A 44,744-nucleotide genomic window follows, 5' to 3' on the forward strand; every position below is an offset into this window, starting at 1 on the left:
CATTCCCGCCAGCGTCGATGGCGAACGGGTGCGCGGCCGCATGCGCGAGGATTTTGAAATCGAGATCGGCACCGCCTTCGGCCCGCTGCAGGGCAAGGTCTGGCGCATCGGGGCCATGGGCTACAATGCCGAGAAGTCGAAGGTGCTGCTCACCCTCGGCGCGCTCGAAGCCGTGCTGCGTCAGGAGGGCCATGCCTTTACCGCGGGCGCAGGCGTGGATGCGGCGCTTGCCGCCTACAGCGCATGATGAAGGGAGATCACGCCAGTATGTCGCAAGATGCCTATCCGCGTGACCTTGTGGGTTACGCGGGCAACCCGCCGGATGCAAAATGGCCCGGCGGCGCACGGATCGCGGTCCAGTTCGTTATCAATTATGAAGAGGGGGCCGAGAATTCGGTCCTGCACGGGGATCGTGGCTCGGAAGCGTTCCTGTCGGAAATGGTTGGCGCGCAGTCCATCATCGGTGCGCGCGCGATCGCGATGGAAAGCCTGTATGAATACGGATCGCGCGCCGGGTTCTGGCGCCTGCACCGCATCTTTACCCAGCGTCGCCAGCCGCTGACGGTGTTCGGGGTGGCTGCCGCCATGGCGCGCAATCCCGCAGCCGTTGCGGCAATGAAGGATGCAGGTTGGGAAATCGCATCGCATGGGCTGCGCTGGATCGATTACCAGAACGTGCCCGAAGCGGTGGAACGCGCGCATATCGCGGAATGTATCGCCCTGCATACGAAGCTGACCGGTTCGCGCCCGCTGGGGTGGTATCAGGGGCGTACCAGTCCTAATACCGCCCGCCTGATCGCGGAGGAGGGGGGATTTGTCTATGACGCGGATTCCTACGCCGATGACCTGCCTTATTACGACCGCAGCAACGGGCGCGCGCAACTGATCGTGCCCTACACGCTGGACGTGAACGACATGCGGTTCGTGGCGCTCAACGGCTTTACCGAAGGCGAGCAGTTCTTCAACTACCTGCGCGATACCTTCGATGAACTGTATGAGGAAGGGGCCGACAGACCTCGCATGATGTCCGTGGGCCTGCATTGCCGTGTTGCGGGCCGTCCCGGTCGTGCGCGGGCCGTGGCGCGTTTCCTTGACTACATTGCAGCCCGCGAGAAGGTCTGGGTTGCAACGCGGCTGGACATTGCGCGGCACTGGCAGGAAGTACACCCGGCATGAGCAGCGTGATGGATCGGGTGAATGCGTTTTCCGCAGTGCGGTTCGTGGAAATGTTCGGCCCGCTATATGAACATTCCCCCTGGATCGCCCAGCGTGCCTACGCCCATGCGCCTTTTGCCGATGTGCAGGCCATGCAGGCCGCGATGCGCGCGGAACTGGACCGCGCGGATGACGCGGAAAAGATGGCGCTGATCCGCGCCCATCCCGAACTGGCGCAGCGCATGGGCGTGGACCCGACGCTGACATCCGCTTCCGCCGCCGAACAGGCTTCCGCCGGGCTGGACCGGCTGACACCGGAAGAATTTACCCGGTTCCGCGCTCTGAACGATGCTTATGCCGCCAGATTCGGTATTCCGTTCATCATATGCGTGCGCCGGTCGGACAAGGCGGGCATCCTGAACGGGATACAGACACGGCTGGAAAACACGCCGGAAGTGGAACAGCAGACGGCGCTGGCGGAAATTAACAAGATCGCAGCACTCCGTCTTGCGGATGTGCTTGAGCGGATGGAGCATGAGGCATGAGCACACTGTCCACCCACGTCCTTGATCTCGTATCCGGCAAACCTGCCGCCGGGATGGCGATCAGCCTGTGGGCGGGGCAGGACTGCCTGTTCCGTGGCGTAACCAACGCGGATGGGCGCTGCCCCGAACTCAGCCAGCATACGGGCGAGATGGCGGCAGGGTCCTACCGGCTGGAATTCGCCGTGGCTGATTACTTCCGCGCGCGCGATGTGGCGCTGTCCGATCCGCCATTCCTTGATGTCGTGCCCATCGCCTTTGGCATGGCGCAGGTTCCGGCGGGGGAGAAGGGCGGCCATTATCATGTGCCGCTGCTGGTTTCGCCCTACGGGTTCTCGACCTATCGCGGTAGCTGACAGCCCGCGTTGCGATCCATGAAAAAAGGGCCGTGGCATGATCTGCCACGGCCCTTTTTCATATCCTGCGGCGGACCGGCCGCCGCAGGGGCAGGCTGGATCAGACCAGTGCCTGCTTCAGCGCCGCCGTAAGGTCGGTCGTGCTGGCCTTGCCGCCAAGGTCGCCCGTGCGCACCGCGCCGGATGTGATGACCTTCTCGATGGCCTTGTCGATGCGGGTGGCCAGATCCTGACGGCCCACATGCGCCAGCATCATGTTCGCGGCCAGCAGCAGGGAGGTCGGGTTGGCCTTGTTCTGGCCCGCGATGTCGGGTGCGGAACCATGCACGGCTTCGAACACGGCAGCCTTTTCGCCAATGTTGGCGCCGGGTGCGAGACCAAGGCCGCCCACAAGACCTGCCGTCAGGTCGGACAGGATATCGCCGAACAGGTTGGTGGTGACGATGCAGTCATACTGCCACGGATCGGTCACAAGCTGCATGGCGCAGGCATCGACGATGCGCTCGTTCACTTCCACGCGGCCTTCATATTCCTTGGCGACCTTGCGGCCTTCTTCCAGGAACAGGCCGGTCAGCAGCTTCAGGATGTTGGCCTTGTGCACCAGGGTCACGCGCTTGCGGTTGTTCTTGACCGCGTATTCGAAGGCGTAACGGACAATGCGGTTGCATTCCGCGCGCGTGGTGTAGCCCGCGCTGGTGGCGATGGCGTGCGGGTCGCCGCCACAGGGAATGTAGTTTTCCATCGCCGCGTAATACCCTTCAAGGTTTTCGCGGAAGATGACGAGGTTGATGTTCTCGAACCGGCCGCCGGGCACGATGGTCTTTGTGGGGCGCACATTTGCGAACAGGCCGAACTCCTGACGCAGTGTGACGTTGATGGACTTGAAGCCGCCGCCGACGGGGGTCGTCAGCGGGCCCTTGAGCGCAAGGCCGGTGCGGTGGATGCTTTCGATCGTTTCCTTGGGCAGCGGGCTGCCGGTGGCGTCAAGGGCCGCCATGCCGGCAAGGGCCTTTTCCCATTTGAAGGGGGCGCCAACGGTGTCCAGAATTTCGGTAACGGAGGTGACAATTTCAGGTCCGATCCCATCGCCGGGGATCAGGGTGGCGGGAATTGTTTTTTCTGCTGACATTCTCGAACGTCTCCCATTTTACTTGCTACTGAAATTTATTTCAGCATGCCCACCGGCTTGGCTTGCCCGGTTCGTTGCCGGGTGCCCCGTCGGAACTGGTTAAAAGTCCTAGGCCCCCCGGCCAGATGTGACAATCGGGCCACCGCCGCGCGGCGGTGGTTTTGCAGTCACATTATCCGGCGTGCAGCGGCGCGCAGGCCGCCGTGAGCCATGTACGCGCCGGTGTATCCAGATGTGGCGCGACCTGTTCAAAAACCCGTGCATGATACTGGTCCAGCCACGCGATCTCGCTGGGTTGCAGGCTGGCGGTATCAATCAGCCGCCGGTCAAACGGGGCCAGGGTCAGGGTTTCGAATTCCATGAAGCTGCGCTTTTCCTCCCCGATGGGGCTGGGCTGGACCAGCAACAGGTTTTCCAGCCGTATGCCGAACGCGCCGGGGCGGTAATAGCCCGGTTCATTGGACAGGATCATGCCCGGCTGAAGCTGCACGGGCCGGAAAACGGGGGAAATGTTGGCCGGTCCTTCATGCACGGACAGATAGCTGCCGATGCCGTGGCCGGTGCCATGGTCGTAATCAAGGCCGCCATCCCACAGGGCGTAACGCGCCAGCGCATCCAGCGCATGTCCGGTCACGCCTTTGGGGAAGCGTGCGCGGGCAAGGGCGATGTGACCGCGCAGCACGCGGGTATACGCATTGCGCACATCGTCGTCCGGTGCATCGGGGCCGGTCCAGATGGTGCGCGTGATATCGGTCGTGCCAAAGGGATACTGCGCGCCGCTGTCGATCAGATAGACCTCGTTGGGTCTGATCTTGCGGTCGCTTTCCGGGGTGACGCGGTAATGGATGATGGCCCCGTTTGGTCCGGAACCGGAAATGGCGGGGAAGCTTTCCTCCCTGTAGTCGGGGGAGGCTGCGCGGAAACGGTCAAGCTGGATCGTTGCTTCAAGCTCCGCCGTGCGCGTCGCGTTTTCATCCAGCCAGTGCAGGAAACGGCACATGGCCATGCCATCCGTCAGGTGGGCGCGGCGGCTGCCTTCCTGTTCCACGGGGTTCTTGATCGCCTTGGGCAGCAGGCACGGATCGCCCTTGCGGATTATGGTCGCGCCGGCGTGTTCGAGTATCTGCATGAACCAGATGGCGTTGCTGGCCGGGTCCACCTGCACGCGGGCGGGGGCAAGGGCGCGCAGCGTGTCTTCCAGTGCGGTGGGGGGCTGGATGGTGACATCATCGCCCAGCCACTGCCGGGTCTGGTCTGACAGCTTGGCCGGGTCGATCAGCAGGGTCACGCGCGCATCATCATGCACGATGGCGAAACACAGGCTGAGCGGCGTAAAGGGCACATCGCGCCCGCGGATATTGAGCAGCCACGCGATGGAGGCCGGATCGCTCAGCACCAGCGCGCTCTCGCCCCCGTCGCGCAGGTCACTGGCAATGCGTTCGCGCTTGTCGCGGCTGGACTGTCCGGCCCATTCCTCGGGCTGCGGTACGCAGGGGGTGCAGGGGGCCGCAGGACGGTCGGTCCAGATCGCGTCCACCGGATTGGCGGGCAGGGCAACCATATCCAGTCCGGCATCAAGGAACGGACGCAGCGCGCTTTCGCTGATCAGGCGCGGATCGTAGCCGATTCGCCTGCTGCTGCCGTGGCGGGCCAGCCATGTGGCGGGTGGTGTATCGCGCAGATGCTGGCGCTCCCACGCCGCTGCGTCCACCTGCTGGTCCATCTGGGTGATGTAGCGCCCATCCGAAAATACCGCCGCGCGGTCGGGCAGCACCGCCGCCAGCCCGGCGCTGCCGGTAAATCCGGTCAGCCACGCCAGGCGTTCCGCGCAGGGCGCGACATATTCCCCCAGATGTTCATCGCCGCGCGGCAGGACAAAACCGTCCGCACCCATCTGCTTCAGGACGGCGCGCAGCGCGTCAAGGCGGTTACTGGCCAGTGACATGGAATGATCCTCGTGCGTGGTGAAATCAGGAATGCGACATGATGCGATACATGAACAGCAGGTCCATCCATCGGCCGAATTTGGTGCCGCATTCGGGTATCAGGCCCCCGTGCTGGAAGCCAAAGCGTTCATGCAGCAGGCGTGACGCGACATTGGTGGAGGTAATGCCCCCCACCATGACATGCACGTTTTCCGCCATCGCCCGGTCACACAGCGCCTGCAGCAGCGCGCTGCCAATGCCCTGCCGCTTGTAGGCGGGCGCGATATAGACCGAATGTTCGACCGTATGGATGTAGCCAGAAAATGGCCGGAACATTTTCCAGCTACTGTATCCCGCAACACTGCCATCGGGCATTTCCGCCACCAGAACCGGATAGCCGCTGGCCTGACTGGAATGCAGCCATTCCAGCCGCGCGGCTACCGTGGTTTCGTTGGTTTCCCACATGGTGGTGCTGTTGCGGATGGCGTGATTGACGATTTCGACAATCGCCGGAATGTCCGCGTCCGTTGCGTCGCGGATCAGCAGGGCGGGTCTGTCAGCCATGGGGTTTGCGCAGGATCAGTGTGCCCCAGTCTCCCTCGCGCAGATGGCGCTCAAGGACCAGACCATGGCGGCGATGGGCGGCCAGCACCATGCGCACCTGCGTATTGAGCAGGCCAGCCAGTATGGCCGTGCCGCCGGGCAGCAGGTTACGCGCAAGATCGGCCGCCATGCTGCACAGCGGGCGGGCAAGGATATTGGCGAAGACCAGATCATAGGGCGCATGGTGTCGGATGGCGGGAGTGGCCCAGCCATTGCCCAGATGGCAGTCCACCAGATTGCCCAGCCCGTTCATCGCGGCATTGCGACGGGTTACGCGCACGGACCACGGATCGATGTCGGTCGCCAGAACGGGCCGGTGCAGCAGGGCCGCCGCCGCCATGGCCAGGATGCCCGAACCACATCCCAGATCGAGGATACGGCGCGGCTGGCGATAGGCGACCAGTTCTAGCGCGCGCAGGCAGCCGCGTGTCGAACCGTGTTCGCCTGAGCCGAAAGCGACGCCCGCGTCCAGGGTTATGGTGATGCGCTGAGGCCGTCCCGCCTGTTCCAGATGCGTGCCGCGTATGGCGAAGCGTCGGCCTGCAAGCTGTTCGGGAAAGGCTTCGTAAGTGCGGGCAAGCCAGCCTTCGGATTCCGTGTGGCTGCGTTCGAGTTCGGCATCGACGCCCGTGGTCAGGCCAGCCACCAGCAGGGCGGCGCGGAGTTCTTCCTCCCCGTTGCCAATATCCTTGACCCCTTCCACACGCCACTGGGTCTGGTTGTCGTCCACCTCGAAAATGCCGATGGTGGTGCAGACGGTGGACAGGGCGGATTCATAGGCTTCGACCGCTTCAGGCGGGACCGTGACCGATATGGTTTCCAGTTCGGTGGCGTGACGCCGGGGGGAAAGGCTCATTTATACCTGCTCAACAAATGTATCGATCACCCGCTTGGGGCCTGCTTTTTCAAAGGCGACTTCCAGCCGGTTTCCCTCGACCGAGGTAATGGTGCCGTAGCCGAATTTCTGGTGAAACACACGCACCCCCACCTTCATGCCCGACGTTGCGGCGGGTTTGGGCGTGATGTCATGCACGCGCCGTGACGCTACCAGCGGGAAGGGCGAACTGCCAAACACGGCGGGGCGGCCGAGGAAGCTGCGGCGGCTGTTGGCCGTATCGCCGGTGCTTTCGATGTGTTCGGCGGGCAGTTCCTCCACAAAGCGGCTGGGAATGGCGGATTGCCAGTTGCCGTAGATGCGGCGGTTGGCGGCGTGGCTTATGATGGCCCTGCGGCGCGCGCGCGTGATGCCGACATAGGCAAGACGGCGTTCCTCCTCCAGTCCCTTGAGGCCGCCTTCATCCAGCGTGCGCTGGGAAGGAAAGACCCCTTCCTCCCATCCCGGCAGGAAGACGGTGTCGAATTCCAGTCCCTTCGCGCCGTGCAGGGTCATGATGCTCATGCTGTCCTGACCGGACCGGTCTTCCGTATCCATGACAAGGGCGACGTGTTCGAGAAATCCGCTGAGGGTTTCATAATCCGCCAGCGAACGGACCAGTTCCTTCAGGTTTTCCAGCCGGCCCGGCGCGTCGGGGGATTTGTCCGCCTTCCACATGTCCACATACCCGCTTTCCTCCAGCAGGTGGTCGATGGCGACGACATGCCCTTCGCGCCCCAGCATTTCGCGCGTGGCGGCAAGGGTCTGCATGAGGGCGGTCAACTGCTCTTTCGCCCGGCCCTTGATCTCTCCCTGCGCCAGAAGGTCCAGTACGGCTGCGGTCAGCGGGATTTCGCGTGCGCGGGCATGCATGTGCATTTTCTGCAGCCCCGTCGTGCCCACGCCGCGGCGGGGCACGTTGATGATGCGTTCAAACGCCAGATCATCCGATGGCTGGTTGATGACGCGCATATAGGCGATGGCGTCGCGGATTTCGGCGCGTTCATAAAAACGCAGGCCGCCGACCACGCGGTAGGGCAGGCCGAGGGTTATCAGCCGTTCCTCGAACGCGCGGGTCTGGAAACCGGCGCGGACAAGGATGGCGATTTCCGCCATCGGGTGGCCATCGGCGCGCAGGCGTTCGATCTCGGTGCCGACCATGCGGGCCTCGTCGTCCGAGTCCTGCACGGAAATGACGCGGACCTTCTCGCCTTCCGCATCCTCTCGCCCCGGATGCAGCGTCTTGCCCAGCCGTTCCTCGTTATGGGCGATCAGGCCCGATGCCGCAGCCAGTATCTGCCGGGTGGAACGGTAATTCCGCTCCAGCCGCACAACCCGTGCGCCGGGAAAGTCGCGTTCGAAACGCAGGATGTTTTCCACCTCCGCCCCGCGCCATGAATAGATGGACTGGTCATCATCACCCACGCAGCAGATGTTCGATGGCTGGTCCCCCCGGTGGGCCAGCAGGCGCAGCCACAGGTACTGGATGGTGTTGGTGTCCTGATATTCGTCCACCAGGATGTAGCGGAAGAAACGGTGATACTGCGCCAGCACATCGGGCTGTCTGCGCAGGATTTCCGTCATGTGCAGCATCAGGTCGCCAAAATCGCAGGCATTAATCTGGCGCAGCCGGGACTGGTAATCGGTATAGATTTCGGCACAGCGCCCGTTGGCGAAATCCGTATCCTCCGCCGCCGTAATGGCGTCGGGCACAAGCCCGCGGTCCTTCCACCGCTGGATCACGCCCATTATCGCCTGTGGCGGCCAGCGTTTTGTGTCGATGCGGTAGGGTTCGAGCACCTGCTTGAGCAGCCGTAGCTGGTCGTCCGTATCCAGAATGGTGAAGCTGCTGGTCAGGCCAACATATTCCGCGTGGCGGCGCAGCATGCGCGCACACAGCGCATGGAACGTGCCCAGCCACAGCCCTTCCGCCGGTTCGCCCATCAGGGCGCTGACACGTTCGCGCATCTCGCGCGCGGCCTTGTTGGTGAAGGTCACGGCAAGGATCTGGTTCGGTCGGGCGCGGCCCGACAGCAGGATATGCGCGAACCGCGTGGTCAGCACCCGCGTCTTGCCCGTGCCTGCACCGGCAAGGACCAGTAGCGGGCCATCCGTAGTCTCGATCGCGTCCCGCTGTTCGGGATTGAGACGGCTGAGGTAGTCCGGCTCGCGGCCGGTTGGGATAAGGCTGTCCATCACGCTATCTTCTATAGCAATCCCCGCGTGGGGGAACCAATGCTATCAATTACGCCGCAACAGGACGGGACATGACGGGAAAAAAGCGGTGAAGCAGGCACCTGCCACGAAACATGCGGGTGGAACGGGGCCGGGGGGACATCGTGCCCGCATGCGCGTGCGGATACGCACGGCGGGGGCGGCGTCACTGGCTGATTACGAACTGCTGGAGGTGCTGCTGTTCGCCGCCGTGCCCCGGCGCGATACCAAGCCGCAGGCCAAGGCGCTGCTGGCGCATTTCGGTAGTCTGGAAGCCGTGCTGGATACAGCCCCCGATGCCCTGCGGGCGGCGGGGCTGGGACCGCGCGGGATCGCGGTTCTGGCCTGTCCGGCGCAGGTTGCGTCCCGGCTGGCCCATGGCGACCCGCGCGGGCAGGTGATTTTTACCGATATGGTGGCGGTGCTGGACTATTGCGACCGGCTGCCCGATCCGGATCGTAACCGCAATGGGGTGCGGATGTTCCATCTCGATTCCGCGCGACACATGCTGGCCGATGAACTGGTCATGGACGGAGGGGCTGCGGATATGTGTCGTGCCGTGCTGGCCCGCGCGCTGGAACTGCACGCGGTATCCCTTGTCGCTGTGCGTGATCTTGGCCCGCAGACACCCCCGGCAGAGGGATGTGCGGGCGACCTGCGCTTCCTGCGCATGCTGCACACCCACGCCCGCCTGCTGGGGATCACGTTTCAGGACTGTCTGGTCCGGGGCGGAGGGAAGACAGTCAGCATGCATCCCTCCATCACGGCCTAACGGTGCGGATGGGCTTCGGCTGCGGCAAACTGCTGGCGGATGGCGTCCAGCAGTTCGGAGGGCTGGCTGACCAGTGCGTCCGCACCGGCTTCGGTCAGTTCCTCACGCGAGCCATAACCCCATAATACCCCCAGTGCACGGACATGGTTGGCATGGGCGCCGCTTATGTCGAACCGCCGGTCGCCGATCATAAGTGCATCCTCGCGCCTGACATCATGTTCGCGCAGGAGGGAGGCGATCAGTTCCGGCTTTTCCGCCCCGCTGTCATCCGCCCGTGCGCCGGACAGGCCATCGAAATACTGCACGAGATTGCGCAGGTGCAGGATCTTGCGCGCAAGGTGGCGCGGCTTGGACGTGGCGATGAACAGCCGCACGCCTTCGGCGGACAGGGTCTCGATCACGTTGCGCATATGGTCGAATACGGGGCTTTTGTGCATGCCTTCCGATTCGTAATGCTTGCGATACAGGGCCATGGCCTCCTGCACCCGGTCATCGCCATAATGGGCCAGAACATGACCGATCAGTTCTTCCAGCGGCGGCCCGACCACCCATGTCAGGTCCATGGACATGTCGGGTTCATGCCCCAGGTCGCGCAGCAGGGCGTGGATGGAGTCCACTATGCCATCGCGTGAGCGCACGATGGTTCCATCCAGATCAAAGAGTACGGTATGGGATTTCTGAAAAATCATGCAGGTTCAAAAGCTCCTTGTCCTGCGGGCATCATGCACCATCCATGCGGGATTTGTCCTGAAATTGTTGAGAAGCCACCATTTTGCCCGATAACGCCACGGCGCAGGCCCGACAGCCGCAGGTGGATGGCGCAATCAGCCATGCGGCAGACCTTGTCTTCCTGCGTGACCTGATCCGCACGCTCGATACAGGCCATCCCGCGCCCGACCGCCTTGCGGCCAGCCTGCTGGCGCGTTTCGGGTCGGCGGGCATGGCGCTGTCGGCGCATGTGGGGGCGCTGGATGAAATGGCGGGGCGTGAAACCGCGTTACCGCCTTTTCTGGCCGTGGTGCGTGAACTGGCGCTGCGGCTGTATCGCAGCCGGGTGCGGCGGATGGATATGCTGTCGGGGCAGGACGGGCTGGTGGCCTATCTTCAGGCCTGCATGGGCCATGAAGTGGTCGAACAGTTCCGCGTAATGTTTCTGGATGAGCATTTCCGCCTGCTGGCAGATGACCTGATGGGCACCGGCACGGTCAACCATTCCCCCGTCTACCCGCGTGAAATCATGCGCCGCGCCCTGAAACTGGGGGCCGCGAAACTGGTGCTGGCGCATAATCACCCGGCGGGCAGGCCGGAGCCATCAGGGGCGGATATCGAGATGACAATGCGGATCGTGCAGCTTGGCCGGCTCATGCGGGTTACGGTGCACGATCACATCATTGTCGGAAATGGCCGCGTCCACAGCTTCCGGGCCATGGGGCTGATTACCTAGGCGGCGTTGTCCGCTGCGGTGGCCAGCGGGCCCAAGGCTGCTTCAACACCGAATTCGCCCGGCAGGCTGCCATGGGGAAACAGCACGTTCACATGTCCCATCTTGCGGCCCGGACGTGCTTCGGCCTTGCCGTAATGGTGGGCCAGCAGGCGCGGAGCCGCCATGATCTGCGGCCACAGCGCCATGTCATCCGGCCCGATCAGGTTTTTCATCACTGCGTCACTATGGCGGATCGCAGGGGGCAGGGGCTGGTTGGTTACGGCGCGGACATGCATCTCGAACTGGTCCACGGGGCAGGCATTCATGGTCCAGTGGCCGGAATTATGCGGGCGGGGCGCGATTTCGTTCACGCGCAGGCTGCCATCGCGGTCGACAAACATCTCCACGCCCAGCAATCCGATCAGGCCCAACGCACCTGCAATACGCCTTGCGAGGTCAACCGCCTGCGCCGCAAGGGCAGGGGAAATGCGGGCCGGGGCAAGGCTCAGGTCCAGAATGCCGTTGCGATGGCGGTTTTCCGTCACGTCGAACGTCGTGATCTCGCCCCGTTCGTTCCGTGCGACCATAACGCTGACTTCACAGGCGAAATGCACCATTCCTTCCGCAACCAGCGGATGGGGGCGCAGACTGTCGAATGCGGCGTCCAGTTCCGATGCGTCGTGAATGCGGGCCTGTCCCTTCCCATCATAACCAAGGCGCGTGGTCTTGAGGATGAAGGGATAGCCCAGTTCTTCCGCCGCCATGTCCAGATCGGCACGGTCATGCACCCCCCGCCATGGCGCCACCGGAATGTCGTTTTCCGCCATGAAGGTTTTTTCAGCGATGCGGTCCTGACTGATACGCAGGATACGACCGGCGGGATGGACCGGGCGGATGCTGGACAGCAGGTCCAGCCCGTCAGCGCTGATATTTTCAAATTCGAAGGTGATGACATCCACTGCATCGGCGAAGCGGCGCAGGGCGTCATGGTCGTCATACCGGCCCAGTGTCACCGCATGGGCAACCTGTGCCGCCGGACCATCGGCTTCCTGTGTCAGGATATGGGCGCGGTAGCCAAGGCGTGCCGCCGCGATGGCCGACATGCGGCCAAGCTGGCCGCCACCGACAATGCCAAGGATGGAACCGGGAGGAAGCGCGCTCATCGAACGGGTTCTTCCGCCACCGCCGCAGTCTGTGCCGCCCGCCATGCAGCCAGCCGCGTGCCCAGCGCCGGGTCGGACAGGGCAAGGATGGAGGCGGCCAGCAGGGCGGCATTGGTCGCTCCCGCCTTGCCGATCGCCAGCGTGCCCACGGGGATGCCACCGGGCATCTGCACGATCGACAGCAGGCTGTCCATGCCCTTGAGCGCGTGGGATTCGACCGGCACGCCCAGAACCGGCAGCGCGGTCCATGCCGCGCACATGCCCGGCAGGTGAGCAGCCCCGCCCGCGCCCGCGATAATGACCGACAGGCCACGCCCCTGCGCCGTTTTGGCATAATCCGCCAGCCGGTCGGGGGTACGATGGGCGGATACGATGCGCACTTCATGCGCAATGCCCAGCTTTTCCAGCACGCTGGCGGCGTGGTGCATGGTTTCCCAGTCGGACTGGCTGCCCATGATCAGCCCGACGCGCGGGGCCTGTGTACCGGGGGACGGAAGGGGGGGCTGGCTCACGTTTGGTAACTCTCGTCAGGTATTCAGGCGATGCTGTCGGGGATCAGACGGCTTTCCAGCCATGTGATCTCATCCTTCAGCAGAAGCTTGCGCTTTTTCAGCCGTTGCAGTTGCAGTTGGTCCGTCAGCGCCAACGCCATGCGATTGATGACCGTATCAAGGTCGCGATGTTCACTGCGCAGTTCGTGCAGCTTGCGAAGGAGGGTATCCCGGTCTGTCAGCATGGCGGCTCGTCTGTTAGGTGGACATGGTCACTATCCTAAGCATATCCGCGCCAAAAGGCGAAATGCCAGACGTGCGGCCACTTGGCCTGCAATTTTAGCATGGAATTTGCCGGGCGGTCTGGTCTAGCCTGATCGGGTCGTAGCAAAGACGCTGGAGGGTTCCATGTCGTACGAAGCGCGTATCAACAGCCTCAAATCACGCCATGCGCGGCTTGATGCCCGCATTTTTGATGAAGATCGCAGACCTTCACCCGATGAAGTCGCCATCCGGCGGCTCAAGCTTGAAAAGCTGCGTCTCAAGGAAGAAATCGAACGCCTCGTCAGACTGGGCTGACAGGAAACAGGCCGCCCGGTGGTGCCGGGCGGCCATGACCTGTCAGGTCAGATGCCGTTCTCGCCGTCGTCATCAAGTTCCAGCGGCGGCGGGACGGCCTGACCTTCACGCGCAAGGCGTTCATTGGCGGCCGCCACCATGGCGTTCAGGTCCGTCTGGCTGCACAGGCCCAGCGTTACCGGGTCGCGCGGCTTGATGTTGGGACTGTTCCAGTGCTGCTTGGTGCGCACCTTTTCAATGGTGTCCTTGGTCGTGCCGAGCAGCTTGCTCGTCTGCTGTTCAGACAATTGCGGGAAGTTGCGCAGGATGAACGCGATCGCGTCAGGGCGGTCATTGCGCTTGGCGACTGGCGTATAACGCGCGCCCTTGGAGCGACGGTTGATCGGGTTGGCGGGCGGCAGGATCTTGAGACGGGACTCAGGATCTTTTTCGCAACGGTCGATTTCCGCCTGCGTAAGCTGGTGGTTGGCAATCGGGTCATAACCCACGATTCCCTGCGCCACTTCCCCATCGGCGATCGCCTGTACTTCCAGGGGGTGCATTCCGCAGAATTCGGCAATCTGGGTAAACGTCAGCGCCGTCTTTTCAATAAGCCACACGGCGGTTGCCTTGGGCATCAGGGGCAGGGCAGTCATTATCAGTCAGGTCCTACAGCGTGTGGCGCCACACGCAGGCACCTGAAAGGGTGTTTGAACCGGTCCCATCCCGAAGCGGGGACCGTGCGTACCTGCTGGCGCGCCAGAAACAGAAAACACTCGTGGAAGTGATATGAAGGTTGCGGGCGGTAAAGGTCAAGACTTCAATCGGTTCGCGGGGAATGTTTCATCCCGATAAAAACGGGGGCGGACCACTGGCCCGCCCCCGCTGTTGCAGATGGTGATGGATTACAGTGCGCAGCCAGCCACCGGCGGTGAAGCGCAGGCCGCCGCCGCCACATGGGGCGCGATCCCTTCGGGCTGCGTCTCGACCGCTTCGGTCCGGGCTTCGGCTGTTGCGTCCTGTCCCGTCACGCTTCTGCCCGATGAAATGGGGATGCGGCGCGGCTTGAGGGCTTCAGGCACGATCTGGCGCACGGCGATGCGCAGCAGCCCGTTCGTCAGGTCCGCCTTTTCCACCACGACATGATCCGCCAGCACGAAGCGGCGTTCAAATGCGCGCGTGGCGATGCCGCGATACAGCATTTCGCGCTCCTGCGCCGGTTCGCCCACGCGTCCTGCTACGATGAGGGTATTGTCCTGCACGGTCAGTTCGATGTCATCGGGGCCAAAACCGGCCACGGCCATCGTCAGCGTGTACTGCGCGTCGGACAGTTTTTCGATGTTATAGGGGGGGTAGGATGAACTGACCGGGTTCTGTGCCGCCGTATCGACAAGCTGGGCCAGACGGTCAAATCCGATGGCGCTGCGGAACAGCGGCGCGAAGTCGTAAGCCATGACTGAAACCTCCATGATGCAAGGTCTGCTGCGTTGTGGTCCCTCGGTCGAGCGGACCATGATGTCGGAATGATATGCGGACCCACATGGGCATCCGCGTAGTCCAGACATGGGAATGCCCGGCCCCCCGTTCAAGGGACCGGGCATTTCCGGCAACAGCAGACTGTGTCTGGTGGAGGCGCGTGCGATCAGCCCTTCTTGCGCTGGCCCAGTGCACCGAACTTCTTGTTGAACTTCGCAACCTGGCCCCCGGTGTCCATCATGCGCTGCACGCCGGTCCAGGCCGGATGGGACTTCGGGTCGATGTCCAGACGCAGCGTATCACCGGGCTTCCCGTAGCAGGAACGGGTGGTGTACTCGGTGCCATCGGTCATGATGATGTTGATTTCGTGGTAGTCGGGGTGGATGCCGGATTTCATTTCAACTAACTTTCACGCTGGGCCCACCGATGCCGACCGGGGGCGTTATGTGGGCAGGCGTATAGACGACAAGGGATGGCAAGATCAACACCCGATGGCGAAAAAGCTCGATTCCTAGCTTATCGGGTCCAGTGTTACCGCGTTGCATCAGGTTGAGGAAATGGAAAGGAAGACTGGCGATATTCAGTCGTCATGATGTCATGACATTGCTAGACCTGAGAGGTCTTCTTTAAAACAAAGGATTGGTAACAATGGCAAAGCTGCCGGATCACGTACCTGAACTGCACGTCAAGGACATTCATATGCCGGGCTGGCTGGGCGAATTCCGTTCGTTTCTCATGCGCGGCAATGTGGTTGACCTTGCCGTTGGTGTGATTGTGGGTGCCGCGTTTACCGCCATCGTGAACAGCCTGGTCAAGGATGTGTTCACCCCGGTTCTGGGGCTGCTGATCGGCGGTATCGATTTTACGAACCTGTTCATCACCCTGCGCGGTCCGCATCTCGCAACCCTGGCCGATGCACAGAAGGCTGGCGCGGTTACGATCAATATCGGGCTGTTCCTTAACGCGGTGATCCAGTTTGTCATCATCGGCTTCGTCATTTTCTGGGTCGTGAAGGCCATCAACCGCCTGACGGTGAAGAAAGAGGCCGAGAAGCCCGCCGCCCCCGCTGCGCCCCCGCGCAACGAAGTGCTGCTTCAGGAGATTCTTGAGGTGCTGAAGGCGGACGCCGCGCAGAAGCCGACCGGTTCCACCACGGTCTGATCCTTATCATCGGACTGCAAGGCGGGTGCCCGGGATCGGGCCCCGTCTTTTTTTTGCCTTACCGACCTGCCCTTGTCCGGATGACGTGACTGCCCAATATCCTCCGGTGTGTTAGGGTGACAGCCTTATGACTGATTTTGTTCGATATGTTCGCCGCGGTCTGCTGGCGTGCGCGGCGGCTGGCCTTCTGGCCGGCTGTCAGGCCGCGCCACGGCAGGAACTGTCCGGCCTGCCCCCGCCGGCGCAGGACTACCTGCTGATTTCGTCCTATTTCATGGCGGAAGGCGGTCTGGTCAGCCGCCTGCAGGATGGCGGCCTGTCGGGACAGCAGGTGTATGACATGGCGGTCTCGCTCAAATACGGCAAGCGGATGCTCATGACGGCGCTGCTCAAGCCGTCGCGCCGGGCGCGGCATAATGTGGAGATGGCGGTGGCCCTGATGGTGGCGTGCAGCAATCAGCCGGACCCGAGCACGCTGAACGGTGCGGTGCTGTCACGCTGCATCCCCGATACAATGGCGCCCCCGGTCCCAATGACAAAGGGGCAGGTCCCGCCGCAAGCGACAGATCCCGCCCCCGATAGAAGGCCCCGATAGAAGACATGGACCCGCACCCTGTTCGGTGCGGGCAAAAGGGTCCGTCAGGACGTGCGTGCAGGCGGACGGGCATCCCGGCGCAGGCGCTTTTCTCCCAGCAGCAGCAGGATCGGTGCTGCGATGAAGATGGAGGAGGACGTCCCCACCACAATCCCGAACAGCATGACCCATGCGAACCCCGACAGGCTGGCCCCGCCAAACAGCGCCAGCGGCAGGGCGGCAAGGAACACGGTCGATGACGTGCCCAGCGTGCGGCTGAGGGTTTCGTTGATTGACAGGTCGATCAGTTCCGCCAGCGGCATGGTCCGGTATTTGCGCAGGTTTTCACGCACGCGGTCATAGACCACCACCTTGTCGTTGGTGGAATAGCCCAGAATGGTCAGGATTGCCGCCACCATCACCAGATCGAATTCGAAATGCGTCAGGACAAGGAAGCCGATGGCCTTGGTCAGGTCCAGCACCAGCGTCACCACCGCGCTGACCGCGAACTCCCATTCAAAGCGGAACCAGATATAGGCTAGGATCATGAGCAGGCTGAGCCCTAGGGCCAGCATGCCGTTGCGGAACAGTTCAGCCGAAACCGAAGCCCCCACCGCATCCGCCCGCAGCACCTGCGCGCCGGGCAGGGTGGTGATGGCGTGCCGGACCGAATCGACCAGTGCCTGCGTGCGGGCTTCATGGTCGGGTTCGCTTGCGGGCGGGGTGTCGAGGCGGATCAGCACGTCATCCGGGCCGCCAAAGGACTGCACGCCTGCCGCCGCCACATGCTGGGCCGCAAGGGCTGCGCGGATGGCGTTGAAATCCGCCGGTCCCTGCGTGCGGGCTTCCACCACGATGCCGCCCCGGAAATCCAGCCCCAGCGTAAGGCCGGGATGGAAGAACAGGATCAGCGAGGCGATGGACAGCACCGCCGATGTTGCAAGGCCGATGAAGCGGCCGCGCATGAAGTTGATTCTGGTGCCGTTGGGCACAAACCGCAGAAGGGGACGATCAAACATCATTCAGCGCGCCTCAGACCGGCAGGGTGCTGGGGCGTGTGCGGGCATACCAGCGCACCATCAGCATCCGGGATAGAAGAAGGGTGGTGAACAGGGTGGTCACGATACCGATGGTGATCGTCAGCGCGAAACCGCGCACCGGGCCTGTTCCGAAAACGAACAGCATCACATGCGCCAGCAGCGCGGTGGCGTTACTGTCCACGATGGTGGAGGTCGCGCGCTCGAAACCGGCCTGCATGGCCTGCAATGCGCTGCGCCCGCGGGCGACTTCCTCGCGGATGCGTTCATTGATCAGGATGTTGGCGTCCACCGCCATGCCCAGGGTCAGCAGCATGCCCGCCATGCCCGGCAGGGTCAGCGTGGCCTCGAACAGGGACAGGATGGCCGTCATCAGCACCAGATTGGCCAGCAGGGCGATGTTGGCGTACCAGCCGAACCGCCCATAGAACAGCGCCATGAACGCGATCACCAGCACGAATCCCGCAGCAAGGCTGTAGCCGCCCGCGCGGATCGAATCAGCACCGAGCGACGGTCCGATGGAACGCTGCTCGATTACGTTCAGGGGGGCGGGCAGTGCGCCCGCGCGCAGCAGCAGGGCGATGTCGGTGGCCTGCTGGGCGGTGAAGCTGCCGGTGATCTGGCCATTGCCGCCGGTAATGGCGGTGCGGATGACCGGGGCCTCGATCACCTTGTTATCCAGCACGATGGCGAAGCGTTTGCCCACATTGGCGCGCGTGACCGCGCCGAATTCCTGCGCGCCCGTCGAATCGAAGGTGAAGTTCACCGCCCATTCGCCACTCTGCTGGTCGATCGCAGCACTGGCGTTGGTCAGGTCCGCGCCGTCCACATCAACATGGGTGAAGACCGGCAGCGTGCCCTGTCCGTCGCTCATCGGCACCATTTCCACGCCCGGCGGGGGAACGGCGGAACCGATGGCGGAATCGGACACCAGATGGAATGTCATCTTGGCTGTGGTGCCCAGCAGCTTCTTGACCCGCTCTGGATCGCTGATGCCGGGCAGTTCCACGATGATCCGGTCTTCGCCCTGACGGGTGATTTCCGGGTCGATGGCACCCGTCGCGTCAATACGGCGGCGCACGATCTCGATGGACTGGGTAACGGCGTCATATGCGCGCTGGCGGGCGGCATCTGGCGACAGGGCGATGGTGATCTGGCCACCTTCACCCTGATTGACGCTGAACTCCCCCGGTACGTTCATGGGCATCGCGCGCAGGGCCTTGAGGTCCTGCGCTGCCTCCTCCGGTGCGCGGGGGGTGAAGGTGACGCCGCGCGCGGTGGTGGTGAGGTTGCGATACCCCAGACCGGCCTTGAGCAGGGTCTGGCGTGTTTCATCCTGCAGCCCGCGCAGCCTGTCGGCGGCGACGCTGTTCATGTCCACCTGCAGCAGCAGGTATGAACCGCCCCGCAGGTCAAGGCCCAGATGGATCTGGCGCCAAGGGAGGGACGGGACGGGCTGGCGGATGACATTGGGCAGGCACAGCGCCAGCCCGATCAGACATATGCCAATGACCGAAGCCATTCTGAGCCGACTGTAATACATCATGACTTGATGGAGAGCTCCCTACGCCCGGCAGAGCCGGTTTCCTTGTCCGGCATGGTCAGTGTCTCATATGCGAATTTCAGTGCGGGAACATGCCGGTCCATGGCCGATGATGCAACCGCTGATGCTTGGTGTGGCGCATGGCCGTTGCCGTTTTGCCGCATTCGCATGGCCGCCCCCGGCACGTCTGCCCCTGCCGGGGGTGGGCGGGGGACATGGCGGCTGCTATCGGTCAGTCAGGAACATGACAGGCAGGAAGCACGGTAATGGGAACAGCGCGCCAGTTACGCATCGGAATTGTGGGGGCCGGGCATTTTGGCCGCTTCCACGCGCTGAAGGTTGCTTCCTCCCCGCGTGAAATCCTGTCGGGCATCCATGATCCCGATCACCGGCGCGCGGCACAGGTGGCGGCGGAGGCCGGGGGCGCGCCCGTCCTGTCCTATCCCGACCTGCTGGCGTGTTCGGATGCGATTATCGTGGCGGCCCCGGCGGACCATCACTTTGACCTTGCACGGCAGGCGCTGGCGGCGGGACGGCATGTGCTGGTTGAAAAACCCATGGCGGCGACACTGGAACAGGCGGACGAACTGGCGCAACTGGCCCGCCGGCACGCAGTCGTGCTGCAGGTCGGGCATCTGCTGCGTTATTCCGCCGAACACCGCGCCATTACGGAACGCATTTCCCGCCCGCTTTATATCGAGGCCACGCGCATCGCACCCTACAAGCCGCGCGGTACGGATGTTTCGGTCATTCTTGACCTCATGATCCATGACCTTGATCTGGTCCTGGCGATTGTGGACAGCCCGATTGAAAGCGTCGATGCGCTGGGGGCGGCTGTCAGTTCCCCGTTCGAGGATATCGCCAATGCCCGCGTGCGTTTTGAAAACGGATGTGTCGCCACCATTGCCGCCAGCCGCATTTCCCTCAAGACCGAGCGGCGGATGCGCGTCTTTTCGCAGGAAGGCTATCTGTCAGCGGATTTCGTCAAACGCGAACTGACCATGATCGGGCGCGAACGTGGCCTGCCGCTGCCGGGCACTGGCGGGTTCCGGCGCGAATCCGTCACATGGCGCGATCATGACACCCTTGCTGCCGAACATGCCGCCTTCGCCGCATCGTGCCTTGATGGCGCGCCCGTTCTGGTCGATGCCACGGCAGGCCGCCGCGCGCTTGCGGCGGCGCTGGCCGTAACGCAGGGGATCGCCGCCACCCGCGCGCGGATGGAGGCATCGGGCCTGATCATTCCCCCCGGTCAGGACGACTGAAGCGTCTCGCGCAGCATTTCCAGTTCCAGCCAGCGCTCTTCCGCCGCCGTCAGGTCCGCCTGCGCTTTTTCCAGCGCGCCTGTCGCGGCGGCAAAGGCGGCGGCGTCGCGCGCATACAGGCCCGGATCGGCCAGAATGGCGCGCAGCCGTTCGATTTCTGCCTCCAGCGATTCCATCTGGCCCGGCAGCCGTTCCAGCGCCAGCTTGTCCTTGTAGGACAGTTTACGCGCGGGCTGGCGTGGTGAAGGGGGCGGCGTGACATCGGTCGTGGCAGCGGGAGTGGCGGAGGGCGCGTCCACACGGTCCTGCCTCGGTCGCGCGGCCAGCGTGGTATCGCGGCGCTGGGCCAGCATGTCGCTGTAGCCGCCAGCATATTCCAGCCACCTGCCGCCACCTTCCGCCATCAGGATGGAAGAGGCCACCCGGTCCAGAAAATCACGGTCATGGCTGACCAGCAGCACCGTGCCGGAATAGCTGGCCAGCATGTCCTGCAGTAGGTCGAGCGTTTCCAGATCAAGATCGTTGGTCGGCTCATCCAGTACCAGCAGGTTGGATGGCTGGGCCAGCGCGCAGGCCAGCATGAGCCGCCCGCGTTCCCCGCCAGACAGCACGCCGACAGGCGTGCGCGCCTGTTCGGGACGGAACAGGAAGTCCTTCATGTAACCGATGACATGGCGTTTTTCGGTGCCGACCTGCACCATGTCGCCGCCACCGCCGGTCAGCGTATCGGACAGGGTGGCGTTGGGGTCGAGCGTGCGGCGCTGCTGGTCCAGTGTAACCACGGACAGGGCGCTGCCGATATTGATCGTGCCCGAATCAGGCTGGTCCTGCCCCGTCAGCAGACGCAGCAGGGTACTCTTGCCCGCGCCATTGGCGCCAACGATGCCCAGCCGGTCCCCGCGCAGGACGCGCAGGTCCAGATCGCGCACCACCGGATGCGCCGGGTCATAGGCACGGCAGACATCTTCCGCCACGGCGACAAGCTTGCCCGACAGGTCGCTTTCCCGTGCTTCCATCTTCAGGCCGCCCTGCGGACGGATGGCAGTGCGCCGGTTCTGGCGCAGGGTGGCCAGTTCGGCCACGCGGCGGACGTTGCGCTTGCGGCGCGCGGTCACGCCGTAGCGCATCCAGTCTTCTTCACGCGCGATCTGGCGGTCGAGCTTGTGGCTGTCGCGCTCTTCCTGTTCCAGCACTTCCTCGCGCCATGTCTCGAAACGCGCGAAGCCCTGATCCAGCCTGCGGGTGACACCACGATCAAGCCAGACGACGGAGCGCGAAAGCGTCTGGAGCAGTCGCCGGTCATGGCTGATGATCACCATGGCGGAGGACAGCGAAAGCAGTTCGCGTTCCAGCCATTCAATGGTGGGCATGTCCAGATGGTTGGTGGGTTCGTCCAGCAGCAGCAGGTCAGGCTCGGGTGCGAGTGCGCGCGCCAGCGCGCAGCGCCGCGCTTCCCCGCCCGACAGCGTGGACGGGTCTTCCGTGCCGTTCAGGCCCAGTTCGGTCAGCAGCAGTTCCGCCCGGTATTCCGGGTCCCCCGGCCCCATGCCCGCACGCACGTAATCCAGCGTGGTGGCGAAGCCGGACAGGTCGGGTTCCTGCGGCAGATAGCGCATGGTGGTGCCGGGCTGGACGAAGCGGGTGCCGTCATCGGCCTGTATCTCACCCGCCGCGATGCGCAGCAGGGTGGACTTGCCGCAGCCATTGCGACCGACAAGGCAGATGCGTTCGCCCGGTCCCACGCCAAAGCCCGCGCCATTGAGCAGCGGCGCACCGCCGAGGGTCAGGGTAATATCCTGAAGGAGAAGAAGGGGAGGAGAGGCCATTCCCGCTTATGTCTCCACTACCGCCCCGTGTGCAAGGTCAGTGTGGGTGGGTCAGGCTTCCGTGGTCTTGTGAAGGAGATCGAGAAAGGACAGTCCCCAGCCCAGCGCCGTATGGCTGGCGATGCTGTCCCAGCAGGCCTGCCAGCGTTCGCGCCGTTCGGCAAGGGACATGGCCAGTGCGCGTTCCAGCGCATCGGCCATGCCATCATGGTCCAGCGGATTGACCAGCAGGGCGGCCTCAAGCTGTTTTGCCGCCCCGGCCAGACGGGAAAGCACCAGCACGCCCGGATTTTCCGGGTCCTGTGCCGCGATGAACTCCTTGGCGACCAGATTCATGCCATCGCGCAGGGGCGTAATATAGCCGATATCGGCCAGGCGCATGTAACCCGCCACGGTGGAGCGGGGGCTGCCGCGCGTAAGAAACCGCAGTGGCGTCCAGTCCGCCTGCCCGCAATGGGCGTTGAGCTGGCCGATCTGGTGTTCCAGCCTGTTGCGCAGGGCCTGATAGCTGGGTACGTCGGTCCGGCTTTCGGCTGCGATCTGCAGGAAAGTGACCTGCCGCTGCCGTGCGGGATAGGTGTGCAGCAGCCGTTCATACCCGGCCAGCCGGTGATCCAGCCCCTTGGTCGGGTCCATGCGGTCCACGCCAAAGACAAGCCTGCGCCCGGCCAGCGAGCCCGCAAGGCGGTGCAGGTCTTCATGCTCCATGGCCGCCGCTGCGGTTGCGGCAAATGTCTGCGGATCGATTTCAACGGGGAAGGTGCCCACGCGCACCTTGTGCCCCTCGAACAGCAGGGTGGTGTCATCCACTGTTACCGCGCCTGCGGTGCGGCTTGCGGCGAATATGAAATTGGCCGTGTCATCCGCGGTCTGGAAGCCAAGCAGGTCCGCCTTGAGCAGGTCACGCAGGAAGGTGCCGCCATCGGGGGCGGTGGCCAGCATGTCGGGCGCGGGAAAGGGGGTATGGAGGAAAAAGCCGATGGGCTGACGTACACCGTGGCGGCGCAGCAGGGCCGCGAGTGGCAGAAGATGGTAATCGTGTATCCAGATCACATCTTCCGCGCGCAGCAGCGGCAGCAGGTTTTCACAGAACCGTTCATTGACCGACCGGTAACTGGCCAGTTCGCGCCGTTCGAAATGGATGCATTCGGGGAGCGAGTGCATGAGCGGCCATAACGTGGAATTTGAAAAGCCGGTGTAATAATTGCGGTATTCGGCGGGGGTAAGGCCGATTGTGGCGTATTCGACGCCCTCGGCCTTCTGGATTTCCGGTGGCAGGTGCGCCGCATCGGGGTGACACGCGCCGTTCCAGCCGAACCACAGGCCGCCCTTGCGCGCCAGCAGGTCCTTCAGCACAACCGCAAGCCCGCCGGGGCGCAGGCCCTCCTTGGGAACGGGAACGCGATTGGAGACAATGACCAGCCGTTTCATTCTGCCCTCTTTCGTGCCCTGTCATGTAGGGGACAGGCGTTTGCAGCATACACACGCCTGCGTGTGAAGGGCGCGACCGCCGACGGCTGGCATGCGGTAGGGTCAGTTCAGGGAGACGCCACCCGAAACGGCCTGATAGGTGGAAACCGCCAGCGTAAGCGGTTCAAAGGGTTTGGTGATGACGAAGGCGGGTTCGATCGTATCGCCTGTCAGCAGGCGTTCGGGGTAGGCGGTAACGAAAATGACCGGAATGTCCTGCTGTTGCAGGATGCTGGCCACGGCGCTCATGCCATCGCCCCCGTCGCCCAGGTTGATGTCTGCCAGAATCAGGCCGGGATGCGTTTCGCGCGCAAGCCTGACGGCTTCGGCCTCGCTGCTGGCGACACCGGCAATGGTGTGGCCGCACTGGCGGACCAGTTCTTCGATATCCATCGCGATGATGGGTTCGTCCTCGATGATAAGGACGCTGGTCTGCGCGCATGACCGCAGGCGGGTATGGGCTTCCTCCAGCATGGTGGCCGCCTGATCGGGGGCAAGTGACAGCACGCGGGCGGCGTCGGCCACGGGCAGTTCCTCAAGCGATGTCAGCAGCAGCAGCTTACGTGCGACCGGGGGCATGCCGCCCTGGTGTGTAACCGTTTCCCCGCTGTTCTGGGCGTGGTGGCGCGAAATCCACTGGTAAAGACGCAGCCTTGGCGGCATGGAAGGATCATCCACCGCCATGAGTTCGCGCAGGCTTTCGGCGACCAGAAGATCGCCATTCGACTGGCTGCCACACAGCGCGCGGGCATAACGCCGGGCATAGGGCAGGGCGCGAAGCAGGTCTTGACGCCGTGATAGCGGCATGAGGCATTCATCTCCCCGGATAAATTGTTACACTCCGGATCATGACAGCGTTAGAATGAGCTGCAAGACTTGAAGAGTAAACAAACTGGAATCGAGAATAACACCCGATCCGTCGGCGGTCACGCAATTGCGTGGGGAGATGCTGGCTCTTTTGCCACAATTGCGTGGGTTTGCCCGTTTTCTGACCGGGCAGGCAGCGCTGGCGGACGACCTTGCGCAGGAAACGGTACTGCGTGCGCTGGCTTCCCTTGACCAGTTTGCCGCAGGCACCAGCATGAAGGCATGGCTGTACACCATCGCGCGCAACCTGTTTTATGAACAGTCGCGCCGCAGGCGGCGTGAACGCGATGTCATGTCCGACTACGCCCTGCGGCCCGACCGTCCCGAAAGTGGGGTGGGGGAAGGCGAATCGGATGACCTGCGAGATCTGGATGGGGCGATCTGGCAACTGTCTCCCAGTCTGCGTGAAGCACTGGTGCTGGTGGGGGTGCAGGAAATGACATATGTCGAGGCGGCGGAGGTCTGCGGCGTTCGCGTCGGCACGATCAAGGCGCGGGTGTCGCGCGCGCGCAGCCAGATCCTGGCCTATATGGCGACGGGCCAGAAAATGGAGCCGTAAGGAAACCCGCAGCGACTGCTCGCGTTTTCGTTATATGAGCCGATGTAACCTTTTCCCCCGCCCATTCATTGCACTGGCATGGATGACCAAACTGGGGAGAAGAAAATGACCAGCACTTTTCATGACGAAATGCTTGCGATCCTGCCCCGACTACGCGTTCAGGCCCTGTCGCTCACGCGCAACCGTGCCGCCGCCGATGATCTGGTGCAGGATGCGGTCTGCAACGCGCTGGCCGCCCAGCACAGCTTTACGCCCGGCACCAATTTTTCCGCCTGGATGCACCGTATCCTGCGCAACCGGTTCATTTCGGACCTGCGCAAGAAGCGCGAGACCAGCAATATCGACGATGTGCCCGCCTCCGCCGTGGCGGCCAGCGGTTCGCATGAAGACCGCCTCGTGGTGAAGGAACTGGCTGAAGCCATGAACCGTCTGCCCGCCGATCAGCGCGAGGCGCTGGTGCTGGTGGTCATGCAGGGCATGAGCTACGACGAACTGGCCGCCGCCACGGGCTGCGCCGTCGGCACGGCCAAGAGCCGGGTTTTCCGGGCGCGTCGCCAGCTTGCCACATGGCTGTATGGGGAAGAACGCGATATCGCTACCGTGGAACTGCGCGGTGCGGTGCGGCGGCTGCGTTCGCGCCGGGAAGAACGGCCTGCGGTATCTGCCTGACAGTCGAATTCCCACTTTGAATAATGGTATAAATATGGCACTGACAGTGGTGTCCGCGTCAGTGGTCTGGACTTTTACAGGGTAGAAGGTGACCCTGCCGTGGTCAGGGGTATGTGAAGTGGGAATTTACTTCGGGAAAATGCGATGGCGCTGAAGGACAAGTGTCCTCCCAGGCAACCAGGAAAGAAGTCCACAAACAGACCAGATGATGCGTTTGAGCTATGGTTGAAACGGGGGCTGCATCAATTGTTTGATGATGTGACCAGGGAGCCTGTGCCCGAGGAACTCCTGCGTCTGATTGAGGAAGACCGGAAGCGGACAAAATAGATGTCCGCTCCCCAATCTTCCGGTCAGCGCGGCAGGCAGTCCCGGCACCGGAGCCTGTCGACCCGGCTCGGGCGTGTGTTCGATGCGGTGCGTGGCCGGATGATGGCCATCATCCTGCTGGCCGCCATGCCGATCGCGCTGATTGGGGCGGTGCAGGCATGGCACAGTTATTACACCACGCTGGAAGCTCCCGGTTACCGCACGGACATGACGATAATACGTCTTGATCTGGAATTGCGGCATGAAGCCGAACATCTGGGGTCGCTGTTGCAGGCGGTCTCGCGCATGCGCCTTGATGACAACGGGCTGGAGCGCATGCTGGAACTGGTCCAGTCCCTGACCGGTCGGCACTACAGCCAGATCTCGCTGGCTGATGACAGGGGCAACATCCTTACATCCGTGGGGCGACGATCCGATTCAGCACCCCTGAGTGTGGCGGCCATGCCCCGCTTTCAGGGCGATGTCGCCATGGTTGCGATCCGGGACCCCGTGACGGGGGTGCCCGGTTTTTTTCGTATTACCGTCGCCACCATGATTGATGACGAGACCGGTCGTCCGGCGCGTTCGGGTTATCTGACGGCGGTGATGCCCCTGTCGTGGCGTAGCGGCATATTGCAGGCAAGTGATCCCCGGCGGGATCTCCTGCAGCAGAACGGCCCCATCGAGATCTGGATTCTGGATAATCTGGCACGTGCGGCTGTGCCCCTGTGTGCCGACTGTAATTGGGACAGCCGCCCGTCAGGCCGGATCATGCAGTGGGCGCGCCGCATGCTGGCCCAGAATCAGGAAAATGCCCACATCACCCTGCCTGATGGCTCGTTTTCCATCGGGCGTGTGCAGGGTGGAGTGTACGTAATCGCCATGACGCGGCGCAACGCGGTCGAGCGGCATGCGGTTGTCATGTTCGCCGTGTCGCTGGTCAGCAGCGGTGTCCTGCTGCTGGTCGGGCTGCTGGGGGCATCCAAAAGTGCTGATGTGCTGGTTGTAACCCCGTTGCGGCAGCTTACCGCTTCGGTCAACCAGTGGCAGTTGGGGGGAATGTATGATGTCCGTTCCAACTGGGCCATGCCGCTGGAGGTCAGGCAGCTTGCCCACGCCTTCAGCAAGGCCACGCGCAAGCTGGCGCGGCATGAAAAACGGCTGGAGCGCGCACAGGCGCGGCAGGAACTCCTGCTCAAGGAGATGCATCACCGCGTCAAGAACAACCTGCAGATTGTCGCCTCGCTCCTTAACCTGCAGGCGGGGCGGATACGCCAGCCCGCCGCGCGGGAGGAATTTGCCCAGGCCCGCGACCGCGTGCGTGCCCTCGCGACCCTTCACCGTTACCTGTATGCCGATGGTGAACTGTATAGCCTGAACATGCAGAGCTTCGTGCGCGAACTGTGCGGCCAGATCATGCATGCCATCGGGGAATCCGATGAAAGCCGCATTACGCTCGATATCCGTGTCGATGACCTGCTGATGGTGCCCGATCAGGCCGTACCCCTCGCCCTGATCGTGACCGAGGCGGTGAGCAATACCCTGAAATATGCCTTCCCTGACCGTCAGCACGGCACATTGGAAGTAGGGCTGAAGGCGCTGGATGGAAGCCGGGCGTGTTTATGGATCGCCGATAATGGCGTGGGCATGGCCGCGTCACGCAACCATACGGCTGCGGAAGAGGCGCGTAGCGGCATAGGCATGCAGTTAATTCGGGGTTTTGCGCGCCAGCTTGGTGGTGAACTGGAACTGTTTGAGGAAAACGGGACGCGCTACGTCCTTGTTTTTCCGTTAAAGCTGCCCGAGCCGGAAGATATGACGGCCTGAACGCATGCAAAAATGCATGGCAGAGTTATGGTATGGGCAGCTTATAGGGCGGCATGATGGCTGTCCCTGTGCCGTGTCCTTCGGTATAGGGAGCGGTCATGAACGATGACAAGACAGTGATGAAGGCATGGACCAGGGCGCAGTCGCGTCTTGGGCGCGGACAGGCCATGCCGGTCATGGTGCTGGGTCTGGCCATAGCCGCGATTGCAGTGGGGCAGGTCTGGTGTGTAGCGAATGTGCTGGCCTGCGTGCTGGTGCCCGGCGGCATGCCGGTCGCAACATCGGCGCTGGCCGGTCTTGTCATCCTGTCACTATTGCGCGCGGTCGTGCAGATGGCAGCGGATGTCATGGCCGCCCGCGCTGGCATGAAGGCGCGCAGGCGCCTGCGTGGCGGCGTGCTGGACGCCATCCTGCGCGGCGGGCCGGGGCTGTTACGACAGCACCATACGGGGGAACTGACCGCGCTGGCAGTTGACCGGATCGAGGCGCTGGACGGATTTTTTTCCCGCTGGCTGCCTGCTTCCGTCCTGTGGATGGCGGCCCCGCTGGTCATTGGCGGGCTTGCGGCCATCGTGCAGCCGGGTTCCGCGCTCATCATGGCGCTGTGTGGCATTGCCGTGCCTTTCGGGCAGGCCCTGTTCGGTATCGGGGCCGCCGTGGCGTCGCGTAACCAGTTCCTTGCCATGACCCGTTTGCAGGCCCGCTTTCTGGATCGCGTGCGGGGTATCGCTACCATCGTCCTGTCCGGTCAGACCGAAGCGGAAACCCGCCGCCTGGCCGCCGCAGCCGAAGAACTGCGCGTGCGTACCATGAAGGTGCTGCGGGTGGCCTTCCTGTCCTCTGCCTCCATAGACTGTGCGATGGTGGTCGCCCTTGTGCTGGTGGCGCTGCGTAACGGATCGCAGCTTATGACCCTGCATGAGCAAGGTGCCGTCGCGACCGTCATGGCGGCGCATGTGCTGCGCGGGCTGTTTGTCGTGCTGCTGGTGCCGGAATTCTTTGCTCCTTTCCGTAGCCTTGCACTGGCCTATCAGGACCGTGCCCACGCATCCGGTGCGGCGGCGGCCATGCGGATGCTGCCCGATGCCAGCACGGTCCGTGCCGCCGGTCAGGCCGTGTGCGATACGGGTCATGGGGTGGCCGTGGCGTTCGAGCATGTTGATTTCACATGGGATGCCGCGCGCGGCGCGACGCTGGACGATATTTCCTTTAGCGTTCCCGCCGGAAATACACTTGTGCTGTGCGGGGCATCGGGATCGGGCAAGTCCACGATCATCGAACTGCTGCTGGGCTTCATCCAGCCGGGCGGCGGACGCATCACCCTCAACGGCATCGACATGACCACCATCATGCCCGAGGCGCTGGTGGCCATGACATCATGGATCGGGCAGAAGCCGGTCCTGTTCGCGGGTACGCTGCGCGAAAACATCCTGTTCGCCCGCCCGGACGCAACGGATGCGCAACTGCATGCAGCCCTTGAGGCGGCATCGGCGGACAGTTTCGTCGCCAGCCTGCCGCAGGGACTTGATACCTTCATTGGTGAAGGCGGCTTCGGTCTGTCCGGCGGGCAGGCGCAGCGCGTGGCGATCGCGCGCGCCTTTCTCAAGGATGCGCCGCTCGTGCTGCTTGATGAACCCACATCCCATCTTGACCCGGCGACCGAGGCCGACGTGTTCGACAGCCTGCGCAGGCTTGCGGCCAACCGTACCGTTATCCTCGCCAGTCATTCAGCGGCGGTGGAAGGTTTTGGCGGCCAGCGTATCGACCTCGACCGGGGCCGAATTGTCACCAGCGGGGAGAGCGCATCGTGAAGTCTTCCGACAGCCGGGCCGTCGCGCGGCAGGCACGACGTGAAGGTGTGCTGGCCCCCCTGTTCCAGATCCTGCATATCTGGCGCCAGCGCGCGCCGCTGCTTACGGCGGGTGCGATCCTGTCCCTGCTGGCGCTGCTGATCGGCCTGCTGCTGATGCGTGAGGCCGGTCTGCGCGTTGCCGCGATGACCATGGGCATGATCGTGATCACGACCGGGGCGCTGCGCATTCTGGGCAGTGCGCGCGTCATCCTGCGTTATGCCGAACGTCTGGTCACACATGATGCGATGTTCCGCGCCCTGGCTGATGTGCGGGTATGGTTTTTCCGTAACCTCGCACGCGGGGCGGCGGCCGGGCTTGGCTTCCGTCGCGCGGGGGATCTGCTGTCGCGTCTGGTTTCGGATGTCGAGGCGCTGGACGGTCTGTACCTGCGCATTATCGTGCCGCTGGCCGGTGCGCTGCTGGCCCTGCCTTTCCTGTTCATCGCCATCAATATGGTCAGCACCGTGCTGGCGGTTGTGGTGGCGGGGCTGTTCGCCTGTGGTGCGTTCGTCATGCCACTGATCGCGGCCATGCTGGGGCGGCGTGATGGCGGTATGGTCAACCATGCTGCAGCACAGTTGCGTATCGGCGTGCTGGACATGGTGGGTGGCCTGCGTGAAATCGCGACCTTCGGGGCGGAAGGACGCATGCTGGCCCATGTCCATGACCGTGATGCCGCACTGTATCGTGCGCAGATGAAGCAGGCCCGTATGCTTGCCCTTGCGGGAGCCGCGTCTTACCTGTGCGGTCAGGCGGCCGTGGTTGTGGTTCTGGCCGCGGCCATGGGGCTGGGCCTGCCGCGTATCGCGCCGCTGCCCGCCGCAGCCGTGCTGTTCCTGACGGTTGCAGCCTTTGAAAGCGTCGGGGGCCTGACCCGCGCGGGCGCCCTTGCCGGCACCATTACCCGTGCCGCCGCGCGCGTTGTGGCGGTGGCCGACCTGCCCGAACACGCTCCGGCGGAAGGCACGCAGCCTGCGCCCGCTGGCACGGACATCTGCTTCAATGACGTTTCTTTCCGCTGGGCGGAGGGACGCGCGCCGGTGATGGACCACCTTAACCTGAGCATTCCCGCAGGCCAGCGTATTGCCGTGCTGGGGCCATCCGGGGCTGGCAAGTCCACCCTTGCGGCGCTGCTGCTGAAGGTGGTGGCCCCGCAGGGCGGTCAGATCACGCTGGGGGGGGAGGATATCGCCACCATCCGTGATGATGCCCTGCGCGGGCGGATTGCATGGCTTTCACAGGCGACGCATCTTTTCGCCGATACGATTCGTGCAAACCTGCTGCTGGGCCGCCCGGATGCGGATGAGGCCGAACTGTGGACCGCGCTGGAACAGGCGCAGGTGGCCGATGTGGTGCGGGACCTGCCCGAAGGGCTGGATAGCTGGCTGGGTGAAGGCGGCGCCAGCCTGTCGGGTGGACAGGGCAGGCGGCTTGCGCTGGCGCGGGTGCTGCTGTCGCGCGCGCCGATCCTGATACTGGATGAACCGGCAACGGGTCTGGATGCGCGTACCGAACAGGAATTCCTGCAGACCCTGAATGACGTGACCGAAGGTCGCACCGTCATCCTGATCGCCCATCGCCTGACCGGTGTTGAAAAGCTGGACAGCGTGTGGCGCATATCAGGCGGTAAAACGGTGGAATTGAGGTCGGAATAAGGCAGTCATCGCTGCTGCAAGGATTGACGTGTCCTGCCCCGCAGGGCACGAAGTATCGGAAAATCGGATCGGGCATACCAGTAGGCCGATAGCGGTCCGTCCTGAATAGCTGAAATGGGAGTTAATCCATCATGCGTCGCCTGTCCCTTTTTCTTGCTCTTGGTCTGCTGACAGGATGTGCTGGTGGCCATCCCGGCAAGTATATCGTGTTCTTTACCCAGAACTCCACGCAGCTTGACACGCCCGCGCAGACCGTCATCACGCAGGCCGCGCAGCGTGCGCTCGCCCATCATTCCAATGTGCGCGTGGAAGGGTATGCCGCCGCCAGCCACGACCTGTCGGCTGATGAACTGCTGGCCATCGACCGTGCCAAGATCGTGGCCCGTCAGCTTGCCGTCGATGGCGTGGACGCCAGCCGCATCAGCCAGCAGCCGCGTGGCCCGGTCAACAATGAAGATGGCGCCCTTGCCTCGCGCCGTGTCGAGATCGAGGTGGGTGGACACTGAGTACAGGCCCAGCCCTTGATGAAATGACCGGGCACGACGGCACGGTGCGCAATCCGCGCGATGTGCTGGCCGAGGTATTCGGTTTTCCTGATTTCCGCGGCCTGCAGCAGCAGGCCGTGGATGAGGTGATGGCAGGACGTGACTGCCTTGTGCTGATGCCGACAGGCGGCGGCAAGAGCGTGTGCTATCAGGTGCCCGCCCTTGCCCGTCCGGGCACGGGACTGGTCATTTCCCCGCTGATCGCCCTTATGGATGATCAGGTCGCAGCCCTGCGGCAGCTTGGGGTCAATGCCGGCGCCCTGCATTCCGAACTTGAAGCCGATGATGCCGCGCGCGTCCGTTCGGACCTTATGGCCGGGCGGCTTGATATCCTGTATGTCTCCCCCGAACGGCTGCTTTTTCCGGGCATGCTGGAACGGCTTGGAAAACTGACGCTTTCCGTCATCGCGATTGACGAAGCGCACTGTATTTCAGCCTGGGGGCATGAATTCCGCCCTGAATACCGAGAACTCGCGGCCCTGCCGCAGCATTTCCCCAATGTACCGCGTATTGCGCTGACCGCGACGGCGGATGCCCGCACGCGCACCGATATCCTAGACGCACTGGCCATGCCCGATGCAACGGTGCTCAAGGCCAGTTTCCATCGCCCCAACCTTGATATCGCCGTAAGGCCCAAGACATCGGAACTGCGGCAGTTGACCGCGATACTGGATCGTCATCGGGGGGCGGCCTCCATCGTGTATTGCGGCAGTCGCAGCAAGACCGAACGTGTGGCCCGTTCGCTGGCAGGCAAGGGATATGCGGCGCTGCCCTTCCATGCCGGACTGTCGCCGGTGGAAAAGCGTGCCGCACTCATGCGCTTCCGTTCAGGCGAACCGGTGGTGATTGTGGCGACCATCGCCTTTGGCATGGGTATCGACCGACCGGATGTCCGCGCCGTGGTGCATCTGGACATGCCATCTTCCCCCGAAGGGTATTACCAGCAGATCGGGCGTGCCGGTCGTGACGGGGAACAGGCCGAGACCGTCCTGCTATATGGCGGCGACGATATGGCCCGCGCACGCTACTGGCTGGAACAGTCCAACGCCCCGGATGCGCAGAAGCGGATCATGAGCGCCCGGCTGGAAGCCATGATCGCCCTGACCGAGACCACGGGCTGCCGTACGCAGGCCCTGCTGTCCTGCTTTGGCGAAGAACTCGAAAAACCCTGCGGGCATTGCGATAACTGTCGCAATCCGGTTGCGACATTCGATGGTACCGTCGCCGCGCAGAAAGTGCTGTCGGCCATCTACCGCACCGGGCAGCGTTTTGGCGCGGTGCATGTGGCGGGCGTGCTGCGGGGCAAGGCATCGGATATGACGGCCCGCCACGGGCATGAGAAGCTGAGCGTGTTCGGGATCGGTAGCGACCGGCCCGAACCCTTCTGGCGCGGTGTGATCCGGCAACTGATCGCACGCGGCGCGATAAAGGTCAGCGGGGAATATAACGCCCTTGCCCTTGAGGAAGGACGCGCGCGTCCCATCTTGCGGGGTGAGGAACAGATCATGCTGCGTGAGGATGCGACCGAGGACCTGCGCGCGGCGGCACGGAGTTCGGGCAGTTCGTCACGTCCCCGGATGACCGACCTGACGCCGGAAGCCGCCGCCCGGTACGAAGCCCTGCGCACATGGCGGTTGGGGGAGGCACGGGAGCAGGAGATTCCGCCTTATGTCATTTTCCATGATGCCGTGCTGCATGATATTGCATGCGAACGTCCCACGACGCTGGATGAACTGGGCATGATCCGGGGTGTTGGCGGGTCCAAGCTGAGCCGTTATGGCGCGGCGGTGCTGGATGTGCTGGCGGATGTCGGCGCGTAGGCCCATCCGGGCTGCATTTGTTTTTGTCTTAATCGCGGAATCAGGAACGGTTTTTCATGCGCTGCCCCTTTTGTGGACATGATGACACGCAGGTAAAGGACAGCCGTCCGCATGAGGACGGGGCCGCCATCCGCCGCCGCCGAATCTGCGGGTCATGCGGACAGCGTTTCACCACGATCGAACGTGTGCAGTTGCGTGATCTTGTGGTTATCAAGGCGGATAGCCGCCGCGTACCGTTTGAACGTGACAAACTGGCGCGCTCGGTGCGGATTGCGCTGCGCAAGCGCCCGGTGGATGCCGAGCGGATCGAACGCATCGTCAATGGTCTGGTCCGCCGTCTGGAAGCGATGGGTGAGACTGACATCCCTTCGCGCGATATCGGGCGGCTGGTTATGGATACGCTGCGTGAAATTGATTCCGTTGCCTATATCCGTTTCGCCAGCGTGCATTGGGATTTCCGGGAAACCAAGGATTTTGCTGATATTCTGGGCACGATATCGGCTTCCGTTTCGGGGGATGCGGGCGAAGACTTTCCCGCGGCTGAACCGAAAGGTAAAGATTGAACTGGACCCCGCCGCGCAAAGAGGCGATGAAGCCCTGATTTCGCAGCAATGCCACAGCAGGAGTAACGCGCCATGACACAGACAGACGGTGACCGGCAGCCCAACAAGGTCCGTTCCCGCACCGCATCGCGCGTGGCGGCCGTGCAGGCCCTATTCCAGATTGAACAGGGCAACGAAAGCCCCGACAGTGTCATCAACCAGTTCAACCGCCACCGCTTGGGCACGTCGGCGTCCGAACAGTGCACCTATGCCGAAGGGCAGGTGCCCGATGCCGATGCCCGTCTGTTCGGAATTGTCGTGCGGGGTGCGATGGCCCGGCAGGATCGTATCGATGCGCTGCTGCATGAGATCCTGCCCGCGTCGTGGCCGCTGGCCCGTCTGGACCCGGTGCTGCGCGCCATCATGCACGCGGCTGGTGGCGAGATGACCGGCGGCGACCCGATCCCGGCGCGGGTCATCATCAATGAATACATGGATATTGCTCATGGCTTCCTTGCCGGTGACGAACCGCGCATGCTCAACGGCGTGCTGGATGCCCTGTCCCGTCGCCTGAAGGAACCGGCTGCCCCGGCGCAGGCTGAAACGGATACGACTGTTGTGGAAGACGCTGCCACGCCGGACGGCGCCGCGTCCTGATTACAGGTAGGGGAGACGGCCATCATGGGGCAGGACAGTCTGCCGGATAATGGTCTGCCCGCTGAATTCGGGTTCATAGCCCGTAATTTCCGTCCCCTTGCCGGAGACGGCGCGCTTGACCTGCGTGATGATGCCGCCGTGTTCACGCCACCCGCCGGACGACAGATTGTGGTGGCGGCGGACGCCATGGTGGAAGGCGTGCATTTCCTGCCCGATGACCCGCCGGATACGGTGGGCCGCAAGCTGCTGCGCTGCAACCTGTCCGACCTTGCGGCCATGGATGCCGTGCCCTTGGGCTACCTGTTGACGGTTTCCATGCCACCGGCGCGTGATGATGTGTGGTTTGCTGCCTTTGCCGCCGGTCTGGCGCAGGACCAGAAGCAGTTCGGCATTACGCTGCTGGGCGGGGACACCACATCCACATCCGGGCCGCTTGTGCTGTCGCTGACGGTGCTGGGCCATGTAGCACCCGGCATGGCGCTACGGCGCTGCGGTGCGCGCGTGGGTGATGGCATATGGGTGACTGGCACGATCGGTGATGGCGCGATGGGCCTGCTGGCGCGTCAGGGCAGGGTGGCGGACCCTGATGGTTTTCTGGCCAGCCGTTACCAGTTGCCCCGCCCCCGGCTGGGTCTGGAACTGGCGGGCGTAGCCTCCGCTGGCATGGATATATCGGACGGGCTGGTGCAGGATCTGGGCCACATGGCGCGTGAAAGCGGCGTGGGGGCCGAAATCGGGTCTGCCCTGGTCCCGCTTTCCCCTACTGTACGTGCGCAGGGGCCGCAATGGCTGGAACACTGTCTGGCGGGGGGCGATGATTATGAACTGCTGCTTGCCGTGCCGTCGGAGCATGAAGCGCAGCTTCTGCATCATGCCGCGCGACGTGATGTGCCCGTGACCCGTGTCGGTCGGTTTGTGGCGGGGCGTGGCGTGCGGGTGCTCAATGAATCCGGGGCGGAGATGGTCCTTGCCCGGCGGGGCTGGAGCCATCTGCCCTCCACTATCTGAAGGGTCGTTCCCTCAGTCCACCAGTGACCTGTCATAAACCCGGTAGCGCTTGCACGGCTGCGGCGTGATGCGTTCGATCAGGCGGCGCATGGGCTGGTTCGTTTCCAGAACCCAGCCCAGTTCGATGGTGCGGTAAGGCAGGCTGCGGCCACGCTTCATAAGCTCGGTAATGGCCAGCGCTGGCATGATCGCCCCCAGCGCCGTGCCGTCGAGCCGGGAACTGACACCTAGCAGGATCACGCGCGCGGAATGGAATTCATGCCGCAGCAGCCGCTTGCCCAGCTTGATCCAGCCTAAGGGAGAGGGATCGCCATTCAGGTCCGATGAGATATCGAACACGTTGGGCACCACGAGGGCGACGCAGACCGGCTCGCCATTCTGTTCGATCAGCACGAAATGTTCAGGCTTGAGCAGGGGCTTGAGTTCAACGATCATGGACTGGATGTCCTCGCGCGCCAGCGGGATCGAACCCCAGTTGTTGCGCCAGGCATCGTTGTAAAGGCGGCGCAGGATCTCGCCATCCTCCTCGATCCGGTCCATGCGCAGGCCGCGCGTGGTCACGTTGCCCAGCCGCCCTTCGCCCAGTCGCAGGCTGGAGGGGACCAGATGGGCTTCTTCCGCATCCGGGCCGGTCTTCATCTGATAGGCCAGCAGGTCATGCGCCTTCGTGCAGCCACAGGCTTCCATCATGGCGGGCAGCCAGTGCGGGTGCCACGGCATGGCCACCATGGGCAGGGCATGATGGCCGGACAGCATCATCCCGAACTCCCCATTGCTGTCCAGCGTCTGGGGACCGCGCATGAGCTTCATGCCATGCTGGCGCAGCCATGCGCCCGCCGCATCCAGCAGGGCGGAAACGACGGCCATGTCGTCAATGGCGTCCAGCGCACCGAAAAAACCCACCGGCTCGCCATAATGTTCCATGGACACCGGGTCGATCTGGGCGGAAATGCGCCCCACGGCTTTTCCGCCGCGCATGGCCAGGAAATATTGCGCGCGGCCCTGTCGGAAGAAAGAGTTCTTGCGCGGGGTCAGCAGGTCGCGCTGCGTCAGTTCAAGCGGGGGCACATAGCCGGGCAGGCCGGCATACAGGCGGCGGGGCAACTGGATGAAGGTGGTCATCTGACGAAAGCCGGAAACGGGAATGATAGTAAGACGATCGGTTTCGTTCATGACCGGTTCGTTGCATCCTGACGTTACCGGCATCGACCTTCATTCCGGGGCGGAACAGGGCAGGCTATGCAGGTATGGGTTGAAAGAAATGATTCGGTTGTCCGTTCTGCTGCTGTGCTGATGGCACAGAAGGACCCCGAAAAGGAAGATGGACATGACAGGAAAGGTCGCTTCACGCATGGATGAAGGTGGATATGTGCTGATTACCGGGGCATCCAGCGGGATCGGGGCCGAACTGGCGGCGCTCTATGCCGCGCGCGGGCGAGGGCTGGTCCTGTGGGGACGTGACGCGGTACGGCTGGAAAACGTGGCCGGACATGCGCGCAGCCGTGGGGTGAAGGTGCATACCCGTGTGCTTGACCTTATGGATGGGGCCGCCGCCATTGCGGCCCTGCGTGAGGATGATGGCAGCTATCCGCTGGATATCGCAATCCTCGCCGCCGGACTTGGTGACATGCGGCGCGGGAATGACGTGGTCGAACGGGCGGAGGATGTGCTGCGGCTGGGACTGGTCAATTACGCCACCCCATCAGCCATGGCCGCGGCAGCGGCGGAGTGCATGGTAAAACGCGGACGGGGACATATCGTGCTGATCGGTTCGGTCGCGGCCTTCCACGCGCTGCCTTTCGCCGCCGCCTATTCCGGTTCCAAGGCGGGGATCAAGCGCTTTGCCGAAGCCCAGCAGATGGCGCTTGCCCCGCTGGGTATCGGGGTAACGCTGGTTTCCCCCGGATTTGTGGACACCCCCATGAGCCGCCGTGTCGTCGGGGCCAAGCCGTTCATGCAGAGTGCGTCAGCAGCAGCGCGCAGGATCGCGGATGCGGTGGACCGGAACCGGCCGCATCTGGTCTTTCCGTTCATATTTTCCGTGCTGCGCCTGATTGATACGCTGGTGCCATGGCCGTTCAAGCGGCGGATACTGTCCGCCATCAAGGCCGATCAGATGAACTGATGCGCTCACGCGGCGTCTTTCAGGGGGACATCAAACTTTCCGCAGGCGCTTTTGTGCGATGTGGCTGATGATATTCGGCCCGGACCGGTCTTTTTTTTGTGATGGATGTGGTAACGGATACGCCCGCGGTGCCTGAATTGTCCCGGTCCGGTTGCATTCCATGCCGGGGAAGGGACGGATCCGCAGGGGATTTTTGTTGATAATGGCCACGGAGCGTGACCGGACATGAAAGAGATCGTAGCAGTCGACATTGGCGGAACCCATGCGCGTTTCGCCATTGCCCAGGTTGATCAGGGCCGGGTCGTCACGCTGGGGGATGCCACGACGCTGAAATGCGCCGATCACGCCAGCCTGCAACTGGCATGGGAAGCGTTCAGCCGCCAGATCGGCCGCCCCCTGCCTGCTGCGGCAGGTATTGCCGTGGCCTGTCCCATCAAGGGGGACATGCTGAAGCTGACCAATAACCCGTGGGTGATCCAGCCCGCATGGCTGCCGGTCAAGCTCGGGGTGGATCAACTGGTTCTGGTCAATGATTTCGGTGCGGTCGGGCATGCGGTGGCGCAGGTTGGCGCGGACAGCCTTCAGCATATCTGCGGTCCTGACATCCCGCTGCCGGACCATGGCGTCACGACCATTGTGGGGCCGGGCACGGGTCTGGGCTCTGCCTATATCGTAAGGCGGAAGAACGGCTATGTGGTGTGCGAAACGGAAGGTGGCCATATCGACTTTTCCCCCGTCGACCAGTTCGAGGACCGTATCCTTGGCGTGCTGCGCAGGCGTTACCGGCGCGTGTCGGTCGAACGCGTGGTATCGGGACCGGGTCTTCTGAACCTGTATGAGGCGATTGCCGAAATGGGTGAACTCTCGGTCAAGGCGCGTGACGACAAGGCCTTATGGACCATGGCGCTGGAAGGCAGCGAACCGGTGGCCGCCGCTGCACTGGAGCGGTTCTGCCTCAGCCTTGGTACGGTTGCGGGCGATCTGGCGCTGGCGCAGGGGGCGAATGCCGTTGTCATCGCCGGGGGGCTTGGCCTGCGCCTGGCCGAACATCTGCCCCGTTCCGGCTTTGCCGAACGGTTCGTGGCCAAGGGCCGGTTTGAAGGCATGATGGCGGATATGCCCGTCAAGCTGATTACCTATCCCCAGCCCGGCCTGCTTGGTGCTGCCGCAGCCTTTGCCGAGGCCTATCGCTGATTTACGTGCTGCGTAACCCCGGCAGGTCTGAGGGGAGGGGGCCTACCCTTCCCACAGATGGCCGGGCATCGCGTCATAATGCCGTGTCAGCATATCCAGCAGCAGCGCCAGCACGCCATCCATATGCTGCGGCGTGGCAGGTACAACCCGAGAGGTTTCCTCCCGTGCCGGTCGCCCATGGATCAGCGCCGCGATCAGGATGCGTTCGTAACGATAGCCGATAATGCCATGGATATAGCGGTAGCGGTTGATCGACCCCCGCCGTCCGTTCAGGGGACGATGGGACAGGCCGCATGACGTGCGGTCCAGTTGCGGATCTTCCTGCCCCATGACCCCGATGCGGTAATCCGCAGCCCAGAACCGGGCCGCCGCGATATGGTGGGGGGCGATGATGCCGTTGCGGCGCAGGGCCTCGATCGCGGGGGGCAGGGGCAAACCGCATCCGTCATCCCCGCCGGATGCAGATGGCGGGGCAGGCAGGGAAAACAGACGGTCAGCAGGCAAGAAGTGCCCTTTCATGGCAGCGTGTCGTCATATCATCTTCATGATCCGGCGGACGGGTCAATCGGCAGTATGTATCCGCTGCGTATCTATCATCCGCCATTCTGCCATCAACCTTATGAATGTGGCGACTATCCGCTTGCGCTTCGGGGAAATCCCTGTTGCCAGACAGGCATGATCCTGCGTGTCGGCTTTCATCCGGGCTGATGCGCCGAATCCCCACCCGAAATCTGTCCCGTATGATTGGTCAGGCAAAGCGGGCCTGAAAAAAAACGGCACCACCCCGTTGGAGGGGGTGATGCCGCAAGGTGCCGTGGGAAAAGTCGGGAAATCGACGGTTGGGAATCTGCCGGGACCCACGGGGTGAATTCCCTATACTGATAATAATTATCATTATCAAGAAAAAAGGGCGCCAGCCCGAATCGTGCCCTGTGGACCCCGATACGAAAACGTGGTGCCATACTCTCCGATATCGTCCACAGCAGGCAGGGAAAGAATGGCCATTACACCGCTTGAGGTCGCAGCACAGCGCACAGGGGGACGGCGCGGGGCCGATATTCTGCTGGAAATCCTGGAAAGTGAGGGGGTGCGCTACATATTCGGCAACCCCGGCACGACGGAACTGCCGCTGATTGATGCGCTCCAGCGTCGCCCGGACCTGAGCTACATCCTCGCCCTGCAGGAAGCGAGCGTGGTGGCGATGGCCGATGGCTATGCGCAGGCGGCGGGGCGGCCGGGTTTCCTTAACCTGCATACGGCTGGTGGGCTGGGTCATGGCATGGGCAATCTGCTCAATGCCAGTGTGTCGCAGACGCCGCTGGTCGTGACGGCGGGCCAGCAGGATTCGCGCCATACGATTTCCGATCCGCTGCTGTTTGGTGATCTGGTCAGCATCGCAACGCCTGCGGTCAAATGGGCGCAGGAAGTCCTGCATGCGGACCAGTTACCGGTGCTGGTGCGCCGGGCTTTCAACGATTCAATGGCCGCCCCGTCCGGCCCGGTTTTCCTCTCCCTGCCCATGGATGTGATGGAGGAACCCAGTGATATCGGCATCGGCGCACCGTCCGTCATCAATCGGGAATCCATAGCAGGTGGCCTGCCTGAACTGGCCCGTGCGCTGGCGGGTATCACGCCGGGGCGACTTGCCATCATCGCGGGGGATGAAGTGCATGGGGCCAATGCCGCAACGCAGGTCGCGGCGGTAGCGGAACTGCTGGGTGCGCCGGTTTATGGCGCATCATGGCCGTCGCGCATTCCGTTTGCCACGTCCTGTCCGCTATGGGCAGGAAACATGCCCACCCGTGCCACCGATATCGCACGCCGTCTGGCGGATTATGATGCGATCTTCGCGCTGGGCGGCAAATCGCTGATTACCATCCTGTATTCCGAAGGCTCGCCCGTGCCGCCGTCCTGCGCGGTCTATCAGGTCTCGGCTGATGCGCGGGATCTTGGTCGTACGTTCCAGACCCCGCTTTCGCTTGTGGGCAATATCCGTGCCTCTCTTGATGTTCTGCTTCCCCTGCTGGAACGCGAAACACAGCCCCGTCAGGCGCAGTTCCGTACCGCAAGGGAGGTTGTCGTCGCGGCCCGCAACAGCAAACGGAACGAGGCTGAACAACTGGTCGCCCGGCATCGGGCCGATCCGGTCATCGCCCCGTGTGTTGCAGCCCATGAAGCCGTGCGGGCCATTGGTCCCCATGTTGCAATCGTGGACGAGGCCATTGCCACGTCATCCTATGTGCGCATGTTCCTGAACAGTGACTGGGTTGCGCAGTATTCCTTCCTGCGTGGTGGCGCGCTGGGCTGGGGCATGCCTGCCGCAGTCGGCGCATCGCTGGGGCTGGGACGTGAGCCGGTCGTCTGTCTTGTCGGGGACGGCGCGGCACTCTATTCGCCGCAGGCATTGTGGACCGCCGCACATGAACGGCTGCCGGTAACCTTCGTGGTCATGAACAACCGCGAATATAACGTGCTGAAAGGTTTCATGCGGGGACAGACGCATTACGTCTCGGCGCGTGAAGGCAATTTCCTGGCAATGGATATTAACGATCCACCGGTGGATTATCAGGCGATGGCGCGTTCTTACGGGCTGGAATCGCGCCTCATCACGCGTGTAGGTGATATTGCCCCCGCCATCGAGGCCGCGATGGCTTCCGGCCGCCCCAACGTGGTGGAGATCATGATCAGCACGGTCTGAAGGTGGAGGGGGCGGTCTGGCCGCCCCTTAGCGGATGGGGAAAGAGCAGGTTGCGGGGACGGTATCCGCCCGCTCCCCACCGGGATCGACACGCAGGGTCAGGCGCATGACCGCCGCTGCCAGATGGCCGCCGCTGGTACGCATGGATGCCTTGATGTCCACACCCTGATTGTTATCAAGGACTGCCACATTCCGCCCTTTCCCAATCGTGGCTTCTGCACGTACGGACCAGTATGTGCCATTGAAGTCGGACAGGCGGGCGAGATTGTAGACCTTACCTTCACCCCTGAGGGTGCTGTAGCCAAAGCCTACAGCACCCCCCCCGTGCAATTTGACGGGATAGGAGTGGGTACCGAAATAAAGGCGTCCTTTACCCCATGAATAACCGCCCCCAAGGGCTGCATCATGCAGGGTGAAACACAGCTTGCCGGTTTTCTGTCCCAGTGCGTCCGTTGCCCACGCAGATGAGGCTGCCAGGAGTCCCGCAGCAAGAATAACAGGGGCTGAAAGCAGAGCTGGTCGCACGGTATGTTCCTGCTACGATATGCTGGCTGGGGAGCATATATGGGAATCAAGAGGGCGCCGGTACGATTACCGGGTTCACTCATTGTTTTTCAGTCGATTATCGGCAAAAGGCAACCCCTGTCTGAAACTTGACGGCCCGGTGGCGGGAATGTGCAGCCGGGGCGGGAGGGGACCCCATGTGTTTCACAACGGTTTCAATGAATTACGATAATGCAGCCTGCCAGTCCGTGCTGCATCGGATTCGCACGCAGCACCCATTTGTATATGGGCTGACCAATTACGTCGCAGCGACCCTGAGTGCCAATGTACTGCTGGCAGCCGGGGCCGCCCCGGCCATTGGTGCGGCTCCCGGCTGGGCCACGGGTTTTGGGGGGCATGCCGGGGCGATGTGGATCAACGCGGCGGGACTGATCAACTGCACGGCACAGGACATGCACGATGCGGTTACGGCTGCGCAGGCCAATGGCGTACCATGGGTTCTGGACCCGGTGGCGATGGGGGCAGGGGTCAGTCAATATGATGCGATCATTCGCGATCTCGCCTCAGGCGGCCCGGCAGCCATTCGGGGCAATGCCAGCGAGGTGATGGCTCTGGCAGGTGGAGGTGCGACGGCGAAGGGAGTGGAAACCACTGCATCTATCACGCAGGCCCTGCCGCTGGCGCGTGAACTGGCATCTTCGCGGGGTGTAATCGTGGCAGTCAGCGGGCCGGAAGATCATATTCTCGCCCCCGATGGCCGCCATGTCACGGTGCCCGGCGGCGATCCGATGCTGACGATGGTAACGGGAATGGGCTGCGCGCTGGGGGGATTGGTTGCGGCCTGCCTGGCGGTCACGCCCACTGGTCCTGACCGTCTGGTTGCGGTGGCGGCGGCACATGCCCTTTACGCCCGTGCCGCCGAAATCGCGGCCCGTTCCGCCCAAGGCACGGCATCCTTTGCAACCGGTTTTGTCGATGCGCTGTCCCGGCTCCAGCAGACCGCCGGACCCGGAGCTTCCGGTTGATCAGGAAATATCAGCCATAAGGGAAACATGGGCTGCGATGATCTTCCACCCTGCCGGGGTGCGCAGCCATGTCTGGCTCTGCCTGCCGATCCGCTCTCCCCCATGGCGGCGGAATTCCAGATCGACCGTCCCGACATCCGTGCCGATCGCGGTAATATGGCGGCGCAGCACATCGCGCGGTGGCGATCCGCCTGTTCGATTGCGCCGGAAGGCCGCGATTTCATCAAACCCGTACAGCGTCTCGCCCACGCCATAGCGCACGGTTTCCGGTCCCTGATAAAACAGGGCGTCGAGTTCCGGGATGTCGTTCCGGCCCAATGCGCTTTCGTAGCGATCGGACATGGCCGTCAGTTCCGCTACGATTTCAGGCCGGTTCAGTTCAGGAGCCATGGGTATTTCCGTCAGGTATGGAAGATTATTTCGTCGGGGCGGATGCCGGTGCTGCGGCTGGAGCCGCTTCGTCCGTTACATTGATAACAGCCTCATCCGAAATGGACAGCACTTCGGATGGCGGGCGCCGTGCGACTTCATCCGTCTTGCGTGCCAGGTCGTTGGTTACGGTTTTCAGTTCCCCAACCTCGGCCCGGACATCGTTCAGGATCTCGATCAGCGCTGCATGATCTTCTGCCGCGCGCTGGTCCGTTCCCCGGCTCAGAACCGCATTGCCGACCATAAGGGCGGGTAGGGCAACAAGCTGGATACAGTTGCTTATATAGAGAAGCGTATTCTGCCACGCTGGCGCCGCAAGGGGGATCAGCGAAAAGACCAGAAAGGCATAGACGCACCAGATGCTCCCGAAGATGATCGTCATGCGCACGGCAATCCGGTCATTCACATAGGTGACGAGGGAAGGTTTGTTCGATGGGTTCGGCATGGAAACCTGTTGTGACAATGCGTTGCGATATAAGGCGGGTATGTCCCAAAATCTGGCGTTATGCGCCTGCCTTGAACGGATAGGATTTATACCAAGGGTAAGGGAACCACAGCATGCAGTGATGCCCGGTAGCCGTCCGCATCGAAGGCAATGGAATTTCTTAAAATGGAATAGGGCAGTTCTCGGCCAATGTTCCCCATTTGTATCAATATTTGAGAAAGTTTTTCCGCCTCAATGTCATTTTTCTGATTGACGGTATGACCGGTGGGTCCTATATCCCCCTTCACCGGCGGCGCTGAGGGAAACTTCTTGAGCTTCCTCGGCGGATTTGCTAGGTTATTCGGCCCTACGGGGTTTGGATCTTTGACAAGAGAATATGAGAGTATCTGGAAGGGATATGCTGGCGGCGCGGTTGTTGCTCTTAGGGGCGATGATTGGCGGTCTGGACTGGGTGAGACT

At 63.0% G+C, this 44,744-nt stretch carries 48 protein-coding genes and 1 pseudogene; 26 read left to right on the top strand and 23 right to left on the bottom strand.

Translation table 11 applies throughout. The features are described 5' to 3' along the window. From CFR79_RS12605 to uraH, 4 genes and pseudogenes are all read left to right on the top strand, one after another. Positions 1 to 247: pseudogene (locus CFR79_RS12605) on the top strand (alanine--glyoxylate aminotransferase family protein); the annotation flags it as partial. 20 nt (positions 248 to 267) lie between these two features. Then, positions 268 to 1,176, top strand: a complete 909-nt coding sequence (puuE, locus tag CFR79_RS12610) for an allantoinase PuuE (RefSeq protein ID WP_110548128.1) — start codon at positions 268 to 270, stop codon at positions 1,174 to 1,176. Continuing rightward, entirely contained in the window at positions 1,173 to 1,700 is a 528-nt protein-coding gene (gene uraD, locus CFR79_RS12615; RefSeq protein WP_371207132.1) for a 2-oxo-4-hydroxy-4-carboxy-5-ureidoimidazoline decarboxylase, read from the top strand. Before puuE ends, uraD begins: the two co-directional genes overlap by 4 nt. Then, positions 1,697 to 2,053 carry a hydroxyisourate hydrolase gene (uraH, locus tag CFR79_RS12620; protein ID WP_102324487.1) on the top strand — a complete coding sequence of 119 codons (357 nt, stop codon included), beginning with the start codon at positions 1,697 to 1,699 and terminating at the stop codon, positions 2,051 to 2,053. Before uraD ends, uraH begins: the two co-directional genes overlap by 4 nt. A 100-nt stretch (positions 2,054 to 2,153) precedes the next feature. Here uraH and CFR79_RS12625 read toward each other — a convergent pair whose 3' ends face one another. The 5 genes from CFR79_RS12625 to CFR79_RS12645 form a co-directional block, all read right to left on the bottom strand. Then, a complete protein-coding gene (locus tag CFR79_RS12625; RefSeq protein WP_102324486.1) occupies positions 2,154 to 3,182 on the bottom strand; it encodes an isocitrate/isopropylmalate dehydrogenase family protein in 1,029 nt (342 codons plus the stop codon). A 172-nt stretch (positions 3,183 to 3,354) separates the two neighbouring features. Beyond that, positions 3,355 to 5,127 carry an aminopeptidase P family protein gene (locus tag CFR79_RS12630; protein ID WP_110548129.1) on the bottom strand — a complete coding sequence of 591 codons (1,773 nt, stop codon included), beginning with the start codon at positions 5,125 to 5,127 and terminating at the stop codon, positions 3,355 to 3,357. 25 nt (positions 5,128 to 5,152) lie between these two features. Then, positions 5,153 to 5,671 carry a GNAT family N-acetyltransferase gene (locus tag CFR79_RS12635; protein ID WP_110548130.1) on the bottom strand — a complete coding sequence of 173 codons (519 nt, stop codon included), beginning with the start codon at positions 5,669 to 5,671 and terminating at the stop codon, positions 5,153 to 5,155. Then, entirely contained in the window at positions 5,664 to 6,566 is a 903-nt protein-coding gene (locus CFR79_RS12640) for a 50S ribosomal protein L11 methyltransferase (RefSeq protein ID WP_102324483.1), read from the bottom strand. The genes CFR79_RS12635 and CFR79_RS12640 overlap by 8 nt, the downstream gene beginning before the upstream one ends. Next, on the bottom strand, positions 6,567 to 8,780 hold the full coding sequence (locus CFR79_RS12645; RefSeq protein WP_110548131.1) for an ATP-dependent helicase: 2,214 nt from the start codon (positions 8,778 to 8,780) through the stop codon (positions 6,567 to 6,569). It lies immediately after the preceding gene. Positions 8,781 to 8,868: 88 nt separating this feature from the next. Here CFR79_RS12645 and CFR79_RS12650 point away from each other — a divergent pair, with 88 nt between their 5' ends. Next, positions 8,869 to 9,570, top strand: coding sequence for a JAB domain-containing protein (locus tag CFR79_RS12650; RefSeq protein ID WP_258373590.1), 702 nt, complete (start codon positions 8,869 to 8,871; stop codon positions 9,568 to 9,570). Here CFR79_RS12650 and CFR79_RS12655 read toward each other — a convergent pair. After that, positions 9,567 to 10,259: an HAD hydrolase-like protein gene (locus tag CFR79_RS12655; RefSeq protein ID WP_102324481.1), complete on the bottom strand. Its 693-nt coding sequence runs from the start codon at positions 10,257 to 10,259 to the stop codon at positions 9,567 to 9,569. The two genes, CFR79_RS12650 and CFR79_RS12655, sit on opposite strands and share 4 nt — an antisense overlap. A gap of 83 nt (positions 10,260 to 10,342) precedes the next feature. On the opposite strand from CFR79_RS12655, the gene CFR79_RS12660 reads away from it, so the two are divergent. Beyond that, entirely contained in the window at positions 10,343 to 11,014 is a 672-nt protein-coding gene (locus CFR79_RS12660) for a JAB domain-containing protein (protein ID WP_110548132.1), read from the top strand. On the opposite strand, the gene CFR79_RS12665 is transcribed toward CFR79_RS12660, so the two are convergent. Genes CFR79_RS12665 through CFR79_RS12675 form a run of 3 tightly spaced genes read right to left on the bottom strand, consistent with a single transcriptional unit; the run spans position 11,011 to position 12,892 of the window. Continuing rightward, positions 11,011 to 12,156: a 5-(carboxyamino)imidazole ribonucleotide synthase gene (locus CFR79_RS12665; RefSeq protein WP_110548133.1), complete on the bottom strand. Its 1,146-nt coding sequence runs from the start codon at positions 12,154 to 12,156 to the stop codon at positions 11,011 to 11,013. The genes CFR79_RS12660 and CFR79_RS12665 overlap by 4 nt on opposite strands. Further along, positions 12,153 to 12,668, bottom strand: coding sequence for a 5-(carboxyamino)imidazole ribonucleotide mutase (gene purE, locus CFR79_RS12670; protein WP_110548134.1), 516 nt, complete (start codon positions 12,666 to 12,668; stop codon positions 12,153 to 12,155). Before purE ends, CFR79_RS12665 begins: the two co-directional genes overlap by 4 nt. Before the next feature lie 23 nt (positions 12,669 to 12,691). Then, entirely contained in the window at positions 12,692 to 12,892 is a 201-nt protein-coding gene (locus CFR79_RS12675; RefSeq protein ID WP_102324477.1) for a YdcH family protein, read from the bottom strand. Positions 12,893 to 13,055: 163 nt separating this feature from the next. On the opposite strand from CFR79_RS12675, the gene CFR79_RS12680 reads away from it, so the two are divergent. Then, the gene (locus CFR79_RS12680; RefSeq protein ID WP_102324476.1) at positions 13,056 to 13,226 is read left to right on the top strand and encodes a YdcH family protein; all 171 of its coding nucleotides are present in this window, start codon (positions 13,056 to 13,058) and stop codon (positions 13,224 to 13,226) included. A gap of 47 nt (positions 13,227 to 13,273) precedes the next feature. Here the strand turns inward: CFR79_RS12680 and CFR79_RS12685 are convergent, their stop codons facing one another. From CFR79_RS12685 to rpmE, 3 genes are all read right to left on the bottom strand, one after another. Then, positions 13,274 to 13,861, bottom strand: coding sequence for a DUF1013 domain-containing protein (locus tag CFR79_RS12685; RefSeq protein WP_102324475.1), 588 nt, complete (start codon positions 13,859 to 13,861; stop codon positions 13,274 to 13,276). Between the two features lie 249 nt (positions 13,862 to 14,110). Then, positions 14,111 to 14,659 (bottom strand): Hsp20 family protein, encoded by a 549-nt coding sequence (locus CFR79_RS12690; RefSeq protein WP_102324474.1) that lies wholly within the window; start codon positions 14,657 to 14,659, stop codon positions 14,111 to 14,113. A 188-nt stretch (positions 14,660 to 14,847) separates the two neighbouring features. Then, positions 14,848 to 15,078 carry a 50S ribosomal protein L31 gene (gene rpmE / locus CFR79_RS12695; protein WP_102324473.1) on the bottom strand — a complete coding sequence of 77 codons (231 nt, stop codon included), beginning with the start codon at positions 15,076 to 15,078 and terminating at the stop codon, positions 14,848 to 14,850. Positions 15,079 to 15,329: 251 nt separating this feature from the next. On the opposite strand from rpmE, the gene mscL reads away from it, so the two are divergent. Together mscL and CFR79_RS12705 are read left to right on the top strand one after the other, a co-directional pair. After that, entirely contained in the window at positions 15,330 to 15,842 is a 513-nt protein-coding gene (mscL, locus tag CFR79_RS12700; protein ID WP_102324471.1) for a large conductance mechanosensitive channel protein MscL, read from the top strand. Positions 15,843 to 15,969: 127 nt separating this feature from the next. Then, on the top strand, positions 15,970 to 16,437 hold the full coding sequence (locus CFR79_RS12705; protein ID WP_110548135.1) for a hypothetical protein: 468 nt from the start codon (positions 15,970 to 15,972) through the stop codon (positions 16,435 to 16,437). 44 nt (positions 16,438 to 16,481) lie between these two features. Here the strand turns inward: CFR79_RS12705 and secF are convergent, their stop codons facing one another. Both secF and secD read right to left on the bottom strand, forming a co-directional pair. Beyond that, positions 16,482 to 17,435 carry a protein translocase subunit SecF gene (gene secF / locus CFR79_RS12710; protein WP_102324811.1) on the bottom strand — a complete coding sequence of 318 codons (954 nt, stop codon included), beginning with the start codon at positions 17,433 to 17,435 and terminating at the stop codon, positions 16,482 to 16,484. Positions 17,436 to 17,448: 13 nt separating this feature from the next. Next, on the bottom strand, positions 17,449 to 18,999 hold the full coding sequence (secD, locus tag CFR79_RS12715; protein WP_110548136.1) for a protein translocase subunit SecD: 1,551 nt from the start codon (positions 18,997 to 18,999) through the stop codon (positions 17,449 to 17,451). A 99-nt stretch (positions 19,000 to 19,098) separates the two neighbouring features. On the opposite strand from secD, the gene CFR79_RS15945 reads away from it, so the two are divergent. Together CFR79_RS15945 and CFR79_RS12725 are read left to right on the top strand one after the other, a co-directional pair. Beyond that, positions 19,099 to 19,263, top strand: a complete 165-nt coding sequence (locus CFR79_RS15945) for a hypothetical protein (protein ID WP_162900383.1) — start codon at positions 19,099 to 19,101, stop codon at positions 19,261 to 19,263. Beyond that, the gene (locus CFR79_RS12725) at positions 19,263 to 20,261 is read left to right on the top strand and encodes a Gfo/Idh/MocA family protein (protein ID WP_110548137.1); all 999 of its coding nucleotides are present in this window, start codon (positions 19,263 to 19,265) and stop codon (positions 20,259 to 20,261) included. Before CFR79_RS15945 ends, CFR79_RS12725 begins: the two co-directional genes overlap by 1 nt. Here the strand turns inward: CFR79_RS12725 and CFR79_RS12730 are convergent. The 3 genes from CFR79_RS12730 to CFR79_RS12740 form a co-directional block, all read right to left on the bottom strand. Next, a complete protein-coding gene (locus tag CFR79_RS12730; RefSeq protein WP_110548138.1) occupies positions 20,249 to 22,087 on the bottom strand; it encodes an ABC-F family ATP-binding cassette domain-containing protein in 1,839 nt (612 codons plus the stop codon). The genes CFR79_RS12725 and CFR79_RS12730 overlap by 13 nt on opposite strands. Positions 22,088 to 22,138: 51 nt before the next feature. Beyond that, a complete protein-coding gene (locus CFR79_RS12735; RefSeq protein ID WP_102324466.1) occupies positions 22,139 to 23,518 on the bottom strand; it encodes an alpha,alpha-trehalose-phosphate synthase (UDP-forming) in 1,380 nt (459 codons plus the stop codon). A 102-nt stretch (positions 23,519 to 23,620) separates the two neighbouring features. Then, positions 23,621 to 24,364, bottom strand: coding sequence for a response regulator (locus CFR79_RS12740; RefSeq protein ID WP_110548139.1), 744 nt, complete (start codon positions 24,362 to 24,364; stop codon positions 23,621 to 23,623). Positions 24,365 to 24,503: 139 nt separating this feature from the next. Between CFR79_RS12740 and CFR79_RS12745 the strand changes: the two genes are divergently transcribed. From CFR79_RS12745 to thiL, 11 genes are all read left to right on the top strand, one after another. Further along, positions 24,504 to 24,983 (top strand): sigma-70 family RNA polymerase sigma factor, encoded by a 480-nt coding sequence (locus tag CFR79_RS12745; protein WP_174234068.1) that lies wholly within the window; start codon positions 24,504 to 24,506, stop codon positions 24,981 to 24,983. Positions 24,984 to 25,088: 105 nt separating this feature from the next. Next, the gene (locus tag CFR79_RS12750) at positions 25,089 to 25,652 is read left to right on the top strand and encodes a sigma-70 family RNA polymerase sigma factor (RefSeq protein ID WP_102324463.1); all 564 of its coding nucleotides are present in this window, start codon (positions 25,089 to 25,091) and stop codon (positions 25,650 to 25,652) included. A gap of 144 nt (positions 25,653 to 25,796) precedes the next feature. Next, positions 25,797 to 25,979 carry a hypothetical protein gene (locus CFR79_RS16215; RefSeq protein ID WP_110548140.1) on the top strand — a complete coding sequence of 61 codons (183 nt, stop codon included), beginning with the start codon at positions 25,797 to 25,799 and terminating at the stop codon, positions 25,977 to 25,979. Beyond that, complete coding sequence (locus tag CFR79_RS12760) at positions 25,980 to 27,785, top strand: sensor histidine kinase (protein ID WP_102324461.1); 1,806 nt, start codon at positions 25,980 to 25,982, stop codon at positions 27,783 to 27,785. Positions 27,786 to 27,883: 98 nt separating this feature from the next. Further along, on the top strand, positions 27,884 to 29,596 hold the full coding sequence (cydD, locus tag CFR79_RS12765; RefSeq protein ID WP_110548141.1) for a thiol reductant ABC exporter subunit CydD: 1,713 nt from the start codon (positions 27,884 to 27,886) through the stop codon (positions 29,594 to 29,596). Further along, a complete protein-coding gene (cydC, locus tag CFR79_RS12770; RefSeq protein WP_110548142.1) occupies positions 29,593 to 31,293 on the top strand; it encodes a thiol reductant ABC exporter subunit CydC in 1,701 nt (566 codons plus the stop codon). Before cydD ends, cydC begins: the two co-directional genes overlap by 4 nt. A gap of 131 nt (positions 31,294 to 31,424) precedes the next feature. Continuing rightward, a complete protein-coding gene (locus CFR79_RS12775) occupies positions 31,425 to 31,799 on the top strand; it encodes an OmpA family protein (protein WP_102324458.1) in 375 nt (124 codons plus the stop codon). Positions 31,800 to 31,822: 23 nt separating this feature from the next. Further along, positions 31,823 to 33,658 (top strand): DNA helicase RecQ, encoded by a 1,836-nt coding sequence (recQ, locus tag CFR79_RS12780; RefSeq protein ID WP_110548143.1) that lies wholly within the window; start codon positions 31,823 to 31,825, stop codon positions 33,656 to 33,658. 56 nt (positions 33,659 to 33,714) lie between these two features. Continuing rightward, a complete protein-coding gene (gene nrdR, locus CFR79_RS12785; RefSeq protein ID WP_102324456.1) occupies positions 33,715 to 34,221 on the top strand; it encodes a transcriptional regulator NrdR in 507 nt (168 codons plus the stop codon). A gap of 72 nt (positions 34,222 to 34,293) precedes the next feature. Then, positions 34,294 to 34,857: a transcription antitermination factor NusB gene (gene nusB, locus CFR79_RS12790; protein WP_102324455.1), complete on the top strand. Its 564-nt coding sequence runs from the start codon at positions 34,294 to 34,296 to the stop codon at positions 34,855 to 34,857. A gap of 24 nt (positions 34,858 to 34,881) precedes the next feature. Next, positions 34,882 to 35,865 carry a thiamine-phosphate kinase gene (gene thiL / locus CFR79_RS12795; protein ID WP_110548144.1) on the top strand — a complete coding sequence of 328 codons (984 nt, stop codon included), beginning with the start codon at positions 34,882 to 34,884 and terminating at the stop codon, positions 35,863 to 35,865. Between the two features lie 12 nt (positions 35,866 to 35,877). Here the strand turns inward: thiL and CFR79_RS12800 are convergent, their stop codons facing one another. Further along, the gene (locus CFR79_RS12800; protein ID WP_102324453.1) at positions 35,878 to 37,038 is read right to left on the bottom strand and encodes a GNAT family N-acetyltransferase; all 1,161 of its coding nucleotides are present in this window, start codon (positions 37,036 to 37,038) and stop codon (positions 35,878 to 35,880) included. A gap of 154 nt (positions 37,039 to 37,192) precedes the next feature. Here CFR79_RS12800 and CFR79_RS12805 point away from each other — a divergent pair, with 154 nt between their 5' ends. Then, on the top strand, positions 37,193 to 37,990 hold the full coding sequence (locus CFR79_RS12805; protein WP_110548151.1) for an SDR family NAD(P)-dependent oxidoreductase: 798 nt from the start codon (positions 37,193 to 37,195) through the stop codon (positions 37,988 to 37,990). Positions 37,991 to 38,215: 225 nt separating this feature from the next. Further along, positions 38,216 to 39,184, top strand: a complete 969-nt coding sequence (glk, locus tag CFR79_RS12810) for a glucokinase (RefSeq protein WP_102324452.1) — start codon at positions 38,216 to 38,218, stop codon at positions 39,182 to 39,184. Between the two features lie 42 nt (positions 39,185 to 39,226). Here the strand turns inward: glk and CFR79_RS12815 are convergent, their stop codons facing one another. Then, positions 39,227 to 39,688 (bottom strand): hypothetical protein, encoded by a 462-nt coding sequence (locus CFR79_RS12815; protein WP_102324809.1) that lies wholly within the window; start codon positions 39,686 to 39,688, stop codon positions 39,227 to 39,229. A gap of 493 nt (positions 39,689 to 40,181) precedes the next feature. On the opposite strand from CFR79_RS12815, the gene CFR79_RS12820 reads away from it, so the two are divergent. Continuing rightward, a complete protein-coding gene (locus tag CFR79_RS12820) occupies positions 40,182 to 41,882 on the top strand; it encodes a thiamine pyrophosphate-binding protein (RefSeq protein WP_110548145.1) in 1,701 nt (566 codons plus the stop codon). 27 nt (positions 41,883 to 41,909) lie between these two features. Here CFR79_RS12820 and CFR79_RS12825 read toward each other — a convergent pair whose 3' ends face one another. After that, a complete protein-coding gene (locus CFR79_RS12825; protein WP_181417435.1) occupies positions 41,910 to 42,407 on the bottom strand; it encodes a hypothetical protein in 498 nt (165 codons plus the stop codon). A 176-nt stretch (positions 42,408 to 42,583) separates the two neighbouring features. Between CFR79_RS12825 and CFR79_RS12830 the strand changes: the two genes are divergently transcribed. Continuing rightward, the gene (locus tag CFR79_RS12830) at positions 42,584 to 43,411 is read left to right on the top strand and encodes a hydroxyethylthiazole kinase (RefSeq protein WP_110548146.1); all 828 of its coding nucleotides are present in this window, start codon (positions 42,584 to 42,586) and stop codon (positions 43,409 to 43,411) included. On the opposite strand, the gene hpxZ is transcribed toward CFR79_RS12830, so the two are convergent. The 3 genes from hpxZ to CFR79_RS16025 all read right to left on the bottom strand — a co-directional run. Next, the gene (hpxZ, locus tag CFR79_RS12835) at positions 43,412 to 43,801 is read right to left on the bottom strand and encodes an oxalurate catabolism protein HpxZ (protein WP_110548147.1); all 390 of its coding nucleotides are present in this window, start codon (positions 43,799 to 43,801) and stop codon (positions 43,412 to 43,414) included. 25 nt (positions 43,802 to 43,826) lie between these two features. Then, positions 43,827 to 44,285 carry a hypothetical protein gene (locus CFR79_RS12840; protein ID WP_110548148.1) on the bottom strand — a complete coding sequence of 153 codons (459 nt, stop codon included), beginning with the start codon at positions 44,283 to 44,285 and terminating at the stop codon, positions 43,827 to 43,829. An 86-nt stretch (positions 44,286 to 44,371) separates the two neighbouring features. Continuing rightward, a partial coding sequence (locus CFR79_RS16025; protein ID WP_220030283.1) for a hypothetical protein occupies positions 44,372 to 44,744 on the bottom strand: 373 nt, incomplete at its 5' end.

It is taken from the genome of Komagataeibacter saccharivorans (assembly GCF_003207825.1).
In the GTDB taxonomy this organism is placed as follows: domain Bacteria; phylum Pseudomonadota; class Alphaproteobacteria; order Acetobacterales; family Acetobacteraceae; genus Komagataeibacter; species Komagataeibacter saccharivorans.

Bases quoted from the DNA above. Each gene is read 5' to 3' on its own strand.
- puuE (WP_110548128.1), top strand. From the start codon at position 268: ATGTCGCAAGATGCCTATCCGCGTGACCTTGTGGGTTACGCGGGCAAC.
- uraD (WP_371207132.1), top strand. From the start codon at position 1,173: ATGAGCAGCGTGATGGATCGGGTGAATGCGTTTTCCGCAGTGCGGTTC.
- uraH (WP_102324487.1), top strand. From the start codon at position 1,697: ATGAGCACACTGTCCACCCACGTCCTTGATCTCGTATCCGGCAAACCT.
- CFR79_RS12625 (WP_102324486.1), bottom strand. From the start codon at position 3,182: ATGTCAGCAGAAAAAACAATTCCCGCCACCCTGATCCCCGGCGATGGG.
- CFR79_RS12630 (WP_110548129.1), bottom strand. From the start codon at position 5,127: ATGTCACTGGCCAGTAACCGCCTTGACGCGCTGCGCGCCGTCCTGAAG.
- CFR79_RS12635 (WP_110548130.1), bottom strand. From the start codon at position 5,671: ATGGCTGACAGACCCGCCCTGCTGATCCGCGACGCAACGGACGCGGAC.
- CFR79_RS12640 (WP_102324483.1), bottom strand. From the start codon at position 6,566: ATGAGCCTTTCCCCCCGGCGTCACGCCACCGAACTGGAAACCATATCG.
- CFR79_RS12645 (WP_110548131.1), bottom strand. From the start codon at position 8,780: ATGGACAGCCTTATCCCAACCGGCCGCGAGCCGGACTACCTCAGCCGT.
- CFR79_RS12655 (WP_102324481.1), bottom strand. From the start codon at position 10,259: ATGATTTTTCAGAAATCCCATACCGTACTCTTTGATCTGGATGGAACC.
- CFR79_RS12665 (WP_110548133.1), bottom strand. From the start codon at position 12,156: ATGAGCGCGCTTCCTCCCGGTTCCATCCTTGGCATTGTCGGTGGCGGC.
- CFR79_RS12675 (WP_102324477.1), bottom strand. From the start codon at position 12,892: ATGCTGACAGACCGGGATACCCTCCTTCGCAAGCTGCACGAACTGCGC.
- CFR79_RS12680 (WP_102324476.1), top strand. From the start codon at position 13,056: ATGTCGTACGAAGCGCGTATCAACAGCCTCAAATCACGCCATGCGCGG.
- CFR79_RS12685 (WP_102324475.1), bottom strand. From the start codon at position 13,861: ATGACTGCCCTGCCCCTGATGCCCAAGGCAACCGCCGTGTGGCTTATT.
- CFR79_RS12690 (WP_102324474.1), bottom strand. From the start codon at position 14,659: ATGGCTTACGACTTCGCGCCGCTGTTCCGCAGCGCCATCGGATTTGAC.
- rpmE (WP_102324473.1), bottom strand. From the start codon at position 15,078: ATGAAATCCGGCATCCACCCCGACTACCACGAAATCAACATCATCATG.
- mscL (WP_102324471.1), top strand. From the start codon at position 15,330: ATGGCAAAGCTGCCGGATCACGTACCTGAACTGCACGTCAAGGACATT.
- CFR79_RS12705 (WP_110548135.1), top strand. From the start codon at position 15,970: ATGACTGATTTTGTTCGATATGTTCGCCGCGGTCTGCTGGCGTGCGCG.
- secF (WP_102324811.1), bottom strand. From the start codon at position 17,435: ATGTTTGATCGTCCCCTTCTGCGGTTTGTGCCCAACGGCACCAGAATC.
- secD (WP_110548136.1), bottom strand. From the start codon at position 18,999: ATGATGTATTACAGTCGGCTCAGAATGGCTTCGGTCATTGGCATATGT.
- CFR79_RS15945 (WP_162900383.1), top strand. From the start codon at position 19,099: ATGGCCGATGATGCAACCGCTGATGCTTGGTGTGGCGCATGGCCGTTG.
- CFR79_RS12725 (WP_110548137.1), top strand. From the start codon at position 19,263: ATGGGAACAGCGCGCCAGTTACGCATCGGAATTGTGGGGGCCGGGCAT.
- CFR79_RS12730 (WP_110548138.1), bottom strand. From the start codon at position 22,087: ATGGCCTCTCCTCCCCTTCTTCTCCTTCAGGATATTACCCTGACCCTC.
- CFR79_RS12735 (WP_102324466.1), bottom strand. From the start codon at position 23,518: ATGAAACGGCTGGTCATTGTCTCCAATCGCGTTCCCGTTCCCAAGGAG.
- CFR79_RS12740 (WP_110548139.1), bottom strand. From the start codon at position 24,364: ATGCCGCTATCACGGCGTCAAGACCTGCTTCGCGCCCTGCCCTATGCC.
- CFR79_RS12745 (WP_174234068.1), top strand. From the start codon at position 24,504: ATGCTGGCTCTTTTGCCACAATTGCGTGGGTTTGCCCGTTTTCTGACC.
- CFR79_RS12750 (WP_102324463.1), top strand. From the start codon at position 25,089: ATGACCAGCACTTTTCATGACGAAATGCTTGCGATCCTGCCCCGACTA.
- CFR79_RS16215 (WP_110548140.1), top strand. From the start codon at position 25,797: ATGGCGCTGAAGGACAAGTGTCCTCCCAGGCAACCAGGAAAGAAGTCC.
- CFR79_RS12760 (WP_102324461.1), top strand. From the start codon at position 25,980: ATGTCCGCTCCCCAATCTTCCGGTCAGCGCGGCAGGCAGTCCCGGCAC.
- cydD (WP_110548141.1), top strand. From the start codon at position 27,884: ATGAACGATGACAAGACAGTGATGAAGGCATGGACCAGGGCGCAGTCG.
- CFR79_RS12775 (WP_102324458.1), top strand. From the start codon at position 31,425: ATGCGTCGCCTGTCCCTTTTTCTTGCTCTTGGTCTGCTGACAGGATGT.
- recQ (WP_110548143.1), top strand. From the start codon at position 31,823: ATGACCGGGCACGACGGCACGGTGCGCAATCCGCGCGATGTGCTGGCC.
- nrdR (WP_102324456.1), top strand. From the start codon at position 33,715: ATGCGCTGCCCCTTTTGTGGACATGATGACACGCAGGTAAAGGACAGC.
- nusB (WP_102324455.1), top strand. From the start codon at position 34,294: ATGACACAGACAGACGGTGACCGGCAGCCCAACAAGGTCCGTTCCCGC.
- thiL (WP_110548144.1), top strand. From the start codon at position 34,882: ATGGGGCAGGACAGTCTGCCGGATAATGGTCTGCCCGCTGAATTCGGG.
- CFR79_RS12800 (WP_102324453.1), bottom strand. From the start codon at position 37,038: ATGAACGAAACCGATCGTCTTACTATCATTCCCGTTTCCGGCTTTCGT.
- CFR79_RS12805 (WP_110548151.1), top strand. From the start codon at position 37,193: ATGACAGGAAAGGTCGCTTCACGCATGGATGAAGGTGGATATGTGCTG.
- glk (WP_102324452.1), top strand. From the start codon at position 38,216: ATGAAAGAGATCGTAGCAGTCGACATTGGCGGAACCCATGCGCGTTTC.
- CFR79_RS12820 (WP_110548145.1), top strand. From the start codon at position 40,182: ATGGCCATTACACCGCTTGAGGTCGCAGCACAGCGCACAGGGGGACGG.
- CFR79_RS12830 (WP_110548146.1), top strand. From the start codon at position 42,584: ATGTGTTTCACAACGGTTTCAATGAATTACGATAATGCAGCCTGCCAG.
- hpxZ (WP_110548147.1), bottom strand. From the start codon at position 43,801: ATGGCTCCTGAACTGAACCGGCCTGAAATCGTAGCGGAACTGACGGCC.
- CFR79_RS12840 (WP_110548148.1), bottom strand. From the start codon at position 44,285: ATGCCGAACCCATCGAACAAACCTTCCCTCGTCACCTATGTGAATGAC.